This is a genomic window from Micromonospora sp. NPDC005163, assembly GCF_053599835.1.
Window position 1 is genome coordinate 57,672 of sequence record NZ_JBSFYP010000013.1, and the last position, 54,337, is coordinate 112,008.

The window sequence follows — 54,337 nt, forward strand, 5'->3', positions numbered from 1 at the left end:
AGATCAGGACATCGCACTCGCCCTCCGTGCGGGTCTTGCCGCCGATGATCTTCACGCGAACGTGAACCTCGAGGGGCGGTGCGTTGCCGAACCCTAGTACGGCGAACGTCCACTGCGGATCACTGGAGTAAATGACACCGGGTGCGCCCCGGAACACGAGATCGGTCACCTCCTTGCCGTTGCCCTCGCGGTAGCTCACCGCCGCTCCGGCGTCCAACGCCGCTGCTACCACCAGCGAGAAGACGTATGCCTCATAGACTCGGTCCGCGATTGACGCCGACGTGAACGGATGCGTTGCGGCGTCTAGGTTGGCTTCCAGTTCCCTCAACATGCCGTCTACGTGCTCGCTCATTGCTCGATCACCGCTGCGCGAAGGCGCTGAAGACTCGCGGATACTCGTCCCATCGCCTCGCCGTCGAAGTCGTCAAAGGGGGCAGTCTCATCATCCCCACCCGTGAACGTGACCGAGTTGACCGGTGGAGCCAGGCCGTTCCGGCCGTCCCGCAGCGCTTCCAACGTGTCTGCCTGCATTGCAGGCAGCTGGGTGAACACCGCCAGCATTGCGTCGATGAGCAGCAGGGTCCTGTCAGGCGCGGAGAAGGGCGTCTCCCTCAGACTTGCTGTGGTCGGTCGCTTGCCTGGGTCGATCCGCGCGGGGTAGCGGCCGTATCGATCGGTTGCCCACTCTTGGAAGTACTCGGGCCGGCCGGCAACGTGTTGCCCCTGGCGGATGAGCTCATCGACATCCGACAAGACCCAGCCGAGCCCTCGCTCAAGGCACATTTCGCGTAGCTGTTGGTCCACCTGCATGAGTTCCTCAGCGTCCACCATCACCCTCCGAGGTGCTCCGAACCTCTCGTCGTTCCGCAGGAGGGCGTTCTGGCTCGCCTCCGGACCAGCGTGCGGCTAGGGGCAAGCGCCCAACATAGAAGCTACTGGCGCCGTATTTGCTCCCGCCACGGCCACGGTAGAGCATTCGCGCACGTGCTGATGTCTGTGCGGTCGCAGTGCCATTGTCTATGCTCGTAGCCGTGACGGGGCTGATCGAGATCGCGGTGGTGCTGCTCTTCGTCGCGCGGGTGACCCGGCTGGTCGTCGCCGACGAGATCACCCGGCGACTCCGAGAGGCGGTCGTGAGGCAGCTGCCCGACGGCAGCCTCCTCGCGTACCTGCTGTTCTGCCGCTGGTGCCTGTCCGTGTGGATCGCCGTGCCGGCCGTCGGCGGCTGGTGGCACCTCTCCGACGTGCCCCGCTGGTCCGGCTACTGGTGGGTCGACGTGCCCACCGTCGCGCTGGCCCTGTCGCACGCGACCGGCCTGCTGGTGCGCGCCGAGCCCGGGGAGTAGCGCATGGCGTGGTGGGGCACGAAGCCGAACGTCGACAGCGAGGTCGGAAAGGCGACCGCCGTCGTCGCCTCGGCGGCGAAGATGCGCTACGAGTCCAGCGGCAGCCTGCGGAAGGTCACCAAGCAGGAGTGGCAGGAAGAGGCATGGCGGCACTACGAGCAGTGCGGCGAGCTGGCGTACCTGGTCGACCTCATCGCGAAGGCGATGAGCCGCGCCCGGCTGTACATCACGCAGGTCGACGACCAGGGCCGGCCGGTCGAGACACCCGATCAGGCGCCGGCCGGCGTCAACGAGACGTTCCTCGGCGGCCCCGGCCAGCAGGGCGAGCTGCTGCACGACGCCGGGATCCAGCTCGGCGTGCCCGGCGAGTGCTACCTGATCGGCGAGCCGGAGAAGGACGACGCCGGCAACGCGACCGACCGGGAGCGGTGGTTCATCGCCTCCAACGAGGAGCTGCAAGAGCGCGCCGGGAAGTACGTGCTCGACCAGGGCGACGGCCCGCGCGAGCTGGAGGCTGACGAGACGGTCATCGTCCGGATCTGGGCACCGTCGCCGCGTAGGCACGCCCTGCCGAAGTCGCAGGTGCAGGCCAACCGGCGGGTGCTGCGGCTCATCGAGCGGCTGACGCAGTACGTCCAGTCGCAGATCGACTCCCGGTTGGCCGGGGCGGGTATCTTGCTGCTGCCGAACGAGCTGTCGTTCGCCGCCGCCGAGCAGGAGGAGGACGCCGAGGACGGGGTGACGTCGTTCCTGGCGACGCTGACCGAGGCGATGACCACCGCGGTGAAGGACCGCGACTCGGTGGCCGCCCTCGTCCCGATCGTGGTGCAGGGCCCAGCCGAGCACCTGGAGAAGGCGCGGCTGCTCAGCTTCGCCACTGAGCTGTCGGCAACGGTGCCGTCGATGCTGGACGGCGCGATCCGGCGGCTGGCCCTCGGCCTGGACGCCCCGCCGGAGATGCTGCTCGGCATGACCCAGGCGAACCATTGGGGCGCCTGGATGACCGACGAGGCGACGATCAAGTACCACGTCGAGTCGAAGCTGGAGCTGTTCTGCGCGGCGCTGACCCAGCAGATGCTGTGGCCGGCGTTGGAGGGTGCGCCCGGCGTCGCCGACGCGAAGCGGTGGATCGTCTGGTACGACACGTCGGAGCTGACGCAGACCCCGGACAAGGGTGCGGACGCGAAGGACCTGTACGGCCTTGGCGAGTTGTCCGGCGACGCGCTGCGCCGGGAGACCGGCTTCGGCGACGGCGACAAGCCGACCGACGAAGAGCGGGAGCTGCGCCGGCTGCTGGAGATCATCCGCGCGGTGCCGGCGGCCGGGCCGCTGCTCGTGACGCGGCTGCTGGAGGTCGCCGGGGTTAGCGTGCCGATCGACCCGGAAGCGTTGAAGCCGGCCCCGCAGCCGGCCGAGCTACCGGCCGGCGAGGAGGAGGAACCGACGACCAACGAGCCGCCACCCGGCGACACCGAGGACCGCGGCCCGCCCGAGCAGAACGCCATCGCGGCGTCGGCCGCGGAGCCGCTGAGCGGGCCGTTCGTCGCCGCCTGCGAGGTGCTGGCGCTGCGGGCGCTGGAGATCGCCGGGAAGCGGGTCGTCGGCCGCGAGCGGTACCGGCACGCCGGCCTCAAGGCGTGGGAGTACCACACGGTGCGGCAGTCCACAACGACGTCGGTGCCCCGGCTGCTGGAGGGCGCGTTCACGGCGGTGCCGGCGATCGCCACCCGGCTCGACGTCGACCCGGAGAAGCTGACGGCCGCCCTGACGACGTACGTCGGAGGGCTGCTGGTCACCGGCGCCCGGCACGACCCGGCGGAGCTGCGGGAGCACCTGACCCGCACGGTGCGCGGAGAGCTGGTGCCCGCATGACGGCCCCGACCGCGCCCGCCCCGGACCTGGTGCAGGCACACGGGCACGCGTGCCGCTGGTCCGGACGCGGCAAGGGCTGCGAGGTCCTGCGCTGGACGATGTGCCGCAACTGCGGGTGGTGGGGCGACCTGTGGGACGGCGACCAGCCGCCCCTGACCGACGGCGCTCACGTCTGCGACCCGGCCGACGTGGCACGGCACGAGCACACCAGGAGGACCCGTGGCTGACCCGGCGAACGTGACCCTGACCCAGCTGCGCGACGCGTTCGCGCTGCTGAACATCGACCTCAACGACGACTTCGTGAAGCTGGAGCTGCGCGAGAGCGCGCTGACGATCCACCGGGTGGCGCGCACCACCTCGGGGATGCCGGCGTGCCTGCCCGACGGCGGTGTGCAGGTCACGGGCTCGACGATCAACGTGGTCGCCGTGCTGCCGCCCGCCCCGGAGGGGTGAGCGTGGCCGAGCCGGACCTGTGGCTGCCGCTACGCCTCGACCACGAGGCGCGGGTGCTCGCCGCCGAGAAGCGCGTCGAGCGGGCCGCCCGGGCGGCGCTGAGCACCTGGCTGCGCTCGGCGCGGGCGCTGACCCTGCCGGTCACCGCGGCGGCGCTCCCGCCGGACCCGTCGGCGCTCGCCGGCGCCGGGCAGGCGTGGTTCGAGGCGATGACGGTGCACCTGCTGCCCGAGGTCGACGCGACGTTCCTCGCCGGCGTGGCCGACGGGGGCGGCGACCTGGAGCCGCTGCGCGTGGCGCAGATGAAGGACGAGTACCTGGCGGCGCTGCCGAACCGGCTCTCCGGGGTGCCAGACAGCGCGTGGACGCAGGTGACCGCCGTCGTCGCGGAGCTCACCGCCGAAGGCGCGAGCATCCCGCGTATTCGCGACGCGATCGAGGCGATCCTCGGTGAGCTGTCGTGGGAGGACAGGGCGGTCACGATCGCCCGGACGGAGACGATCGGCGCGTACAACGCGGGCACGCTGACCGCCTGGCTGACCGCCGAGCAGGCGCTCGACGAGAAGCTGGACAAGGTGTGGGTGGCCACGCATGACGAGCGGACCCGCGACGACCACCGCGACGCGGACGGGCAGCGGGTCGCCCTGGACGGCGTGTTCATGGTCGGCGGGGTGCCGCTGCGCTTCCCCGGCGACCCGGCCGCGCCCGCCGGGCAGGTCGTGAGCTGCCGCTGCACGATGATCGAGGTGGAGGCCGGCGAGGCCCTGCCTGCGGTCCCTGAGCACCCCTGGCCACGACGGGATCGGGCCAGCGGGTTGGACATCACGGTGACAGCGGCGGGAGCCGCGAAGGGTGGCAAGCAGATGGCGACGTGGAAGGGGACGCTGGCGCCGCTGGGTGCCAGGTCGGGTGACCGGCGGATCTTCGCGGCGGACGGCGAGTGGTCGTTCCGCGACCTGCCGATCCCGCTGCGGTGGGCGCGGTCGGACGCCCCCGGGCACGAGGGCGCGGTGACGATCGGCCGGATCACGGCCGGCGAGGTGCAGAAGTCGAAGCTGACCGGCTCGGGTGACTTCCTGGACGCCGTGCCGGAGCTGGGGGAGGCGCTGGAGCTGCTGCGCAGCGGCGTGCTGTTCCCGTCGGTGGACCTTGACGACTTCGAGTTCGTGTACACGGACGCGAAGGGCACGCCGATTGAGGAGATGAGCGACGAGGAGTGGGAGGCGTTCATCGACTCCGGCGAGGAGCCGTACATCACGGTGACGAAGGGCCGGGTCATGGCGGTGACCCTCGTCGGCACGCAGGCGTTCATGGAGGCGAAGCTGGAGTTGGTCGACGACGAGCCCGCCGACGGCGACGACGAAGCCTCAGAAGAGGTGGAGAAAGAGGAAGAGCCGGTCACCGCGGCCGGCGCGGCGGCGAAGAAGTCGGAGGTCGCGCCGCTGTACCCGCCGAAGGTGTGGTTCGACGACCCGGGCCTGGGCGAGCTGACGCCGATCACGGTGACGGCCGACGGGAGGGTGTTCGGGCACCTGGCCGACCGGGACTGCCACCTGTCGTTCCTGACCGGCGGGCAGTGCGTGATGCCGCCGGAGGAAGGCGGCTTCGACTGGTTCCACCGGCCGGAGATCCAGACGGCCGAGGGGGAGCTGATCGCGGTCGGGCACATCACGGCGTCGACCGGGCACGCCGACCTGGCGGCCAGCGCGGCGAGCGCGGTGGCGCACTACGACGACACGGGCACGCAGGTCGCGGTGGTCCGTGCCGGCCGGGACGCCCACGGCACGTGGGTCGCCGGGTCGCTGGTGCCCGAGGCCAAGCCGGAGCAGGTGCAGCTGCTGCGTCGGTCGCCGCTGTCGGGGGACTGGCGGTGGATCGGCGGTGCGCGTCAGCTCGTCGCGGCGCTGTGCGTCAACGTCGGCGGCTTCCCCGTGGTGCGGGGCCGCTCGTCGGGCGGCCGGGCGTACGCGATGGTCGCCTCCGGCTGGACCGGCTGGAAGGCGTCGGAGTCGGCGCAGCGCCGGCAGCGCGACCCGCTGTCCCCGCAGACGCTGGACGCGGCGGTCCGCCGTGCGGTGGCCGCAGGCTTCGAGGCCGAACGGCAGCGGCTGGCCACCGCGGCGAACGTCGAGCGGATCGCGGCGTCGATTGGCCGGGACCGAACGACCCTCGTAGCGGCTCTGGCCGCCACGGTGCACGGCAAGTAGAGGGGAGGAGCCGATGGGCTGCAACTGCGGCAGCAAGCGTCGGGGCGGCACTGTGTACGTGTTGTCCTACGAGGACGGCCGCCAGGGCGGTGAGTACGGGTCGAAGACGGATGCGGAGATCGCCGACGTGCGGCGGGGCGGCGGCGGCACGATCCGCCAGGTGCAAAAGTAGGCCGGGTGCGACGCCGGTTGGCGTCGCACCCGCAGCATCTACGTCATGGGCCACCCCCCGTCGTGGGGGTGACGGTGCCTGTAACAACGTCCCCGGGACTTCCCGCAGGGTTCGCATAACCTGGTACTGGACCTTGCGGCCCAGCGGATGGATCAGCGGACCCTTCCGGCGAAAACGAACACTTGATGTGGAACGCGACGGTTTTCCAACTCACTTCGATGTATCCGCCCGCTCTCTCGACCCGCCCTACCAAATGCAGGGTCACGAGCAGGAGGATCACGAAGGTCGTTAGGGGAGCAACCGCGGCGATCCACGCTGCGGCTCCTCCCACGTGACGCTCCTACCTGATGGAATCGGGTTTCATGTGATCCCCGCCTTTCGTCTCAGGCCAATACGGCAAAATCCGCGTCTCGCCTCGCGCTTCACGCTGGGGTAGGGCTTCCTGATGAAGGGCTACCTCGATAGCGGTCGGGCCGTACATTCAGCCCGATGCATCCAATGATGCGATGCAATGTCAAGGGACGGCAAGCTTCCTGCTTGAGATACGCTGTGCGCTGAACCACCGATGCTGGCTGCGGGCCGGTCGGGACTGAGATCCCTACCGTGCTGAGGAGCCGACGGTGGAATTCGAGATCCCTGGGAGCCTGGACGGGCTCGACCTCGACGCGCTGAGCCAGCTGGAGACGCAGGCCGTGGCGGCGTTCGACACCCTGCGCGACAACCCGGCCCTGGACGCTAACGGCCTGACCCGGCTGCGTGAGCTGGCCACGTTTGTCCAGTCGGTGCGCACCCAGCAGCAGCAGATTGAGCAGGCGGCGCTGCAGGTGGCCTCCGAGTTGGACGACCTGGACGCGGCCGTGCACGGCGCCGCCGATGCCCCCGATAGCGAGGGTGACGACGCTGACAGCGACAGCGACGCTGACAGCGACAGCGACGTTGATGGCGACGATGGCGACGATCCTTCGGCGGAGGAGCACCAGGTCGCGGACGTGCCAGCACCGCAGCCGACGCCGGTCGTCGCTTCGTTGGCCCGCCGGGCGGCCCGCCGGCAGCCGAAGCCGAAGGTGACCAGCGCCGGCAAGTCGGCGGTCATCAAGGCGGCTGCGGACGTGCCGAACGTGCCGCACGGGCACGTGTTTTCCTCTGTGTCGGAGGTCGCGTCGGCGTTCGACGACAAGTTCGCCGGCTTTCCGCGCGGGGTGGGGGTCGCGACCCGCATCAAGCAGAACGTGGCGCGGGTAGAGCTGCCCGTCGACCAGGCGCTCGTTGCCGGGGGCAGGGGCCTGACCGACATGGAGCTGGTCGACCTGGCCGCCACCGAGTCGCGGCTGCCCGGAGGCAACCTCGTCGCGGCCGGCGGCTGGGGCGCCCCATCCGAAACGCTGTGGGAGCTGTGCGAGGGCCTGGAGACGAACGACGGTCTGCTGGACCTCCCGGGCATCACGATCCCGCGCGGCGGCGGTATCAAGGTCCCGTCGAACCTGGACTTCCGCGACCTGTACTCGGCGGTCGGCTTCGTGCAGACCGAGGCGGACAGCACCGCAGGCACGGACAAGCCCGCCTACAGGGTGCCGACGGTGAACTGGGCCGAGACGCGCCTCGAGGTGGACGGGGTGCAGATCGAGCAGGACATCGTGCAGAACGCGGTGTGGCCGGAGCTGACCCGGGATGTGGTGCGGCGGGCGCTGACCGCCCACGAGCACAAGATCAACGCGCGGCTGATCCAGCGCATGGCCGCTGCCCCGGGCCAGTCGACGCAGTTCGCGCTGACCCTCGGCGGCGACGTCGACGGCGACGAGACGACCACCGCGCTGCTCGGCGCGGTGTCCCTGGCGGCGACGGACTACCGGTACCGGTACCGGCTGGGCCGCCGGCAGCTCCTCGAGTGCGTCGCGCCGCTGTGGCTGATCGACTGGATTCGGGCGGACATGAGCCGCCGGGCCGGGGTGAACTACCTCGACGTGACCGACGAGCAGGTCACGGCGTGGTTCACCCGGCGGCACTTGCGGCCGCAGTTCGTCTACGACTGGCAGGACGGGTACGCCGACGTGGGCGGCAGCGGCTTCGGTGGCACGGGGGCCCCGGGCCAGTGGCCGGCGAACGTGGACCTGCTGATCTACGCGCCGGGCACGTGGGTGACGGGTTCCAAGCCGATCATCGACCTGTCGGCGGTGTACGACTCGACGAAGCTCAAGGACAACGAGTACATCGCGCTGTTCACCGAGCAGGCGACGCTTCTGGTGAAGCGGTGCTTTGTGTCGTACAAGGTGTCGGTGCCGCTGTGCCCGACCGGCGTCACCGGGTCGACCGTCGCCTTCGACTGCTCCGCGGTCTGAGCTACCCGTTCGACGGGGCCGCGCCCGCGCGGCGCGGCCCCCTCCCCGGAGGAGGTGACGGGTGACGCAGCCCCTGGTGTACGTGGAAGCCCCGGCGACGACGCCGATCCGGTACGGGCTGTTCTCGGCGGCGGCCGTGGTCGACCCGGCCGACCAGCGCGAGTTTCAGGCCGGCGTGGAGTGGGAGCCGCAGTGCGTCGACTCCCCGGCGCCGACGAACCTGGCGGCGGCCTCCGACGCGAACCGGGCGGCGATGGTCCTGCCGGACGGCGTACCGAGCGTGCAGGCCGCCGTCATCCGGCTGTACGGCGGGCTGACCGGCCGGTCGACGGCCCGGCCGGATCTGCTGGACCGTGGGCGGCGGGCGCTGGGCCTGGTCGAGCAGCAGTCGCTGGAGCACTACGTGTGGACCGGCGAGGCCGGGAACGCGACGTACCTGGCGGAGGTCGACACCGAGGTGCTGGCGGGCTCGGACGCGGCACCGGTGCCGCTGGAGACGGGCGTGGGCCTGCTGGAGGCGCACATCAGCGACCGGGCCGGCGTGCTGGGTGTGCTGTGGGCTCCCCGGTGGACGGCCGGGTGGTTCTCGGAGAAGGGCCAGTCACGGATCGAGGGTCCGCGGCTGGTGGCCCCGCTGGGCGATCCGATCGTGTTCGCGCAGACGACCGGCGTCGGCCCGGGTGGTGTGGCGCCGGCCGCTGGTGAGGCGTGGCTGTACGGGACGGGGCCAGTGATGGTGCGGCGGTCGGCGGTGTATCTGCCGAAGCTGGACGAGGCCCTGGATCGCAAGGACAACGAGGTGTTCGCGGTCGCCGAGCGGTTCTACACGGTGGGGTGGAGCTGCGCGGTGGCGGCGGTGAAGGTCAAGCTGCCGGGCGTGCCGGCGTAGGAGGAGACATGCCCCTGATCTACGCGAAGGACCGCGCGGACGCGAAGGCCCTCGCGCGGCAGCTGCTCGACGCGGCCGGCGAGGAGCGGCACGACGAGGTGCTGACCACGAGCGACGGCCCGCTGGGGCTGGCGTTCGACGTGCCGGACGACCTGGCCCAGCAGGTGCTGGGTACCGGCGACGGGCGCGTCATCGAGACGCCGAGCGAGCCGGCGGCTGACGCCCGCGCGGAGGGCACGTCGGCTGACGACGGGCGCGTCGTCGAGACCCGGAGCGAGCCGGCGGCTGACGCCGGCGTGGAGAGCACGTCGGCTGACGACGGGCGCGTCGTCGAGACCCCGAGCGAGCCGACGGCTGACGCCGGCGTGGACAGCACGTCGGCTGACGCCGGGGCCGACGTGTCCGAGGCGGACGCCAAGTCGGACGGTGGGTCCTCCCAGCCGTCGACGAAGGCGTCCCGGGCGTCGCGTACCTCGCGGAGTGGCCGGTAGACCCCACGCCTCGGACTCGCGCCGCCCTGCCTGGTTCTTCCCCGTGCCAGGTGGGGCGGCGCTTTTGTGTGACCCGCTCCACGGCCCGGGGCGTACATAGAGATTGTACGTAAGGCTGAAACTCGCATACAATGAATATGTACGCAACGCGCTACCCCTACAGGAGGGCTGAGAGATGGAGAAGCGGGTCAACGAGCTGGCCGGGCAGTTCGGCGTCGAGGCCGAGGCCGCCGACCAGTGGGGCCTGATCGCCCTGCTGGCGCGGCAGGTAGTTGAGGCCGAGCGGGAGGTCGAGCGGCACGCGCGTGAGCTGACCGGGGCGACCGAGGACGCGGTGGTCACCGCGAAAGCGGGCGACCTGCGGACGTCGGTGCGCGGCGACCTGCTGGCCGCCGTGAGCGACAAGGCGGCGGCGCTGGACTCGGCGCTGGTGAAGGTGGCCGAGCGGCGGCAGGCCCTGGCGATCGTCGCCGAGAGCGTGAAGGCGGCCCGGCCGAAGCCGGCGCCCGAGCTGGCCGAGCGCGACGTGGTGACCTGGACGTGGGACGGCCAGGAGCACCGCGGCCTGGTCGACCAGGTGAAGGGCGGCGGCGTGGTGGTGGTCGACCCGGACGACGTGCGGTGGCACCTGCCGGCCGCCGAGCTGACGAAGGTGCCGCCGGCGAAGGCGGCCGAGCACCTCGACTGCCCGGGGTTCGACAACCAGGAGGACTACTGGCACTGCTACACGCACGAGGTGTACCGCCAGTCGTTCTGAGCTGAGAGGACCGACGCCCCTCGCGCCACGCGGCGCGGGGGGCGTCGCCGTTGTGTGGCCCGCTCCACAGCCCGAGCCGTACATAAAATCTGTACGTGAGGAGTGGCGTCTGGATACAATGAGTATGTACAGCAAGCTGCCCCCCGTAGCGAGGAGTGCCCCGATGAGCCGCGAGATGAGCTACCGCGAGACGCAGTTGGTTGCCGGCCTGACCGCGCTGAACGCGCAGTTGCAGGAGCGACTGGCGAGCGGGCAGCCGCTGTTCCGCACCCCGACGCCGCAGGAGCGGCGGGCGGTCGACGAGCACAACGCGCGGGTGCTGGCCGAGCGGCAGCGGGTGGCGGACGCCAAGCAGCGGCGCGCGAACGAGCGCGAGATCGCCAAGGTGCGCAAGGCGATGTGCGGGGAGTGCTTCACCGTGCTGCCCGCGTCGGGGGTGTGCGGCAACTGCTGCTGATCGACCCGAGCGCCCCCGTAGCCGACGTGGCTGCGGGGGCGCTGCCGTTCCCGCCGGCGGGAGGCCGGCGGTTCACGTGGAGGAGAGAGATGACGACAACGACGGTGGCGCGGCGCGCGAACGCCGTGCCGGCCGACCCGCGGCAGCACGCGCGGGACATCGCCGAGGCGGTCGACTACGCGTGGCACAGCCGGTACGGCGGCTCGCGGATCGAGGTGCCGATGTCGGTGGTGGCCGCCCTGGCGCTGGTGGCCAGGGAGACGGAGGACCCCGACCGGCTTGCGGCGCTGGCCGAGACGTTCGAGCGCCTGGACTACGAGGGGTTCGGGCTGCTGATGCAGCGGCTGTGGTGCGAGTTCGCGGCGATCCGGCCCGACCTGAACCCGCGGACGATCCACCTGTGGTCGTGGATCGACGAGGACCAGGACGAGACGGTGCTGCGCGCCGTGCAGGCCGTCGGTCAGGCGGCGCTGCGCAAGGGCCTGTTCGGGCGGTGCGGGCCGGACGGCTGGGGCGACACTGACCTGCTGGGGATGCTGCTCCAGACGATGAAGAGCCACAGCGGGAAGAAGGGCATCGGCCAGTTCCTCACGCCGGAGAGCGTGACGCTGCTGCTCGGCCGGATGCTGGCCCCGACCGAGGGCACGAGGGTCCTGGAGCCGTGCGCGGGCACGGGCACGATGCTGCTCGGCGCCGCGCAGGCGATGCGGGAGAACGGGCTCGATCCGACGACGTGCGAGTGGTGGGCGAACGACCTCGACCCGCTGGCGGCGGCGCTGTGCGCGGTGAACTTCCACCTGTGGGGGCTGGGCTGGCGGGTGGTCGTCGGCTGCGGCGACGGGCTGCTGGACGAGTGGATGCACGAGGCACTGCGGACCCGGCAGGTGGCGATCGACGAGATGCAGCGGGCGTGGAAGTTGGCCCGGCAGATCGCGGCGGTGCGGCACGTCCTGGAGCTGCCGACGCCGGAGAGCGCGCTGGACGGGCACCTGCGCAAGGCGAGGCCGAAGCCGCCGCCCCCGCCTCCGGCACCGCGGCCCGCGCCGCCGGCCTCGTCGACGTTCGACGCGGAGGCGGTGTTCCGGCAGGGCCGGTTGTTCTGACCGGCCTTGTGTGACCTGTTACACAGCCCCGCACGTACATAAACTGTGTACGTGCGGGGACTGGTCGCATACAATGTATGTGTACACCTCGCCCCGTCTCACGTGGAGGAACAGATGGCGAAGAGCGCGATCCAGCAGGGCAAGCGGGTGGCAGTCGAGTGCCTGCCGAATGGGGCTTGCTACGACGCCGAGGACTGCTGCGTGCACTGCCGGGAGCACATCGCGGACCCGCACCAGCCGGACTGCGTGCACGGGGACGAGCCGGTCGACGAGTGCGACGCGCGGCCGGCCGACCCGTCCGAGGTGACCGAGCGCGGCTAGTGGCTGCGTAGGCGGGGCTGGGCGGCGCCCGGCCCCGGTGCGGAGTTCCTAGATGGGCTCTCGCTGTACGGCCGCTATTGACGATTGCGACCGGACAGCGCAAGGTATCGGTTCGACCCAAGTTCACGTGGAGGTCAACGTGGGTCTAAGAGCGCTCATCGGCACCGAGGGTGCCGGCGGGTTCTACCGGGCGAGGCACGTCCAGCACGACGCCTGCCCGACGATGATCGTGCCCGCCCTGTCCGTGCTGGTGCACGACATGCTCGGGCACAACGTCCAGGCGGCCGTCGACGAGCTGATGCGCTCCGACTGGTCGAGGCTGTACGCCCTGCCGGGCACCGGCACCGCCGGGCACCTCGTCGGCGTGCCGAGCCACAGCGGCCCGGAGCCCGAGGCCGGGCACCTCGCCTCGGCCAACGCCGGGGACCGCGAGTGGGCGTACCTGTTCGGCGGCCACCGGCTGCACGTCTACCTGGGGGTGCTCCCCGAGCGCGGCCCGAAGCAGTGGAAGCCGTGGGCGTGCTGGTCGGTGCACGAGCTGCCGAGCCTGACGGTGACGGACCTGCTGGACGTGCAGAAGCGGGGCTACGCCACCCAGTGGAGGGCGAGCGACTTCCGGGGCTACATGGAGGCGGTCCGCGACCGCAGGCGGGAGGTTGTGGGATGAAGGCGCTGGTGGGGCAGTTCGCCCCGGGGAGCCGGTGGTACCGGGCCCGGACCGTCGAGCTGGAGGGCCAGCCCAGCTGGACCCTCGCGCAGCTGCGGGTGATCTGGGCGCGCACCTTCCGGCGGGACACCGCCGAGTTCGTGGAGGCGCTGCTGCACCGGGACTGGTCGGTGCTGGCCTGCACGCCGTGGCCGGCGGCGGCCGTCGCCGAGCGGCGCCCCGATTGGGCGTACGTGTGCGGCATGGGGCGCGCGGCGCGCCCCGAGGTGTCCGGCCGGGCGCTCGTCGGGCGGATGGGCGAGGACGCGCCCGACGACGGCGACGGCTGGGCCTACCTGTGGGAGCACGGCCTGGGCGCGCTGCACGTCTACGCGGCCCGGGCCGGTCGGTGGCACCACCTGGCGACGTTGCCGGCCGATGTGTGGTCCGGGCTGACCGAGCAGCTGGTGGTCGATGTGGAGAGCCGGCTCTGCTGGCTGGAGCGAGAGGAGACGGCGGCGTGACCGCTGGGACGAGGGGACAGGGCAGCCAGCCGATCCGGACGGACGAGCTGCGCCGCCGCGATGAGGTGCTGCTGTTCGGGCAGCTGGTCGCGATCGCCGACGTGCAGTCGGTGCGGGAGTTCCCGAACTGCGTCAACCTGGTGATCCTGCCGCGCGGCGGGCAGCCGAGGGAGACGCTGGTGCCTCGCGACATGCTGCTGCTCGGGATGCGGTTGCCCCGGCTGCTGTCGCTGTCGTGCGTGGGCTGCAAGGGGGCGGTGAAGACGCCGGTCGACCTGGCGCTGGGCCCGGTGACCGAGGTGGTGTGCGGCGGCTGCCGTGGCCTGATCGTCGAGGGAACCGCGCGGCAGACGCCGCCGGCCCCGGCCGGACCGCTGGCCGGACCGTGGCTGACCCCGGCCGGGAGGGTCTGATGTCGAGCGACGTGTTCCGGGCGCTGCTGGCCGACAACGACGCCGACCGGGAGAAGTTCATCAGCCGGGACGTGCTGCGGCACGGGGTGATGCGGCAGATCGTCTGCGAGCGCAGCGGCAAGGTGCTCGACGTCCGTACCGCGGTCATGGCGACGACGGTGAAGGGCGACAGCCGCAGCGCGTACGTGCTCGACGGGCCCGCCTGGGACGAGGTGGAGCCGGCGCTGCGCGGCAAGGCCGCCGAGCTGGGCATGGAGGTTGAGGTGATCGACGGCCGGACGCTGTGACGGGGCTGCCGGGCGTTGCCCGGCCGTGACAAGATGCGGGGCCGCACCCATCGGGTGCGGCCCCGTTCACTGTGGAGGAAGCACAATGGAGCAGCCACTGACGACGTTCGAGAGCCACATAGCCGGCCGCAACGCGCAGGTCGCGATCTGGCCGGATCGGATCGAGTGGAGCAAGCCGGGCCGGACGAAGGTGGCGAACGTGCTGCTGGTGATCCTCGCCGTCTACACGATCGGGCTGACGCTCCTCGCGCCAGCGTGCCGGCCGCGCTTCAAGCAGCAGGGCCGGCAGATGCTCGCCATGCGCGCGGTGCAGTCGGTGGCCAGCCGGCGCGACGGGCTGCACACCGCCGTGGCGGTGGTGGCCGGCGCGACGACGATCGACTTCCGGGTGCCGCACGACCGGGCGGAGAACATCGAGGCGCTGATCCGCGACCTGGTGCTGGGCAACCACCCGAGCGTGCAGCGGTAGCACCGCCGACAGCCTGACGCCGAGGGCGCTGTGTCCCACCCGGGGCCAGCGCCCTCTCGGCTACGCTGGCGGGGTATTCGCCGCTGGCTGCGGGCCGGGCATGGAGCTCTCCTGTTGAGGATGTGCCGATGTCCGCGGTGTGCGATACCCCCGTGAAGGGGAAGATGCTCCGGGCCACCAAGCTCGGGGTTTGCGGTGACCCGATCCTGGGCGCCGGAGGCTGGCCAATCCACGTCACGTCGAAGGGCTTCGTCTCGGTCGAGTACGCGGCCGAGGTCGACGACGGCGAGGAGATCGACCAGAAGGACGCCAACGGCGACAGCCTGGTCTACGAGCCGGCCCGGCGCCGGATCAAGCTGTACAACGTGACGGTGACCGCCGGCCGGGTCGACCCGGAGCTGTACACGCTGTTCACCGGGATGCCCGTGGTGCTCGACGAGGACGGCAACGCAACGGGCCTGCGGATCACCAGCAAGGTGAACCTCGACTCGGCGGTGGCGCTGGAGCTGTGGTCGGGGACGGCGCTCAAGAAGTGCGCAGCCGGCGCGGTGCAGCGACCCCGGTTCGGGTACTTCCTGCTCCCGCAGATCATCGACGGGCAGATCGGCGACTTCACGATCGAGAACGGGGCGGCCAGCTTCACCCTGACCGGCAAGGCGATCGAGAACCCGGGGTGGGGGACCGGCCCGTACGACGTCTACCTGCGGTCGACGGGCGTCGAGGCGCTGGAGAGCCCGATGGGCGACTTCGACCTGCTCCACCTCGACTGGACGCAGCTGCCGCCGCCGGCGCCGACGTGCGGCGTGACCCCGCGGCCGCCGGACGGCACCGTGGCGGCCGACGCCACCGACGCGACCGACATGACGGCGGAGTACACGGCGACGTACGTGCCGGCGGGCCCGCCGCCGCAGCCGTACACCGTGGATTGGGGCGACGGAGCGCAGACGATCGGCCCTGCCGAGCTGGCGAAGGTGAGCCACGAGTACGCGGCCCCCGGGACGTACCTCATCACGGTCACCGACACGACTACGGGCGCGTCGCGCTTCAAGTCGTTCGTCGCCCCCGCGGTCTGAGGTAGCGGTGACGCAGCCGGTGCGAACCGGCCCGTGCCAGTGGCCGCTGAACACGGCGTACTGCAAGGGCTGGGACGCCATCGACGAGGCGGCCCGGGCGGCGGCCACGGACCTGGCCACGGAGATCCTGTGGGCCCTGTCCGGCCGCCGGTACGGCGTGTGCCCGACGACGGTGCGGCCGTGCCGGCGCAACGATCACGACGCCTGGCTCCGCTTGGAGCGGTGGCTGCCACTGTCGTACGGCAGCCTGGCGGTCGCCTTCTGCGGCTGCGTTGGGCACATCTGCTCGTGCAGCTCGTCGGGGTGCGAGCTGAGCCTGCCCGGCCCGGTCCACGCGGTCACGCGGGTGCTCGTCGACGGGGCGGTGGTGCCAGCGGCGGCGTACGCGGTGTACGACCGGCGGTGGCTGGTGCGGGTCGACGGGAAGTGCTGGCCGGACCGGCAGGACCTGACGGTGGCCGACGACCAGCCGGGCGCGTGGGCGGTGACGTACGAGCGGGGAGTGGAGGTGCCGGCGGGCGGGAAGATCGCCGCCGGCCACATGGCCTGCGAGCTGGCGAAGGCGATGGTCAGCGACAACACCTGCCGGCTGCCCAGGCGGGTGCAGTCGCTGGTGCGCCAGGGTGTGCAGCAGACGTTCGTCGACCCGGCGCAGCTCGCCAAGGACGGCATGACCGGGCTGCCGGAGGTCGACCAGTGGCTGCGGGTGGTGAACCCACACCGACTGCCTCGTGACTCGGTGGTGTGGTCGCCGGATCTGGACCGGGGCAGGAGGAGGACGTCATGACGGAGCCGGTGGCTCAGGTCGCCGACGACGTGGCGTGGCCGGTAGCGGTGCGGCTGCGCGAGCTCGTCGGCGACGCGCTCGCCGAAGCGCTCGGCGGGGCGCCTGCCGTGTGCGCGGTGGTGCCCGGCCGGGACGTGGCGATCGACTCGTGCTGCGACGGGCAGGCGTGGGTGCGGATCGTGCGGACGTACCCGGTGCTGGCGGGGGACTTCCCGAACGGGCGCGGGACGCCGCTCGGCGCGGGCAACGACCCGGGGGCGTTCTGGGCGGTGGAGCTAGGTGCCGGCAGCGCCCGCTGCGCGCCCAGCCCCGACGACCAAGGGAACCCGCCGACCGGGGCTGAACTCGAGCGCTCGGCGGCGGAGTTGGCCGACGACGCCGGCCGGATCCGGCGGGCGGTGCTGTGCGAGCTGCAGAAGGTCGAGTCCGTTGAGGACGTGTGGATCGGGGAGCAGTCCAGCGTCGGCCCGTCCGGCGGCTGCGTGGGCCAGGAGGTCCTGGTCGCGGTGATGACGAACGTCTGCGTGTGCGAGGAGGAAGTCTGATGCGGAAGGGCCAGAAGGTCACGGTGAAGGCGCTGGCGGCGATGCCGGGCGTCGCCGACGGCGCGGTGCTGCACAACGTCGAGTGGGGTCCGCGGCTGGCGACGCTCGTCGACGCCGGCAGGTACGAGGTCCTGGAGGGCGGCGACGCCGAGCCGGCCACCACCACGGCGGTCGCCACCGCGGAGGCGGGCGGCGACGAGCGCGGCGACGCCGGCGAGGCGACCACCACGGCGGCCGCCGACGGTGACGGCCCGAGACGGACCCGGCGGCGCTGATGGGAGTGCGGGTCAATACGCGCCTCGACCTGTTCGCGGGGGAGATGCGGCAGCTGCTCACCGGCCCGATCGGGCCGGTGCTGTCGTTCGTGCGCAGCGTGACCCGACGCGTCCGGACCCGGGCCGTGTTGAAGTGCCCGGTGGACACCGGCCGGCTCCGCTCCGCGCACCGCGAGGAGGTCGGCGTCCGGTCCGGCCAGGTGTACGGCTTCGTGGTGAACGACACGGAGTACGCGGCGATGGTCCACGGCGGGACCAAGCCGCACCAGATCCGGCCCCGGCGGCCGGGCGGGACGCTGCGGTTCGAGACGGGTGGCCAGGTCGTGTTCACGACGCTGGTGAACCACCCGGGCACGCGGGCGCAGCCATGGCTGCGCGAGGCGATGGAGGAAGTGGCGGTCTCGGCGGGGTTCCGGATCGTCCGCTCATAGGGGAGGAAGCAGATGAAGGAGTTCACGACCAGCGCGAAGGCGGCGGCGTCCGGGGACGGCAACAAGCTGCCGGACGTCAAGTTCAAGCTGGACAAGCAGAAAATGGTGTGCCGGGCGCCGAAAGACGCGCAGCTGGCGTACCTGATGGCGGCGGCATCGTCGAGCCGGACCGAGGCGGACCAGGTGGCGGCGGTGCTCGACTTCTTCGAGCAGACGCTGGACCCGCCGAGCCTGGCGGTGTTCAAGAAGCGGCTGCTGAACACGAACGACGAGTTCGACTTCAGCGACGCCATGGCGATCTTCCAGCACGTGTGCGAGGAGTGGTCGGCCCGCCCTACTGGGTCGGGCAGCGACTCCTGACCCTGGCGGTCAAACGCTGGCCCGAGTTCCACGGCTCAATGCTGCTGCGCACCGGCCGGGAGCCGCTGGACCTGCCGCTGCCGTCGCTGCTGGACGTGATCTACGCCTGGTGGGTGGAGGGCGGCACCGAGAAGGACGTGGCGAAGTTCCGGCAGGCGCTGGAGGCTCCGCCGACGGAGGCGGATCTGGAGGACCGCGAGGAGTGGTCCGACGACGAGACTGACGACTCGTTCGCCTGTGCGCTGGGCGGTATGAGGCGCGCGGGCTCTACATAGCGAGGAGGGCGACCCCAACCGGGGTCGCCCTCCTCGTGTCGGTGGATCAGCGGAAGTCGCGGTCGCGGAACATGGTGCCTGGCGGCACCGGCGCCGGCGTGGCCGGCAGCTCCTCGGCGGCCGGCGCTGCGGCGAGGAACGGCAGGAACCGCTCCATGAAGCTCTCGACGCCGGGCAGCGCGAGTACCCGGGTGATCGCGGCGGCGACGCCGACGACCTGGGCGACCGCGGGCACGGTGTCGATGCCGCCGGCGACGGCGATCGTCGGCAGCAGCGACAGGCCGGCGACCGTACCGGCGAAGATGGTTCGGGCGGTGGCCCGCCACGGGTGGCGGGTCTGCGTGGCAGTGCTCATGGGGTACCTCCGAGGGTTTGGATCTTCGCCTTGAGCTGGGCGTTTTGGATGAGGAGTTGGTCGCGTTCGGCCGCGACGTTCTTGCGGGCCTGCACTTCGGTACGCAGATGGGCGACCTCGGCCTTGGCCTGGGCCAGCTCCTCGCGGAGTCCGGCGATGGTCAGGTTCGCGGCCGCCATCTGTGTCTCGGCGAGGTGGAGTTTCGTCTCCGCGCCGGACAGCTGGGCATCCATGCGGCCCAGCAGCCGCTCCGCGATCTGGGTCTCGTAGTCGGCGAGGGTGGTGCGTTCCTTGCGCCGGCCGATGACCCAGGTCACGAGGCGGTCGATGACGATGCCCGCGACTGACCCGCCGCCGATGAAGGCGAGTACCTGCTCGGGCGTCATGACAGGGCCGCCTAGGTGACCGGGTTGCGGTAGGCGGCGTTCCAGGTGTTGACGCCGATCAGGCCGTCCTGGTCCAGGTGCTGGTCCTTCTGGAACGCCAGGGCCAACGCGCGGTACTCCGGGCCGTAGATGCCGTCGTTGCCGGCCTTGCCGAGCCAGCTGCGGCCCTTACCGACCGACCAGCCCCGGCGGGCGATCTGGCTGGCCCACTCCTTGAGCCACGCCCGGTCGGTGCGGCCCCGGAAGTAGCGCTCGTACTTGCCGGATACCGAGTAGTCCGGACCGGTGGCCGGCCCGAAGTACCAGCCGCTCGGCAAGGGGAACGCGATGGGCGTGCCCGGCGCCGGCTTCGTGCCGGCCGGCGGCTTCGGCTGCGTCGCGGGGGGCTGCCCGACGACCGGCAGGCCGGCCTTGAGCCAGGCGTAGATCTCGTCGCCGGGGCATTCGGTGGACCCGCGGTCGCGGTGGCCGAGGAGGGTGAGCCGCTTGCCCTTGCGGTCGTTGGCCTCGTCGTAGAGCCACTTGAAGGCGCGGCGGGCGGCGTCGGAGACGTCCTGGCGGCCGGCCTGGTCCTTGCCGATGATGCAGACGCCGATGGACTCGGTGTTGTGGCCGGCGCAGTGCGCGCCGAGGACGGTCCATCCGCGGCCCTCGAAGAGGTCGCCGGTGACGGAGTTGATGAGGAAGTTGTAGCCGATGTCGCTCCAGTCCCGGACCCGCATGTGGTAGTCCTGGATCTGGCGTGGGGTCTGGGTGGCGCTGGCGGCCGAGTAGTGGCCCATGAAGACGGTCCGCTTGGACCAGGGCACGGTGGAGCGGGACTCGGGCGGGCGGGCGCCCCATTCGGCGCGGCTGATGATGTCCACGGGTGGTCCTCCGGCAGCAGTGATCGGCTGTCGGGGGACGCCTCTACGGTATCGGTCCGGCGTGGATGGCGCGGGACCGGTTGGTTGCGGCCCGGGTGAGCGGGCCCGCCGCGACTGCACCGTGAGCTGCGCAGCGGGCCCGCTCTTTCCGCGCGACCGAGAACACGGGGGGGAACTCGGTAGCGCGGGCTGTGGCCCGCCGGCCGTCGCTTCGCGGGAAGCGGCGACCGGCGGGGTCTAGGTGCGCCAGACGTAGCTGATGTCGGCGGCGGTCGGACCGATGGTGGCCTTGACCAGCAGCATCTCCAGCACGGACTGGCGGTAGGGGACGGCGATGTCGCTGATGGTGGCTCGCCGCTCGGCGGCGGTCCAGACGATCGACTCGATGGCGTCAGCGTCGAGGACCTCGCGGCGGCAGGCCATGCCGCATTTGTAGGTGCGCTGGTTGATGGTGCCGCCGCCGGCACGGGGACCGGAGAGGAAGGCGCAGACCATCCGCAGGTCGCAGTTCCCGCACCACAGCAGCAGCCGCAGCAGGTACGGGTCGGTCGTCGCGGTCATCTTGGTCCGCAGCGACGGCGGCGGGTTCACCATGGGTTGCACGCCGGGGGGCGGCGGGCTCCACCTCCCGCCTGCCCCCCGGCCAGGACCGGCCGGGCCACGTCGGGCACTGACGCCATGCCCGTCGGGTATGCCGGCTCCTGCGCCGCCCCGGCACCCCCTGCGGGGACGGCGGACGGAACGGGCCGCTCGTGCCACGGCTGGGGCGCGGCGTCGGCGGCCGTGACCGAGGTGGGGCTGATGCCCGCAGCCTCGATGACGACGGAGGCGTTGTAGCGGGACCGGCAGCCGACCTGCCCGCAGGAGCAGGTGCCCATCGGGCCGGGCTGGTGCCGCAGGTAGACCTCGACGCAGTGCCGGTACATGACGCTGCGGGAGAGGTTCGGGATGACGTTGGGCAGGCGGATTGTCATGGCCGCCCCCCGTGGCCACGCCACGCCTGCGCACGGGTGAACAGCCCACCGATGAGGGTGGGGCCGTTCCAGTTCGGCGGCGCGGACGGTCCCGGAGGGCCCGGGGATGCCGGTTCCGCCGGGCCCTCCGGCACCGTCCGCGCCCACTGGGTGGCGGTGCACGGCCACGAGTTGGTGCACCAGGTGCAGCGCTGAGTCCGGTGCAGGCGGGGCCGCCATCCCAGGCGCAGGTTGAGGGATCGGCGGCCGGGTCGGTGGACGGCCAGCACGAAGCCGGCGAACGTCAGGCGGTGCTCCGCGTCGGCGAAGACGATGTACCCCTCGTGGGGGACAAGCTCGCCGGGCGGCGGCGGCGGAACGTCGTCGTCTGCCAGCGGGGTGGTGCGGGGTGCTGCATGTAGACCGTGTCCTGCCTGGACCATGAGATGCCCCCAGGGGTGCTGTTCTCCGAGTTGGTCTTGCGTGGCACTGTGCTGAATTAGCACCGTGCCGGCTAGCACGGTGCCAGCATGGCACGGAGCTGGTCTATGTCACAAGGGGAACGCGGGAACTGACTCGGTGTGTCTGCCGTGGACGCGACGAGGGGCCGGCACCGTGCGGTGCCGGCCCCTCGGTGGGGTGCTGGTGGTGGTCAGGCCAGGTCGAACGCGCCGTTCTTCGCGCCAGCGATGAACGCGGCCCAGCCTGCGCCGTTGAAGGTCAGTGCGGGCCCGGACCGGTCCTTGCTGTCGCGGACTCGCATCACGCTGCCGTCAACGGCGTCGGACACCTCGACGCAGTTCTGGCCGCCGTCGGACCGGGTGGACTTCCGCCAGCGGCGGAACTCGGGATCGCTCATGGGGGACTCCCTGGGTCAGGCTTCGGCAGCCAACGCGCCGGCTGCCTTCTGGATGAGGTCCGCGCTCTCCTCGGTGGACAGCGCGGCGTCACGCAGCTGGTCGAACAGCTGCGCGTACCGCTGCGCCTCCCGGGCGTCGGTGACCAGCAGGTCGGCCGTCACGGTGTCGACGGCGACCAGCGTCAGGTCCTCGGCGTCCGGGTAGGCGTACAGGGAGAACGGCGAGCGTGGCACGTATCCGCGGCCGAGCCGGGCGTCAACCGGCAGGACGCGGACGCTGATGTTCTCCCTGGTCGTGGCCAGGTCGAGCAGGTGAAGCAACTGCTCCCGCATGACCCCGGGCGGCACAGGCTGCCGCTCGATGGCCTGCGGTTCCAGCACGACGTCGTAGTCCGACCCGTCCGGGCCGGAAATCTGCTGCTGCCGCCGGAGCCGACCGGCGACGGTGCCGTTGAGGTCGAAGTCGGCTCCGTCGTCGAGCGCCACCTGGCCTCGGTGGCGTGCGTACGCCTCGGTCTGGAGCAGGCCGGGCAGCAGCGAGTTCTGGTACTCGCGGATGGTGCGGGCGCCGCTCTCGATGTCGGCGGTCTTGGCCTGGCGCTCACCCATGCCGGCGAACTCCGGTCCGGTCCACCAGCCCTTGGCGAGGCCGTCGCGAGCGACCCGCTGGAGTCCCCGGTACCGCTCGTCGTCCTCGGCCAGGAGTACGTCGAGCAGCTTGAGGATGGTGTCGAGCGGACGGCGCTCGCCGTTCTCGACCTTGGACACGGCGGTCCGGTCGAGCCCGGCCCGGCGGCCGAGCTCCACGCCGGTGAGGCCCGCCTGGTCCCGCAGTTCGCGGATGGCGTTGCCGAGCCGTAGACGGCGGGCGAGGGGGCTGATCACGTGGTCCTGCACCTCCGGGCGTTGGCACGGTGCCAGGTTGGCACCCGCCTGTCGTGAGGGTACGCGCGCCGGGCGATAGGCGGTACGCGCGCGGGCTTCCGGCCGCCGCTGCGTCGTGGCTACGCTGTCGGGAAGACCCGGCGCGGGACGGGTCGGGCTCTGGATGAGCGCACGGCAAAGGGCTCCGATTCGTCACCGGAGCCCTTTGTCACGCCTGCCTCCGCTTGCAGCGAGGCTATACGGCCGCAGTGCATCATTGCGGCCCTATCAACTGGCCTACGCTGTGACCGTGGGCCTGGGGCGTGCGTATATCGAGATCGTCGGCGACGTCAGCAAGTTCGCGCCCGATCTGCGCAGAGGGCTGACGAAGGCCCTCAAGATCGGCGCGGTCGGTGTGGTCGCCGCCTCCGCGACCAGCCAGCTTCTCGGGCTGGCCAGCGCGCTGGCCTCGGTCGGCGGGGCGGCGTTCGCCGTGCCCGCCGCAGTCGGCGTCGGCGCGGCTGCCATCGGCGCGCTGCGCGTGGCCACCGCCGGACTCGGCGACGCGTTCAAGCAGGCGGCGACCGGTGACGCTGCCGCCTTCCAGCAGGCGATCGAGGGGCTGTCCCCTCAGGCGCAGAGGTTGGCGCAGGAATTCCGGGCGGTGAGGCCAGCCCTCGACGGAATCCGCGACGCGGCGCAGGACGCGTTCGCGGGCCCAATCGTCGGCCAGATTGGACAGACGGCCTCCGTGCTGGCCGGGCCACTGCGGTCCGGACTGGCCGGGATCGCCGCCGAGTACGGCAGCGCGGCGCGGCGGGCGCTGGAGTTCGCCCGCGAGTCCGCGTCGGTGTCGCTGCTACGCCAGGTCCTCGACACGGCGAAGCTGTCGGTCGGCGGTCTGACGGCCTCCCTGGGGCCGCTCCTGACTGGCATCCGGGACATCGCCGCGGTGGCCCTGCCCACCATCGGGGAGCTATCGCTCAGCGCTGGGGGAGCGGCCGGCCAGTTCGGCGAGTGGCTGTCGGCGATGGCGCAGAGCGGCACCGCCGTCGCGGCGATCCAGACCGCGCTGGGAGTGCTGTCGCAGCTGGGCGACCTCGCGTCGAACGTCGGCAGCATCCTCAGCTCCGTCTTCGAGGCGGCCAGCGCGTCGGCCGGCGGCGGGCTGCTCGGCAGCCTGGTGGCCGTCACCGGCACGCTGCGGGAGTTCTTCGCGTCGGCCGAGGGCGGTGCCGCGCTGACGGGCATCTTCCAGGCCCTGGGCGCTCTCGCGTCCGGCCTGTCACCGGTGATCCTGGGCCTGGTCAGCGCCATCGGCAGCACGCTGGTGCCGGCGCTCATGCCGATCGCGCAGGCCCTGATCCCGGCGTTGCAGGCCCTGGTCCCGGCGCTGGTGCCGATCGGCCAGGTCATCGCGTCGATCGCGCTGGCAATCGCCCCGGTCCTGCCGGTCATCGGCCAGCTGATCTCCATGCTGATCGGGCCCCTGGCGCAGGCCCTGGCCGCCCTCGGCCCGCTGCTCGGCCCGATCGTGTCGGCGCTCGGCCCGGTGCTCCTCCAGATCGGGCAGACCCTCACCGCGGTCCTCGCCCCGATCGCCGGGCTGCTCGCCGAGCTGTTCACGCAGCTCGGGCCGCCGCTCGGCCAGATCGTCGCCGCCCTCGGCACCGCCCTCGCCCCGGTCCTCGGCGCGCTGGGCCCGCTGATCGTCCAGGTCGTGCAGGCCCTGATGCCGCTGATCCCGACGATCGTGTCGCTGCTGCCGCCGCTGGTCGAGATCGTCGTCGCGCTGAACCCGCTGATCGAACTGGTCGCGCAGCTCGCCACCGTGGCGGTTGCCCTGGTCGCGCCGCTCATCAAGGTCGCGGCGCTGCTGCTCCAGTTCCTCGCGGCGCAGGCCGTCGCCCCGCTGGTGTCGGCCATCGCCAGCGCGCTGACGTGGCTGCTGTCCCCGCTGACCGGGGTCGCCGACTGGCTCGGCCGGGTCGCCGCCTGGCTGAACGCGATCGACTGGGCCGGCGTCGGTGCCGCCATCGGCGGGGCGTTCACCACGGCGTGGACCGCGGTGGTCGGGTTCTTCCAGTCGATCGGCACGTGGTTCGCCGAGCTGCCCGGCAAGATCGGCGCGTTCCTGGCCAGCCTCCCGCAGATGCTGTGGAACCTGTTCACCGCGGCGGCGACGATGGCGCTGCAAGCCCTCGGCATCGGCATCGGCCTGATCCTCTACTCGGTCACCGTCCTACCAGGACAGATCATCGGTTTCCTGGCCAAACTGCCGTCGATGCTGGGCAATCTCTTCACCGCGGCGTGGAACCTCGGCAGGCAACTGTTCCTGGCCGGCGTCAACGCCGTGGTGTCGTTCGCGGTCGCGCTGCCCGGCCGGGTGATCTCCGGGCTGGCCAGCCTGGCGTCGCGGCTGAGTTCGACGTTCACCAGCGCGGTGAACGCCGGGAAGTCGGCGGCCATCAACGGCTTCAACTCGATCGTGTCGTACATCGCCGGCATCCCGGGCCGGATCACCGGGTACGCCGGGAGGTTCCTGTCGGCCGGGTCGGGGCTGATCAAGAAGCTCGTCGACGGGCTGCGGAAGGTGCCGTCGCTCGGCAAGATCGCCGACGCGATCTCGGGCACGATCAAGCGGCAGCTGAACAACGTCATCTCGGCGATCAACTCGGGCATCAGCAGGGTGGACTCGATGCTGCCCGGCTCGCTGCCCCGGATCCCGATGCTCGCCAACGGCGCGATCCTGCGGCGGCCGACGCTGTTCGTCGGCGGTGAGGCTGGCGACGAGGTGGTGGTGCCGCTGACGCGGCCCCGGCGTGCCCGGGAACTGGCCGAGCAGTCCGGGCTGATGCGGTTGCTCGGCGCGGACGGCGGTGGCGGCGCGGCGGTGATGTTCGGGCGCGACGCGATCCGGGTGACCTTCGAGGGTGTCGTGCCGACCCGGCAGGAGGCCCTGACCACGGGCCGGGCGGTCGGCCAGGGCGTGCTGGAGACGTTGGCCCGGCGAGACGTGGCCACGACCGTGAGGACGATCTGATGGGCGAGTACAACCCGGACCGGCCGTACGTGGTGGGGATGCAGTGGGCGCCGCTGGTCAAGTCCCCGCTGCACCTCGACACCGCCAGCGAGGTCGGGTACGTGTTCCGGGCGAGCACCGACTACGACCTGGACGCCGGGCTGCGGCGGGTGCGGCTGCTGACGACCGCGCCGCCGCCCGGACGCGCGCTGCGCAAGGCGCTGGCGGTCAACCTGTACCGGGCGGACACGGTGACCGGTACGGGGCCGCTGCGGAAGCTGGTGATCCCGGTCGCGTCGGGTGAGCTGGTGACCGGGGCGGCCCTGGCTGGTGGCGCGTCGCAGCCGTCCGACGCCGTGCACAACCCGTCCGATCCGCGCTACGTCACCCTGACGGGCCCGAACGCGGCCGCCCGGTTCTGGTTCGGCACCACCGCGCTGCCCGTGCAGGCCGCTCTGCTGTGGCGGCGGATCGTCGACGTGTCGGTGCTCTACGTGATGTCGGGACCGTTCGCCGACCTGGCGCCGGCGGTGACCCTGGGGTTGGAGCGCCCATCGGCGGGCGTGAACTGGATCATGGACGACACGCTGACCGGGCCTGCGGACCACAGTGGGGTGACTGCGGTGCGCCGGTCGCGCCTCGGCGAACTGAACCCATGGTGGAGCACCACGGCGACGCCGCTGACGACCAGGGATCGGATGCCGTACTCGTATGCGGGGAACAGGGCGCCGACGTCAGGACTGACGGCCTGGGCGGCGTCGGGCGGCACGAACATCAACCTGCGGCTCCAGGTCAGCGGCTCCGCGCCGGCTGGCACCCAGCTCCAGGTGCACTACCTGGCGCTGGAGGTCACCTACGGGGAGGAGAACCGGGTCGGCGGCGGCGGGCTCGACATCGGCGACGGGGCCTCCCTGATCGGCGGCTCGTACTTCGAGATCCCGATGGTTGCGATGTACAACTACGGGTACGACGTGTCGCTCAACGCCGGCTACCAGTACGCGGTGACCGTCGGCCAGGCGCACGTGGGACAGCTTTCGGTGGCGTCGCCCGTGCCGGTCCCGATCGACCGGCTCGGGACGGTCGACCCACTGCCCGGCCTGCACGGTGTGCTGCTGCGCAAGACGCTCCGCGAAGGGGCGGTGCCGACGGTGGAGACGGTCAACGAGCTGCCGGCGATCGTCATGTTCTCTGGGGCCTCCGCACCCGGCATCGCTGACGGCAGTTCCCACGCCTACCTGAAACAGGCCGTCGCCACCCTCTACAGCCGGTACGGGTGGGGCGCGACTGTGCAGCGGATCCCGAACGACACCGCCGGCACGTTCGTGTGGGCGCGGTTCTACGCGAGGCACCTGCCCGGGACGAAGGACCCGCTGGAGGTGGCCCACGTCGACCCGGCCGACGCGTGGAACCGGCTTGGGCCGAAGGCGTCGATCACCGTGGACGAGTTCGACGCGCTGCCCGAGGTAGCCGACGGCTGGAAGGAGGTCACGCTGCGGCTGGACCCGCCGCTGGTGGCCACCGGCAGCGGCGAACAGATGTGGTGGTCGCTGCACAGCTACGCCGACGACGAGACGCCGTGGCAGGTCCTCGGCGGCGACGCGGAGCCGAGCAGCGAGCTGGTCACGCCGGCGAGCCAGACGGGGTACGGCGGGTCGTCCGCGTACGCAACGATCGACGCCACCAACGACAGCTCGGCTGACCTGACGCTGATGCTGCTGCAAGAGATGGACGCGGTGACCGGGCTGGCCGTGCAGCCGGCGGTGCAGCCCCTCGCGGTCGTCGACGAGCATTGCGCCCGGCCGGTCGGCGGCGTCCCGACCGGCATCCACTACCACCGGCTGACCTGGGAGGCCATCAACAGCGAGGTGGTGGTCGGCTGGGGCGCCTACGAGGTGCAGCGCCAGGACGACACGATGGACCCCGACGAGTGGGAGACGATCGCGCGACTCGCCGCGCCGAACGTCACCGCGGTGGACGACTACGAGGCCCGGGTGGGTGTCGAGTCGCGGTACCGGGCCCGGATGGTGCACCGCATTGGCGTGCCCGGACCGTGGTCGGCGCCGGTCGCGGCGACGATTCCCGCGCCGGGGGTGACTGGCACCCGCGTCGACGTCGGTGTGCTGATCCTGACGAGCAACCACAACCCGGCCGGGAACCTGGCCTACGTGATGAACCCGGACCGGTCCGGCAGCGAGGACTTCACGTTCCCGGAGGCGGGGCAGGTCGAGCTGCAGGCGATGTTCGACAGGGACTACCGGACGGCGTTCCGGCCGTTGGAGCGCGGCGGGGTGGAGTTCACGCGAACGCTGCTGGTGAACGCGGCCGCCGTGTCGGCGGCAGCGCTGGACAAGGGGTTCCGGGAGCTGCGGGACCTGGCGTGGGACTCGCTGCCGTACGTGTGCGTGCGGGACGAGCTGGACAACCGGTGGCTGGCGACGCTGCTGGTGCCGTCCGGGTCGGTGCGGCGCAACCGCAGGCGCGGGCAGATGCAGCTCGCGCAGGTGACGGTGGTGGAGGTGGCGGACACGCCGACGCCGGTCGACGGCGGCCCGCCGCCGTGCGAGGGCCTGCGGGTCGAGGGAAGCACCGCGTCGGTGACGGCGCAGGCGGACGATTCGGCCGGGATCGACTGGAGCCCGGTGGTGGTCGAGGACCAGTTTGCGCGGGAGGTGCCGGTCGGGTTCGGGTCCACCGACACACCTGGCAATCCCTGGCTGTTGTCGCAGGGGCCGGAGGATGGCCTGTCGGTGACTGGCGGCGTCGGGGTCTTCGAGCTGACCAAGCCGCTGAACGCAAACCCGCACTTCGAGACGAACGTGGCCAACTGGACGGCGCTCGACGGCACGTTCACCTGGTCGAACGCCCAGGTCTACCAAGGGTTCGGGTCGGGCCGGCTGGTGCCGAACGGCGTCGCCTCGCCGCAGGTCCGCTCCGAGCTGGTGCCGATCGCCGAGGGCAGGGAATACCAGGGGTCGACGTGGGTGAGGTGCGCTGCAACTCGGCCCATCGACATCGCGATCCACTGGCTCGACGCCGCCCAGGTGCAGCTGTCTCAGACCGCGGTCGGGACCCCGGTGACGGCCAACACGTGGACCCGGCTACAGGTGAGCGGCGCCGCGCCGGCCGGCGCGAAGTACGCGTTCTTCCGGATCACCAACCCGGGCAACCCGCCCGTGGCCGCGTGGCTCGATGTCGACGAGGCGGTATTCGGGCCGGTGGCGGCAGGCAGGCGCGTCCTCACCGGGCCACCTCTCCGGGACGTCGACGTGCTGGCGCGGGTGCGGCTCAACGCGTTCCCGTTCACGCAGCCGATCAGCGTGTACCTGCCCGTCCGGTACGACGCCGAGGACAACCGTTACGAGGCCCGACTGGCGTTCATGCCGGACGGCACGGTCAACGTCGCCATACAGAAGCTGGCCCAGGGGGAGTTCGGCTTCGTCGCCCCGCTGACCCCGGCAGAGGACTGGCAGAGGGACCCGGTGCCGTTCGTGGCCGGGGATTGGTACTGGGTACGGATGCAGTGCCGCGGCCAGGTGGTGAGTGCTGCGGCGTGGAAGGACGAGCCTGGAAGCTACTGGCCGGGCTGGACGGTGCAGGGAGTCGACGCCTCGGTCACCGGCGCGGGCAGTGTCGGGCTGGGCACGGCTGTCGGGGTCGGGAACACGAACACCAACGCGCAGGTCGAGGTCGACAGCTTTCAGGTGCGGGAGCCGATGGCGAACGTCGACATTCGGGTGCTGCTGCGGACCTCCGGCGAGGTGTGGAACGTGTGGGTGGAGCACCTGTCGCAAACCAACCCGGAGTCGATCTCGTCCGGGTGGGACGTCGACTGGTCGGACGCGGAGACGTGCTTCGAGGTGTTCGGCAAGGACGTGTTCTACACCTGCGTGCCCAGCGACCAGTTCGGGGTGGTGCGCAACCAGCGGCGCTGGCTGCGGGCCGTCTACGAGCAGGACAACGGCGGCGGCCTCGCGCGGGTGACCCTGTACTCGTCGCTGGACGGGGTGACGTGGGGACAGGGGTTCAGCCTGCTGGACTATCCGGAGCCGCTGGACCTCGACAGCGGCTTCTTCGCGGTCAACGTGTCCGGGGACGTCGCGGTGTCGCGGGTGGAGATCCGCAACGGCGTCGACGGGCCGATCATCGTCGAGCCCGACTTCGAGGCGCAGCCGAAGGGCACGAAGGTGTTCGTTGACGCGCACGGCGCTTCGTGGGAGGTGGGGGGCGTTGGCATCTGTGGGGCGGCCTGACGTGCTCGACCTGCCTGCCCACGTCGGGCAGCGGGCGGTGTCGTTCCGGTTTGACCTGATCGATGGGCGGACCGGGATACGGCGGGGCGAGCTGACGCCGCTGCGGGACACCTCACCGAGCCTGGCCCACGACGTGACGGGGACGATCGTGCGGAAGGTGTCGGGGCTGACCCTCGGCGTGGTCGACGCGGCGCGTTTGGAGCCGCTGACCGACCGGGTGGCGATCTCGATGGTTGTCGGCGACCGGACGCAGAAGGCGTACCCGCTGGGCCGGTACATGGTCGGTGACGCGACCGAGCTGGTGACGAGCGCTGGGGCGACGGCGCCGCTGACTCTGTTCGACGAGATGTTCATCGTGGACCAGGAGCTGGAGACCGGCTTCGAGGCCCGCGGGCAGCTGGTCGACCAGGCGGTGCTTCGGCTGCTGGAGGGGCTGCCGATCGGCGAGCTGCTGATGGACTCCACCGAGCAGTCGTCGGTGAGCGCCTGGTCGCCGGGTACGTCCCGGGCGATGGCGCTGCGGGACCTGTCCCGGCAGGGCGGGTACTTCCTGCCGTGGTTCGGCCACAGCGGTCGGCTGCGGCTGCGGCGGGCGGTGGAGCCCTCCGAGCAGCCGGCGGCGATCGACCTGGACGCGACCCGGCGGGTGATCCGCGGGTCGGTGTCGGTGGTGTCGGGTCTGCTGACCGCGCCGAACCGGTTCGTGGTCGTGTCGAACGATCCGGGCTCGGACGAGAAGCCGGTCGTCGGCGTCTACGACGTGCCGGCGTCGGCGCCGCATTCGATCGCACAACGCGGGTTCGTGGTGCCGCAGACCGTTGAGGTGCAGGTGCGGTCGCAGGCGCAGGCGACGGTGTACGCGCGGACGCTGGGCATCCAGCAGGCGGTCTACGAGTCGGTGGAGCTGTCGACGCCGCCGGACCCGCGGCACGACGGCTACGACGTGGTGCGGTGGAACGGGCGGCTGTGGCTGGAGACGGGGTGGTCGATGCCGCTGGCCCCGGGTGGGGAGATGCGGCACACCCTGCGGAGGGCGTACCCGGAGACGGACGGGGGTGACCTGTGATGGACCGGGGGTATGTGCCGGTGAGGGCGATCGCCGAGGCGGTTCTCGAGCGGATGACCCGGCTGGGCCTGATGTGGCGGCTGCGGCCGGGCCGGGTGGCCAGTGTCGGAGCCGACGGGACGGTCCGGGTGCTGCACGACGGCGATACCGAGGCGATCCGGGTGGTGTCGATGGTGGGGCCGGTCGCGGTGGGCGCGCGAGTCTTCGTGCTGAAGTCACCGCCGGCGGGCAACCACATCGTCGGCTGGGCGTCCCGCCCGACGATGGCGCCGATCTGGGCGCGCAAGTCGGCGGAGCCGACGAACAACACGACGGGCTTCGTCGCCGATCCGCAGCTGGTGCTGCCGATCCCGGCCGCCGGCCGGTACATGCTGACTGGGGCGCTGTGGTACCAGAGTTCGACGGTGGCGGACTTCAAGGCCCGGTTCGTGTTCAGCTCGGGGTCGGGGTCGATGCGGTGGGCTGCGGACGGGCCCACCCTGGCGGACACGACGAAGCCGCACATGGGGATCGCCTTCGACAGCGGGCAGCTGACGTTTGGCGCGACGGGGTTCTTCGACAGGGCGTGGGTGCAGGGGATCGTCGCCGCGAACGGCCCGGCGACATTGACGATGCAGTGGGCGCAGAACACGGCCGACGCGGCTGGGCAGACGTTCGTGCTCCTCGATTCCTGGCTACGGCTGGATGCCATGCGGTGAGGTAGCCCGAGCGTGAGTGGAAACAGTGCAGCCCCGGACCGCGAAATCCGGGGCTGCGCTGCGTTCACGTGGAGACATCAGCATAGCGGCCTGGCCCGACAGCGGGCAAAGCGCCAGCCCGACCGTACATACATTATTGACGTGAGGCACCCTCGTGTCATACAATGTATCTGTACGACTCGCGCTCTCTATCAGGAGGAACGATGGGCAAGGCATTGCTCGTGGCCTGGGGTCACGAGTTCGTGGACGAGGTGCTGGACGGCCTCGGCCCGAACGCCGAAGTGGAGGTCGTCGTCGGCAAGCCGACAGTCGACCAGTGGAGGAACGCGCCGCTCGTCGTGATCGACGGCCGGTGCCAGACGCTGGCCAGCGGGATGCCGGCGCACCTGCGGATGGTGGTCGTCGCCCCGGCGAAGCTCGACGGCGACCGGCTCGCCGTCCTCTACCGCGGCTGGCAGGACGACTACCCGGAGGTGCCGGTGTATCACCTGCCGACCGGCTTCGAGGCCGTTCGCCAGCTGGTCGTGGAGGCGGCCGCCGGCACGCAGCGGCCGGAGGTGCGGATCGGTGTGATCGGCGGGCACGGCGGCGCCGGCGCGACGACCGTCGCCGTCGCGCTGGCGATGGCGTCCGCGCACGACGGGCGGCGGACGATCCTGGTCGACGCCAACGCGCCCGGCGGGGTGGACGACCGCCTGGGTACGCCGATGCGGGAGCTGCGGGTGGTCAACTCGCTCGCCCCGGCGCACGTCCTGGACCGGCACGCGGGCGACGTGAAGGTGGTCGACCTGAGCCGGTCGCTCGACGAGGACCAGATCGCGGCGGCCGGGCTGTGCGACCTGGTGCTGCTGGTGGCCAACGTGCAGCGGAACGCGCTGGTGACCCGCCAGGTGGCGGCGCGGCTGGCCATCAAGGGCGCGCGGTTCGCGGTCGTGCCGACGTGGGCGCACGACAAGGCGGCGCAGGCGCTGGCCGAGGAGTTCAGGGTGCAGTTCCTCGACGAGGTGCCTCTGGACCCGCCGTCGGTGTTCTCGGACGGGCGGGTGCACCTGATCGACTCCTGCCACCTGTTCGAGATGGCGCGGACGCTGCTGGCCCGCGCCCCGTACTTCGCCGCCCGGGTGGCGGCCTGACCGTCCCCGGCGAGTGCCGTACATTGACCCTGTATGGCACCCGGCCGTGGGAGGAGAGGAACGATGAAGGTGAGCCAGACGAGACTCAAGGCGGTGGCCCGCGAGGTGGGCGCGAGCCTGACTCGGCCCGGGCCGCTGGACCTGCCGCCCGTGGTGGGGCTCAAGGAGATCGTCCGCATGTTCGACGTGAAGGACAACACGCCGTACCAGTGGCGGTCGAAGGGCGTCCTGCCGAAGGAGGACGGCGAGGTCAGCAACAACCCGGTGTGGAAGGTCGCCACGATCTACGCGTTCGCCGAGGACACGAACCGGACGATCGTGTGGGACCCGTGGAACGTCCTCGTCGAGGACGAAGAGGCGGCCTAGGTATGAGCATGTCGGTACCCATTGCGACCGTACACATCGGGTGTAGGGTGCCGGAAAACGCGTCGACCCCGCCAGGCGGTCATCTGGCGGGGCCGAGGTTGCTCTACCCGGAACGGAAAACGGGTCGCACGCGCATCGTACGCCAGTTCGGGCGACGGTGCGCTGGCGGCGCTTCACAGAGAGGCCGCCTGCATGGTGGACCGGTGGACGGTCGAGCGTGCGGTCAGGAGTCAGCTCTGCACTTTGGAGCCTCCTGGCCGGCAGCTCGTCCTGACGCTGCTCACGTGGTCCGACGCGGCCACGGCGAAGATTCCCGAGCAGTACACGCCGAGCCTGACGGACCTGGAGCACGCGACCGGCATGGCCCGGTCGACGGTGGCGAAATGGCTCAACAAGGTCGAGGAGGAGAAGTGGGTGAAGCGCGTCCGGCCGTCGGTGGCGGACGCGCGTCGCAAGAAGGCGAAGACGGTCTATCAGATGGGAGTCCCCGCGGACCTGTTGCGGGAGCTGACCGAGAGGGGCCTAGTTGGTCCGCGTGCCGGACCAGCGAAGTCCGAATCGCCCGGGTCTGCTGGTCCGCCAGACGGACCAGGGAAGGCGGGATCTGGTTCGGGACGCGGACTATCGCTAGTCCGCTCAACGGACCGAGTTGGTCCGCCAGACGGACGCAAGACATACAGGGAACAAGAAACGGTTGGTGGTGGCGCTCCGAACGTGGAGGACCACGCGTACATCGAGGGGCCGAACGGGCGGTGCTCCATCCCCGGATGCACCAAGTCGGCTCCGCTGCACAGCCGTCGCCTGACGGTTGTGTCCAAACGGGACAGGAGAGTGATCGGGGAATGAGAGTGACGCTCCTGCCGGTCGACGTCGCGCAGTGCGTTACCTGCGGCGGCCTGCTCGTCGAGGCTGGAGACGACTGGCTGCACGAGGAGAACACGGGCTGCACCGCGCTGGGCACGCCGGTGGTCTGCCGGCGCCCTGACTGCGCCATGCCTGCCGCCGTCGGCTGCGAGGCCTGCGCGGTCTGCATCGCCGCCTTTTCGTCGGCTGAGGGTGTGGGATCACGGTCGACTACCGCGACCGTATAGAGTCTATGTAGGTTCGTTCACGTGGAAAGGGACGAAGGAATGAGTTCACGGTTCATGCCGGCTAGCCGAAAGAAGGCGAAGGCCCGGATCGCGCTCGCCGGGCCGAGTGGGGCGGGCAAGACGCTGACCGGCCTCAAGCTGCTGTACACGCTCACTGGCTCGATGACGGTCTCTGACGGCCTGGAGCGGATCGCGTTCGTCGACACCGAGCGGGACTCGGCCGACAAGTACGCGGTCAACCCGGAGCTGCCCGGCGTCGGCGACATGACGCCCGAGGAGGCCGGCGGCTACGGCTTCGCCAAGTTCTCGCCAGTCCGGTACGACCCCCGGCAGCTCGTCGAGCTGATCGACGAGGCGGCGGTGGCGGGCTTCACGGGCTTCATGCTCGACTCGGCCTCGCACTACTGGTTCGGGCCGGGCGGCATCTTGGAGCTGGTCGACCTGTTCGCCCGCAACCACGGCGGCCGGTCGATGGACGGGTGGAAGGACGTGCGCCCGATTGAGCGGGCATACATCGAGGCCCTGATGAGCTTCCCCGGGCACGTCGTGGTGTGCCTGCGATCGAAGCAGAAGTACGAGATCACCGAGGGCGCGGACGGCCGGAAGCAGGTATCCAAGCTGGGGATGCAGCCCGACCAGCGTGACGGGCTGGAGTACGAGTTCGACCTGGTGGGCGACCTCGACCAGGGGCACTACCTGCGGGTGACGAAGAGCCGGTGCGACGCGCTGGCCGACCAGGTGATCCACAAGCCGGGCGCGGAGCTGGGCCACCAGCTGCTCGACTGGCTGGATAACGGCGAGCCGCCAAAGGACCTCGACTGGCCGAAGGCCCTGGCGGCGTGCTCGTCGCGGGAGGACCTGGCGGTGCTGTGGCAGCGGGCGCAGCGGCTCGGCAAGACGCAGAAGCTGCGGGACGCCTTCAACCAGCGGGGCGCGGAAATCACGGCCGCCCGGCGGGCGACGGAGACGCCGGGCACCCAGCTCGACACCGCGCTGGCCGAGGCGGCCGGCGCGCCGGCCGCCAACGGCCGGGAGCCCGAGCCGGCGGGAGCGGCCCGGTGAGCGAGATCCGGCAGGAGGCCATGCGGGCGGCGGTGCTCAAGGCCCTCATGGACGAGGTGAAGAAGGTCTACGACGCGGCCCGCGCCGAGGCCGACGGCCGCCTGATCGAGCTGAACGGCGCGCTGGGCGTCAAGACGATCGAGGTGCGGCTGCCGGGCTACGACCAGCCGGTGGCGCAGGTGACGCTCTCCGAGCCGAAGACGGGCTACGTGGTCGACGAGGCCGGGTTCCTCGCCTGGTGCAAGCAGGAGCACCCGTCCGAGGTGGCGGTGACGACCCCGGCGCCGGTGGAGTCGGTGCGGCCGGCGTGGCGGAAGGCGCTGCTCGGCCGGATGAACGTCGAGCAGGACGGCACGGTGGTCGACGGCGAGACGGGCCGCGTCCTCGACTTCGTGGAGGTGGCGGAGCCCCCGCCGCCGTCGACGACGCTGACCTTCAAGAAGGGCGGCCGGGAGGAGGTGGCGCGGGCCTACCGGGACGGTCGGCTGGCGCTGCCCGAGCTGCTGGCGCTGCCGGCGGGTCCGCAGGAGTAGGGCGGTGCGGGGCCGGGCGAGGGGTGACCTACGTCCGGCCCCGCTCCACATCGGAGGCAGGGGGTGAACGGTGGCGATCGACGCGAGGCTGGTGCATGACGGCCTGGTCGACGTGGAGGCGTTCGCCGCCGCCGCCGAAGCCGGTGCCGTGGGCGTGTGCGACGGCTGCGCCGGGCTGCTGGACGGGTCGGCGCAGGAGGGCGGCGGCCTGCTGTGGCTGACGACCAGGTGCCGGGCGTGCGGGGCGGAGCGGAGCGCGCCGGGCGGCCGGGCGTTGCCGCGTCCGACGAGCCAGCGGCCGGCCCCGCCGGCGTGGGTGCTGGAAGCGGCGGCCGAGCTGGAGGCCCGGCGGCTGGGGGAGCGGCCCGACCGGTCACAGCCCGCCTAAGCCGGGCCGCGCCTCCTCCTCACTCCACTACCCGACCCGGGCCGTTCGGCGGCCTCCGTGGACGGGGGACCGCTGGCCCGTGTGACCTGTTACACGGCTCGTGGCCTACATAAAACCTGTACGTCAGGACTGGTGGCTGCCTACAATGTCTATGTACACACTGCCCCCACCATGCGAGGAGTGAGCGAGATGCTGAGCCACGAGGAGATCCTGGTGCGCGCCCTGCAAGCCGCCATCGAGGAGATCGACCTGGAGAACGTCGCCGAGGAGGCCGGAGCGGAGCCGCTGGCCGACGAGGACGGCGCGCCGACCGAGGTGGTCGAGGTGCTGACGCTGGCCGACGCCGGCTTCATGACGACCGACAGCGGCGTCTCGGTCCGGCTGAGCGACGGCCGCCAGTTCACGATCGAGATCAAGCGGTACCGCTGACGTAGCCGGCGGGCGCGCCTCGAGCGCGCCCGCCGTTCCCGTTCCCCGACCTGCCCTGAGCTGAGGAGCCGACGATGAGCGACCTGACCTGCACCCTGCGCGTGACCGTCCCGACCTTCAACGCCGAGTTCGTGCCCGAGGAGGACGCCGGACCGTGCACCGAGCGGGCGGTGGCCCGTCTGGTGATCGAGCACGACGGCGAGAAGTGCGGGGACGAGGGGCGTTGCCTGTTCGACCCGGAGGAGGGCCTGGAGCTGGCCCCGTGGACGCAGACGGAGCTGCTGTGCGTGGTCCACCTGGCCGAGCACCACCACGCGATCGGCGAGCTGGTCGGCGAGACGTTGACCGAGCTGTAGCAAGCGAGCAAGGGCCGCCCGGGGACCCCGGGCGGCCTCGACCCATTGGAGGGGACCGTGAAGAGGTACGAGGTGCCGGCGCTGCCGGCACGACCGGCACCGGCGGCACTGCCGCCCGACGGCGGCGTTGCCGCCCCGGCTGCCGGGTAGGCGGGCAGTGGTTCACGTGGAGAAGGTGCCGCTGCCGGAGCGCCCCAGCAAGGGCGCGTGGGTGGTTGGTTGGTCGGCATTCGCTGCCGGCATCGGTGCGTCCCTCGCGGCGAACATCGCCCACGCCGGCGCCGGGGCCGGGGCGAGGTTCGTCGCCGGTTGGGCGCCGCTGGCGCTGCTGCTGTGCTCCGAGGTGATGATGCGGGTGCCGGCACCGCGGCACCCGCTGTTGAAGGGCGTGCAGGTGTTCGGCACTCTGGTCGTTGCCGGCGTCGCCGCCCTGGCCAGCTACCGGCATATGCGAGGGCTGGCGCTGGAGTACGGCGAGGACAACCTGACGGCGAGCACCCTGCCGCTGTCCGTCGACGGCCTGGTGCTGGTGTCGTCGATCGCGCTCGCGCGCCTAGCCCAGATGCGGCGGGAGGCGATCGCCGCCGACCGAGTTGCCGCCCTGGCCGCTGCCGTGGTGCCGGTGCCGCCGGCCGCGCCGGTGCCGCCCGAGCCGCTGCCCGACCCGGTGCCGCTGCCCGTGCCGGTGCCGCCGGTCGTCGCCGAGCCGATGCCGGTGCCGGACCCGATGCCGGTGCCGGAGCCGGACCCGGTGCCGGAGCCGCCGGCCGCCGAGCCGGACCCGGTGCCGCTGCCGGACCTGGTGCCGCTGCCGGAACCGGTGCCGCTGGTGGTGGTGCCGCCGAGTGTGCCGCTGCCGCACCTCGACACGGTGGTGCCGGCCCGACCGTGGCCGCAGCAGGAGCCGCTGCCGTTGCCGCCGCCCGCCCCGGCACCCGTGCCGCCGACGGACGAAGCGACGGAGGAGCTATGGGCTGCCGCCCGCAAGGCGTGGCGGGACTCGGTGGCCACAGGCGAGCCGTTGACGGGCCAGGCCCTCGGCCAGCGGTTCGGGCGGAGCGAGAGGTGGGGCCGGAACCGCATCAAGGAAGCGCGGGCGGAGCTCCAGACCGAGGAAGCTGCCGGCGGCGACGTCGCCGGCGAAACCGACCAGCAGGACACCCGGGTGCCAGCCGGCGCCGGGGTCGCGTGAAGGAGGAGAGACAGATGGTGGTGTCGATGGCGATGATCCAGGCCGCGAGGGCGGCCGAGTTCCCCGAGCACCCGTACGCCTGGGTGATTACCCGGGACCGGGACCACGAGCTGCACGGCACGTCGGAGTCGGAGGTCGGGACCAGCGGACCGCGACAGGCGACGGCGGCGATGCTGGAGCAGGCCCGGACGGAAGGCCGCCGCTGGCGGATGCTCGACGCGGGCGACATCGACGCGGGCGCGGTCGCGGACGGGAAGGACGTCGACCCGGACGAGCGGGGCGTGGTCTACGAGGGGCGGATCTGGACGCAGGGAGAGCCGGGCGGCATCGAGGACTTCGGGCCGTTGCACGACTTCGGCGAGCCGAACTACGGGTGCAACGACATCCAGTACCGCGAGGGCGACCGGTGGGTGTCGCTGTAGTGGCGAACTGTCGGGCCGCAATGATTGAATGTGACCGGCCTGGCGACGCGTCGCCGGGCCGGACGCAGAACCGGTCAGGAAAGCCGTCGGGGGACAGCATGGCCTGACCGGTACTGCACTAGACAAAAGCAAGCAAAGAGCCCGGGGCCCTGCGCAAGGGGTCCCGGGCTCTTTGTATGCCGATCAGAGTCTGTCGGGGTGGGACGGTACAGTGTCGCCGACGCGACAGTGACGCGTCGGTAACTCATACGTACCTGTAGGTAGCACGGTGCGGTGAGGCACTGCTAGCTTATAGGCCAGCCTGAATCAGGCTGGCCTACTGAGTGGTGCTGCCAACGGTCGACGTGGGGGTCGGGCCGGAGGACGTGCCGGCTGGCGCCCGCGAAGCGCCGGCCGGGAGGCGAAAGTAGCGACGGAGGCTGCGGGGGTCAAGACGTGCGGTGCTACGGGTACGACGAGACAGGACGTGAGGTCATCGAGGCAGAGGCCACGGTGATCCGAGAGGTCGTCAAACGGGTCCTGTCGGGGGAGAGCATGCGCTCCACCGTCGCCGACCTCAGAACGCGGGAGATCACGACGTCGGCCGCGCGGCCCTGGACCCAGCAGTCGCTGTCGCGGCTGCTGCGGAACCCGCGGCTGGCCGGCTTGAAGACTTACCTCGGCGACGTCGTGGGCAAGGGCAACTGGCCGCCGATCATCGACGAGGACACCCACCGGAAGCTGCTGGAGCTGCTGGACGCGCCAGAGCGCAAGCAGCCGTTCGCCACGAACGTGCGGAAGTACCTGCTGTCGGGCGGGTTCCTGGTGTGTGGGTACCCGCTGCCGGATGAGAGCGGGGCGGGCACGCACATCGACGGGAAGCCGCTCTACACGCAGCCGAGCAACAGCGGCAAGCGCGGCTACGTCTGCCGCTCGGGTAGCCCGAGCTACGGATGCGGCCGCATCCGGATCGCGGCGGAAAGCCTGGAGGAGGAGGTCGCCGCCAGGGCGCTGGCTCGGCTGGCCTCGCCCAAGGTGCGCGCCCGGTTGGAGCGGGCCGTCGGGTCGGCGATCAACGGCGAGGAGACGATGACGGAGGTCCTCGGGGCCATTGAGGACCGGTTGGAGGAGGCGGGCCAGGCGTACGCGAAGCGGGAGATCAGCCTCGTGACGCTCAAGGCGATCGAGATCGAGGCGCACCGCGAGCAGAAGCAGGTGCGTGAGCGGCTGGCCCAGGCTGCACGGTTGCAGTCCCTGCCGGCGACAACGCCGGAGGCCCTGGCCGAGTGGTGGGTGGACGCTCCGCTGGAGAGGCGCCGGGAGTTGCTGGCGCTGGTCCTGGACCGCATCATCGTGAAGCCGGCGACCCGCGCCGGTGTGGTGCACCTCGACGTCGACAGGCTTGAGTTCGTCTGGAAGTGATCGTTACCAGAGTCTTGCCACCCGCGGAACCAGGCGGGTGGCAAGATTTTTTGGGTTGGGCTTACATGGTGAAAGATCCTTGAGGGCCCGAATTGGGGACCTGTTGCTCAGTGTTGCCTCGGGTTTACGATCACGACACACTCTTTCTTAGGAGCGCCTTAAGCCCCCACCGGCCTATGAGGTCACAGTGGTATGGCTGGCGCATCGAGACGGATCACGGGGGAGCCTCACTTGCCACGCAAGCGCATGATCGAGATCCATCAGCTGGCGCAGCGGATCGAGGCCGAGCTGGAGTCGGGGCGCGCGGACGACGCCGACCTCAGCGACGAGCAGGTCGACCGGGTTGCCGGTCTGCTGCGGCCGGCGCCGGCGATCGACCAGGGGCAAGTGGCGAGGACAGCGATTCGGGCACTGCGAAGGACTGTTCGTGGTGCGACCGCTGGCGCGATGATGCCGGCGTTCATGCAGGCGGCCGGGGCTGCCGGGATGGCCAGCTGACGGGCGGGCGAGGGCCGACCTCCCGCCGGGGGCGTACATAAAACATTGACGGCAAGATCGTCTTTTGACTACAATGAATGTGTACGAAATGCGTACAGCGTTCACTGTGGAGGAAGACGATGGCAGCGGTTGTGACGGCCAAGAAGCCGGTCATGCGGATGATCCCGGTCGCCAAAATCGAGGCGGACCCGGACCAGCCCCGCAAGCAGTTCACCGAGGACGAGCTGGCCGAGCTGGCAGCGTCGATGAAGAAGCTCGGCCAGCTCCAGCCGGTCGCCGTGCGCAAGACGGCGAAGGCGGGCCAGTACCGCCTGGTCGTCGGCGAGCGGCGCTGGCGGGCCGCCCAGCAGGGCGGCATCGAGGACCTGGCCGCGATGGTCTGGGAAATGGACGACGAGGCGGCGTTCATCGCGCAGGTCGCCGAGAACGTCAACCGGCAGGACATGACGCCGATGGAGGAGGCCGCGGCCTACGCGCGCCTCGCCAACGCCGGCTGGGAGACCGGCGCGATCGGCGAGCTGTTCGGCAAGAGCGTGCCGTACGTCGGGTGGCGGATCGACCTGCTCGGGCTCATCGACGACGCGAAGCAGCTCGTGGCCAAGGGGCAGCTGCAGGTGGGCGTCGCCTGGTACGTGTGCCGGCTGTCCGCCGACCAGCAGCGGCGGTTCCTGGTCAAGTGGGCGCGCGGCGAGTTCTCGTCGGCGCGGGACGCGGAGGCGTTCGCCAAGGCGTGCAAGGCGTCCGAGGACCAGGGCGGGTTCTTCCAGCTCGACGAGGCCGAGCACAGCGAGGAAGAGCAGGAGAAGGTCGTCGAGAAGAGGAAGAAGGTCGTCAGCAAGATCGACCGCCTGGCGGCGGCCGGCGAGATCCTGGCCGAGCTGGCGCAGCTGGACGAGGTGGAGCTGGCGAAGCTGCTCGCCGGCGCCGACGGCGGCGTGGCGGCGTACCGGCAGCGCGTCGACCACCTGCGGACGGCGGCGGGGAAGGTGTCGGCGAAGCTGCGCAAGGCGCAGGCGATCGCGGCGTCGGTGACCGTGGAGCTGGACCCGGCGGCCGTGGTGGCGATCCCGGCCGAGGCCGTCGACCTGACGCCGCTGCCGCCGGTGGCGCCGCTGCCGGCCGACGACGACCTGCCGAACGTCGACCCGAACTGCACGTGGGAGGGCCACGCGGACGCGGTGCAGGAGCAGGGCTGGTGCTCGGTGTGCCAGCACTGAGGTAGCCGGCTGACGGACGCCCCGCGCGAGGATGCGCGGGGCGTCCGTCTGTCTCCGGGCGATCCCTGTCCCGGCGCAATGGGAGTGCGTATGCTCCGGGCGTGGACGCCTGTTCGCGTGGAGCGCGCTGATGCCGGTCCTCGGGCCGATCGACCTGCCACCCTGCGGGGTGTGCCGGCGAGCCCGCGTCCGCGTACGGCGCGGCGACCGCGACCCGGTGGTGGTGTGCCTGGCGTGCGACGGCGGGCCGCTTGTCGAGAAGGCCCGCGCCCAGCTCGACGACGACCAGCGCCGGGCGCTGAACCTGTGAGCGCGCCTCTCTGCGCCCGCCGGCTGTACGGTCACAATTTGACTGTTAGTCCGGATTAAGATACAATGTTTATGTACAACAAGCGGCTGTTGGAGGCGATCTGTGCGCGCGGCGTGGTCACGGTCCTGTGGGCCTGGCCGCTGCCGTACGGGCCGGTCGGCCTTCAGCGGGCGATGCGAGGAGCGCAGGCCGAGCTCTACCGGCAGGCGCGGATGTTGAACGCGGTCCCGCTCGGGCCGGCGACCTTCCGGGTCGCCCTCGACGCGGTGTTCGACGACCACGCCGGTCCGGCGCTCGTCGCAGAAGTCAGGGCAGCTCAGCTGCCAGAGGAACCGAACGGAGAGGGGGCCACTGTGCCCGCAGACTGTACGGCCGCAATGCTGGATTGCGGCGACCGACCCGGCCGAGGTGACGCCGCATGACCTGGAACGAGCAGGTCGAAGCTGAGGCCGGCCGAGTCAAGACGGCCCTGCCCGGCTACCTCGCGGTCCGCCAGATGGCGGCCGCCGCGCTGGCCGCAGCGTCCGAAGACCTCGGCCTGGAGCTGCGCGAGCGCGACCGGCGCGACCTGGCCGAGGCCGTGGTCGACGCGATCCACAAGGCAGCCGAGCTGCAAGGCATCAAGTTCGCGTGCGACGTCGCCGACATGGAGGTGGCCGCCAACGATCGGTGGCTGCTCGCGCCGGCGAGGGAGAAGGCCAAGACCGACCCCGAGTCCCGCAAGGTCCTCGCCTACCTGGAGCAGCACGCCGAGGGCGCGCAGAAGATCCGCAACGAGCTGGTCGAGCGACTGGCGCGCGTCGGGCGACAGTGGCTGGCCGAACAGCCGGCGGCGGTCGTGCCGCTGTCGGCGCCGGCCGACGCCCGGACCGAGGCGAGGGCGGCAGCGTGACCGCGCCCGCCGTCCAGGTGCCGCAGCTCAACGCCGAGCAGGTCGCCCACGTTCGGGCGGCGATGGAGGCGCTGCGACGGCAGTTCGAGGCCGTCGGCAAGGTGCTGCGCGAGGTGTTCCGCCAGATCGGCGCAGCGATCCGCCGGGCGCTCCCGATGCTGGTCCGCCTGGCGGACTACCGGCGGAAGCGGCTGCGGGAGATGCACGTCGAGTACCGGCGGCGGCTGCGGCACCGGCGGCGGCGGGCCCGGTGACCGACGCGGAGCCGAAGACGGCGCGGGACCTGGCCCTGGCCAGGGCCCGCGCCACCCGGCGTGAGACGGGAGCCGAGCTGCCGCCGCGCCGGGGCCGCTCCACGGTCGCCCGGCCGGCGTCGAACAACGCGCCGGTCGACGACGCCGTGGCGACCCTGGCCACCCGCTACCTGGTCGACGGCTACGAGCCGGACGACGTGGCGCAGCGGCTCGGGATCGACCGCGGATGGTGCCGGGCGATCGCCGCCCGGCTGCGAGGGAGGAGGTAGCCGATGCCTGACCAGGTGGCGGCCAGCCCGGACGAGGAGCTGGTGGAGTGCGAGGACTGCGGGCGACCGCTGCGCACCCCGCGGGCACGCGCCGAGCGGCTCGGTCCGAAGTGCCGGCAGAAGCGACTGGCGATGGGAGCGGCGGCATGACGGTGTTCGCGTTCGGCGGCGGCGTCCACGTGGCGATGGTGGAGGCGAAGGCGGTCCTGCCGCTGCCGCCGCTGCCCGACGCCGAGCTGGTCGACGTCGCCGAGGGCGACCGGATCCAGGAGCTGGAGCTGCTGAGGATCTGGGGCCCGCCGGCCGTCGTCGCTGCCGCCCTGGACGCGCTGGGCGCCCACCTGGAGGAGCTGATCCCGGAGATCGGAGCTCTCTACACGCACGACGCAGCACCCCAAGATGGAGGATGAGTTGCAGCTGTTCACGAGCCGCTACCAGCGGTTCCGGCCCGAGCAGGGCGCGCCGGTCCGTACGACCGTCGGCAAGCCCCGGTTCCCGTTGCCGTACGAGCTGGCCGGGTTCGCGCGGTTCCTCGCGCCGACCTACGGGATGCTCAAGATGGCCGAGGGCCCGTACCGGCACCTCTACCTAGAGCGGCTGGAAGGCATCGGCGTCGACCTGATCGCCGAGCAGTTCGCGGAGATCGCGGACTACGCAGGCCACGACCGTCTCGTCCTGCTCTGCTTCTGCGACCTATCGGTGCCGCCGCCAGACAACTGGTGCCACCGACGCATGTTCGCGGCCTGGTGGGAAGAGCAGACCGGCCACGAAGTGCCCGAGATGGCCGAGCGGCGCGAACCGCCGGCCCCCACCCTGTTCGACTGACCGAAGGAGTTCACGTGGAAATGACTCTTGACCGACCGCCCGCCGAGACGGGCGCGCCCCTCGACCTCGACCCGACCCTGCAACCCGGTGAGTCCGGGTACTTCGCGGGGGAGTGGCTGGAGTACCCGTACGACGGCGGCCGCCGCTTCGAGTCCGCGTACGCCGGCACGGTGGTCCGGCGCTGGAACGGCTGGGCGGTGTGGTCCTGCACCCGCGACGTCGCCGCCGCGGTGGTGACCGACCAGAAGGCGGCCCGCCGGCACTGGCGGGCGGTGTACGAGGCCCAGGGCATGACCGAGCCGAGGCTGAGCCGCACGCTCGACGCCGACGTGCCGGAGATGCGGTGGGACGGCGACGTGATCCTGGTCGACCGCCGGGCCCTGGACGAGCCGGAGCTGCGGATCGAGCCGGACGAGCACGGCCGGTACGTTGTGATGGGCGGTCACTGGATGTGGGAGGAAGTCCCGGTCGACGCCGCCGACACCGTGCACGGGACGGTCACGGTCTGACCGTAGCCGTATAGCTGGGGGCCGGTGCGATGCGCCGGCCCCCTTCGCTTGGGCAAGATCAACGGTGATCCCGGCGGGATAACCGGCGGGAACAGAGAGCTACAAGCGGCCACAACGGAGCACGACTAGACACGACCTGAGCAGGGCTCATAGGATCGGCGCAGGTCAACGGCACGGCGCTTGGGGGTTCAAGTCCCCCCTCGGACACAATTTAGTACATGATCCACTTGGGTTTGCCTGAGCGGATACCGTGCGGGCGGTTGGCCGATAGGTCAGGTTCAGCCCCAATTCGCGGTAGATCAGGGCCTTGTCGGCGGGGTCGGCGTCGCGGAGGACGGCCGTGATGTTTCCCAGGGTTTCCACGATGCGGCGGATCTCGTCGGGGCTCATTGTCTGGCGTCCGTTGAGGCGGCGCAGCTTGGCCTCGGCAGTGACCTGTTCTGCTTGGACGTCGGCGATCCATCGGCTGACGACGGCGGGGTCGGCGCCGCTGTCGAGGGCGGCGCGGTAGCGGTCCAGCCGGGTGGTGCAGGTGGCGAGGGTTTCCCGTGCCGCCTTGATCGCCTGTTGGTCGGCGTCGTCGTGTTGCGCTTCGGCCATGGCGTGGACGGTTGCGGTGAGTTGGCTGGGTGAGAAGGCTCGGGCGAGCCATGGGTCGAGTTGTTCGAGGATGTGGTCCTCGCGGACGTAGACGCTGCGGGGGTGGGCGATGCGGTTGGCGTCGGCGTACTCGGCGGCGTAGGTGCAGCGGTAGTTGTTGCGGTCGTTGTTGAAGCTGCCGATCATGCGCCGGTGGCAGATGCCGCAGTGCAGGAGGCCGGACAGCACGTAGTTGCGTTTGCTGGCCCGGGGCTTCGTGACTCCATCGGGACGCCGTCCTGCACTGGCGATCAGCGTCTGGGTATTGGTGTACGTCTCGTCGTCCACGAGTGGTTCGTGTGCCAGGGCGCCGGAGTAGATCCACTCGTTGGCGGGGTTCCAGCGCAGCTTGGTTCGTGTCCGAGGGCAACGTCGTCGACGTCGATCAGGATTTCGGCCTTGCGTTGTTTGTTCCACACCTGGCGGCCGGTGTACCGGGGGTTGGTCAGGATGACGCGGATGGCGCTCTTGCTCCATGCCGTGGTGGTGCGGTGTGGGTTGCGTCGCCGGTCGTAGGCCGAGGGGGAGAGGATGCTGTCGCGGGTGAGTCCTTCGGCGATGGCGAAGATGCCCTGTCCGGCGAGGTACTCGGTGTAGATGCGTCGTACGACGGGTGCGGTGAGCGGGTCAGCTTCCAGGTGGTGCAGCCGTCGACCGTCGGCGGCCTTGCCCGGATTGGGGTGGGGGCCGGCGTCAACGAGTCGGTAGCCGTAGGGTGGCCGTCCACCGAGGAATCGTCCCTCGGTTGCGGCCTGGGCGGCCATGGCACTGCGGACTCGCACCTTGATGCGGTTGCGCTCGCCTTTGCTCATGCCTCCGTAGAGGGCCATGTCGAGGTCGTGAGCGTCGCTGCCCGGGTCGACAGCCCCACCGACCTCAGGCACCCACAGTTCGACACCGTAGTGCTCGAACAGGGGGAAGGTGAGCCCGAACTGATTGCCGTAGAAGGCGCGCTGGGGTTCACCGATCACGACGGCAGCGAAGCCTCGGTGCGGGTCGCGGAGCGCGGCGAGCAGGCGGGTCGCCTCGCCGCGACGTCTCCACGGCAGGGATCGGGACAGCCCGATGTCGAAGAACTCTTCGACCACCTGTCCGCCTACCGGCTCGATCAGGGCTCGCGATCGAGATAGCTGCCAGGCCCGGGATGCTTCCGGGTCCTGCTGGTCCTCGGTCGACACTCGCCCGTAGAAGGCGAATCGCAGAGGTTGAGCAGCGAAGGCCCCTTGATCCGACCCGTGCCGGTTGAATCCTCGGTCAGTGTTCATTCTTCCTCACTTTCGGCGCGCGGTAGCTGTCCGTGGGCGGCGAGAAGTATCCGTAGAAGCCGGCGAGCGGCGGTCAAATTGAGGCCGGGCGGATCTAATGGAACGATCACCGTGGGTGATGTACGTTGGTGGTCCTGTGTCGACTGATCGACGACACAATTATATGCATTGTCATTGGAATTGGGAAAATCTGGCAATGGTTGTGCCATAGACGCTCCGTGAAGCAGAGGCATCCGAGTATTGGATGCCGAGCGGAATCTTCATCGGTGCCTCCTTTCTGGAGCTGACGACCTTGGTCGGTTGGCAGCAGACGCGGCGAGTGATGTGTAGTACCGCGAAGCGCTGGACCTGCTGTGGCGCGTGAGTCCGACCGCCTCGCTTCGGTGCAAGCGGCAACTCTTCCGGGCGAACGAGGGCGGCCTGAGGTGTCCTGGGATTTGCCCTCTACGCGGCCGTGCCTGCTTCGGGGCCGCTTTCTCCCTGCTCAGCCCCACGAGGGAAAAGGCGCATGTATCGGAGTGGCGCGCCGTTTCCTTTCGAAGCGCATGCAATAAGCAGCAGCACTTCGCTCTATTGTCGAGCGCGGAGTCCTCCACGCGGCACCGGAACAGTTCGCTGACCCTGGCGCGTACCTTCGCGGCTCTGAAGCAACGAGCTAGAAGGGGGATCCGAGCCGGAACGGTTGTACGAGGCTGCGCAAGCGGTAAGAACGCTTTCGTCGGTCTTCAGTCGCTTGGGCGGTCGGTGAGGCGGCGCAGCGTTGTTCCTGGCTGGGGGAAGGCGAGCCGCAGGGTGTGTGTTCGCGCTCCCTACGGCTCACCCGTTGGCCGCCCGAGAGGTGATTCCCTTCCCGGACCTGTGGGACGAACCTTTCGTCGCGGCCCCCGCTGAGACCGGGCGGTGGCGGGACGTCTGGCTGGCGGCTGACGAACGCGATGGCCACCGAGTCCGCATCGGCGCCGTCGCCGTGCAGCCCGACGACTGTCTCAGTGCGATCGCCAACGGCTACGGCATCGCTTTGGCCCCGAATCCGCCGCCCGCTTCTACGCCCGCCCTGGCATCGTCTACCGGCCCGTCAGCGGCGTCAGCCCTAGCCAGATCGGCGTGGCCTGGGCAGCCGGCGACCACGCCAATCCCGTCATCCAAGACTTCGTCCGCTGCTGCTTGAGCAGTCGACCACCGCTGCCGTGCCGGGCTCCGTATCCGCCCAGTCCAGAGGAGTGCGAGGCCCGACGTCGATGAGGAGCAGAACCCTTGTATCGCTCCGGTCATCAGACTGTGGTCGTTGAATTCTCGCCCACCTGATGCATTTCCCGAGGGTTGCCGTAGCGGACGGCTGTCCCCGGTTGTTCGTGTACCGCGACCTACCGGTGGAGCCGTCCGGTCACACGAACCGGAAAAGTGCAGGTCAACAGCGAGATCACGTCATGGAGTGGACCGAATGTGCCAGAACCCGAACCGCCTCCCAGCAGCTCAGGGGCCAGTTGTGGCGGTTGCGCCGGTACGTCGGCGGACACCGTGACGTGGGCCGCCCGACATGATCACGTCGTAGCGCGCTACGCATTCATGCCTTACTAGGACTGACCAGTCCTGTTTGGTAAGCGATGACAACCAGTTGTGCGCGGTCGCGCGCACCCAGTTTCGCCATCGCGTGGCTGACATGGGTGCGCGCGGTGGCTGGGCTGAGAAACAACTCGATGCCGATCTCGTTGTTGCTCATGCCCAATCCCACCAGGGCTAGCACTTCACGCTCGCGCTGGGTTAGCACCGCGAGCCGGTCCTCCGCGGCCTGGGTGGCTGTTCGTTGCGCGGTGAACTGGCTGATGAGGCGTCGGGTGATCCGCGGCGCGAGCAGCGCGTCTCCGGCGGCGACCACCCGGATGGCATGCAGGAGCTCGGCCGGTCCGGCGTCTTTGAGCAGGAAGCCGCTGGCGCCGGCTTGCAGTGCCTCGAAGACGTACTCGTCGGTGTCGTAGGTGGTCAGGATGAGGACTCGGACCTGCTCCAACCCGTGCGTCTCGGCGATCTGGGTGGTGGCTCGAATCCCGTCCAGCTTTGGCATGCGGATGTCCATGAGGACGACGTCGGGGCGGGTGGCGCGGGCCCGCTCGACGGCTTCGGCGCCGTTAGTGGCTTCTCCCACCACCGTGATGTCGTCTTCGAGTTCGAGTAGGACCTTGAACCCGGATCGCACGAGACCCTCATCGTCGGCGAGCAGCACCTTGATCGGAGCGTTGGTTAACGGTGACGCGGCCGCTGCGTTCACAGGCGCGACCCGGTCGGCGCGAGGGGCAGCCGGGCCGTGACTTCGAACCCTCCGCCCGGAGTCGGCTTGGCGTCGAGTTCTCCGCCCAGCAGTTGACAGCGCTCGCGCATTCCGAGGATCCCGTGGCCGGGCGTGGCCGAACTGCCGGTGCTGGTCGGATACTGGGCCGGTAGGTGCGGGTAGGCGGGGTCATCACCTGTGGCGGCACGGCGGCCCTCATCGGTCACGCGGATCTCCAAGACGTCGACCCCCGGGTTCAGCGCCACCGTCACCCGAGTCGGGCCGACGTGGCGGATCACGTTGGTGATCGATTCCTGCAGGATTCGGTAGGCAGCACTCCCCACCGCGCTCGGCAACGGCGTCGCGGGCGAGGTCTCTTCGAGGTTGATGTCGAGTCCGGCATCGCGTGCCTTGGCGGTGAGTTCCTCGATCTGCCCAAGCCCGGGGTACGGCACGCGCCCGTTGTTGTCGTCACGGAGTACCCCGAGGATGGCGCGCATCTCCCGCAGCGCCCGAGAACTGGTCTGCTCGATGACTTGCAGCGCCTCGCGTGCCACTTCCGGCCTCTTGTCGAGCACGTGCGCGCTGACACCGGATTGGACGTTGATGATCGCGATGGCGTGCGCAACCGTGTCGTGGACCTCGCGCGCGATCCGGAGCCGTTCGGCGTCGACCCGCGCCCGCGCCTCCTCCTCGCGAGTCCGTTCAGCCAGCTCGGCACGCTCCTGAGCTTCGGCTGCGATGACCCGTCGAGACCGAACGGACTCGCCGAGCGCCGCGCTCATCACCGACGCACCGATCCGGAAGAACACCCAGCCGATGGCGGCGCGTGGCTCGATGTCGGCCGCGGCGACCAGCCATCCGACGGCGAGCACCGTGGTACCGAAGCCAGCCAACACCAGCGACCGGCGCCCGTCGCCGTACGCGGTGAGGGTGTACAGGGCGACGAAGAGCCCGAGCCAGCCGGGCCCGTCCGGGAAGTCGAGGCTGAAATACACCAAGCTGACGAGTGCGGTGGTGACAAACACCGGAACCGGCCACCGGCGGCGGACGGCCACGACCAGGCCACTCAACGCCAGCAGCGCGTATCCGAGGTTGCCGAGGTCGGCGAGCGGACGCGATGCCCCGTCGACGGCAACGCGGGCGACCGTGCCCTGCACCTGCATCACGGTGACGAAGAGCGCGAGCGCCACGTCCTGCGCCACCACCCGCAGGGAGAACGACACGGCACGCTGTTCCATGCAGCGATCCTACGGTTCTCGTCCACAGGCGAATCTGGGCCCAGACGCGCGACCTGCTACGCCGGCGGGCGTAGTGAGATACGAGGTCGTCTACGGCCAATTGCGTAGACGCTGCCACCCGCTGTCCGAGGCCACGGCAGCCTCCCCGGCGCGATGATCGCCGCCATGAGCGATCACCCCCACCCACTTCGAGGAGCGCACCATGCGTAGATTCTTCGCCGGCCTGGCGGCCCTACAGATGTTGGCCGTCGTCACGCAGTTCTTCCTGGCCGCCAGCGGTGCGTTCGACACGGCACCCAACGATGAGTCCTTCCAACCGCACCGCGCGCTGGGCGGCGGAATTGTCCTGCTCGCGGTCCTGGTGGCCATCGTCGCCGCGACAGCCCGGATGCCCGGGCGGCTCATCGGGATGAGCGGCCTGGTCGCGGGGCTCGCGGTTGTCGAGTTCGTGATCAAGGGGATCGCCACAGCGCTCAACGGCACCGGCGGCAGCTCGACCGCCGGCGGGCTCGTCTTCGGTCTGCACGCGGTCAACGGTCTCGCCATCCTGGCGATGGCCGGGATGATCGTCCGCCAGGCCAGGCAGCTGTCCGGGCCGGCCGCACCCACGCGACAGGCGCCATGAGCACGAGGCTGTTGATCGTCCTGGACCACGTCGTCGCGCTGCTGGGCGTCGCGGCGTGGTTCGCGACCGGCGTCATGCTGGCGCTCCGGCGAACCCGGCTGGCGCTCGCCGTTCTCGTCGCGGCGGTGCTCGTGACGCTGGCCCGGGTGGTCAGCGTGGCGATACTGGCCGGCCGGGGCTGGTGGTTCGTACAGGAGAAGGTGCTACTGGGGCTGCCGATGCTGGGGGTCGCCGGGGCCGTCGCCGTGCTGCTCGTAGGCCCACAACTGCTCGCGGCGAGACGGGGGCGAGGCGACGGAGCGTCGGTAGACGGCGTGGTTTCGGTGTTCACTGCGGCTTACGCGGCACTGGCCGGTCTTGTGGTGACCTTCCTGGTCGGGTACCCGCTCACCGTGAGCACGGCCTTGATCACGATCTCACTCGTGTGCGCCGGCGCGTTGCTGACCGCGCGGGTGATCGCGCCGCCCACCGGGAACGCCGCTGGTGCGGGCGTCGCTCAGGCACCGGAGGGTCGACGCGCGATCTCGCGCCGCCGGTTCCTCGGCTGGACCGGTGGCGCGGTCGTGGTGACCGCGGCCGGTGCCGGCACTGGGCTGTCGTTCCTCCCCGCCGAATCGGTGAGCAGGGGAGGCGGCCCGGGACGCTCGTCCCGAGCGGCCGTGTCGGTGGCCGACCTACGGGGCTCCGGCTCACCGGCACCGGGTGGCACCGTGCGGCGGCACGTGCTCACCGCGAAGAAGGCCACCGTACGGCTCCCGTCCGGACGAGAGATCGACGCGTGGACCTACAACGGCGAGGTCCCGGGTCCGGCGATCACCGCGACCCAGGGTGACCTGATCGAAGTGCGGCTGCGCAACGCCGACATCGAGGGCGGCGTGACCCTGCACTGGCACGGCTACGACGTACCGTGCGGCGAGGACGGCGCGCCGGGTGTGACCCAGATGGCCGCGGGACCCGGTGAGGACTTCGTCTACCGGTTCCGCGCCGACCAGGTGGGCACCTACTGGTACCACACCCATTACGCGTCCCACGTCGGCGTACACAAGGGGCTGTACGGAACCCTCGTCGTGAAACCGCGCGACGGACGGCGAGCCGACGAGCACTCTGCGGCGGAGCAGGTGGACCTGACCCTGCCCGTGCACACCTTCGACGGCACCGTCGTGATCGCAGGCAGAGACGGCCAGACCGAACACCCCGCACCACCCGGTACACCCGTGCGGCTGCGATTGATCAACACCGACTCGGATCCGCACCGGATCGTCCTCGCCGGAACCCCGTTCCGGATCACGGCCGTCGACGGCCGAGACCTCAACCAGCCGGGGGAGGTCAGCGGCGTCGGACTGCACCTGCCCGCAGGCGGGCGATACGACCTGGTGTTCCTCATGCCGGACACGTCCGTGGCACTCGTTGTCGACGACGATCGTGACGGCGGACTGCGCATGCGGCCGCATGGCGATGCCCCCGGTGAAGCGCGCGTCGAGGACACGTCCGACTTGCCGGAGCTGGACCTGCTGCGGTACGGAGCTCCGACCGCCGTGCCCTTCGACACCCGCAATGCCGACCGGCACTTCACCATGGTCCTCGACCGCGGAGTGGCCATGGTCGACGGCCGACCGGCGTACGCGCAGACCGTCAATGGCCGAGGCCACCCCTCCGTCCCCGATCAGCTCGTCGCCAAAGGCGACATCGTCCGGTTCACCGTCGTCAACCGAAGCCTGGAAACGCACCCCTGGCACCTGCACGGCCATCCCGTGCTGATCCTGTCCAGGAACGGAACGCCGTCGACGGGCAGTCCGCTGTGGGTGGACACCTTCGACGTCCGGCCAGGCGAGAAATGGGAGGTCTCGTTCCGCGCTACGAATCCCGGAATCTGGATGAACCATTGCCACAACCTGCCCCACGCGCATCAGGGCATGATGCTGCGACTGCACTACGACGGCGTCACGACGCCATTTGGCGGCCCGCACGGCGGAATCTCGGGCCATGGCCACTGATCCAGCCCGCGCCGCTCCTCAGCCCGGTGGGTGCGCGGACGATCTCAAGTCGAATCTCCTTGTCCTGGTCCACCGGCACACCCGGACAATCATCGACGCCGAACTGCATCGGCTGGCCCGTCGAGCCCCATCCCTCTCCCCTGCCGACTTGGACGTCATCAACACGGTGCTGGAAGAGCTCGCCGAGTCGGTGACTCTCGCCCCGCTGCGAAACGCACCACGGGAAACAGCGGTTCTGCTAACACGCATTTTCGGCGCCGGAATGAACACCGATCGAGTGCAACACTCAACGACTTGAGGAGAGATTGATGACAACCGAGACTTCCCGTACGGATGGGGCTCTGGCGGGACTAGCCCGGTTCTGTTACCGGCGCCGTCGCCTGGTCCTCCTGACCTGGATCGTCGGCGTCATCGCCGTGGCGATCGTCGGCTTCGGCTTCGGCGCCGCCTCCGACAACGACTTCTCCGGTGGAGACTCCGATTCCGCCAGGGCGCAGGTTCTGATCGAGAAGCACTTCCCCGAGCAGCAAGGGGACACGCTGACTCTTGCGATCAAGGCAGAGAAGGGGATCGACGACCCCGCCGCCCGGCAGAAGATCGAGAAGGTCATCGCCGATCTGGACGCCTCACCCATTACAGGACCGGTGACCTCGCCGTATCAGGACGAGGATCTGGTGACGAAGGATCGTCGTATCGCCCGTACGACCATCCCGCTGACCGACAAGGAGGTGAAGAAGACCGCCGTTGAGCCCCTGGTGACCACGGTCAAGGAAGCCTCCGGTGACGGCGTGACGCTGGGGCTGGGCGGGGACCAGGCAGCGAAGGCCGAGACACCTCCGCAGGGTCCGGCCGAGAGCGTGGGCGTCCTGGCGGCAGCGGTGATCTTGTTCATCGCCTTCGGGTCACTGGTGGCGATGGGCCTGCCGATCGTGACCGCACTGCTGGCGATCATCGCCGGCATCGCCCTGATGAAGCTGGTGGGGCACGTGGTCCCCTCGCCGGATTTCACTGTGATCCTCGCCGCGATGATCGGGCTCGGTGTCGGCATCGACTACGCACTGTTCATCCTGACCCGGTACAAGGACAGCCTGCAGGACGGCGATGAGCCCGAGAGCGCCACTGTCAAGGCCATCACCACCGCAGGACGCGCGGTGCTGTTCGCCGGCACGACCGTTGTGATCGCGTTGCTGGGCCTGATCGTCATGGGACAGAGGCTGATGACCGGAGTGGCCGTCGCCACGTCGGTGATCGTGCTGGTGACGATGATCGCCGCAGTGACCCTGCTGCCGGCGTTCCTGGGCTTCACCGGCCACAAGATCAACTCGCTGCGCCTGCCCCGTCGCACGTCCCGC

68 protein-coding genes (2 of these 68 only partly in view) are annotated in these 54,337 nt (G+C 70.7%); 54 read left to right on the forward strand and 14 right to left on the reverse strand.

Features of this window, described 5'->3' with window-relative positions; genetic code table 11:
• Window positions 1-352: the 5' portion of a hypothetical protein gene (locus ACWD6N_RS11925; RefSeq protein ID WP_450004709.1), read on the reverse strand. 341 nt of this gene lie to the left of the window's left edge; only the first 352 of its 693 coding nucleotides appear in the window; its start codon is at window positions 350-352; its stop codon lies beyond the left edge, outside the window.
• Entirely contained in the window at window positions 349-828 is a 480-nt protein-coding gene (locus ACWD6N_RS11930; RefSeq protein WP_450004710.1) for a hypothetical protein, read from the reverse strand. Before ACWD6N_RS11930 ends, ACWD6N_RS11925 begins: the two co-directional genes overlap by 4 nt.
• Window positions 829-1,031: 203 nt before the next feature.
• Here ACWD6N_RS11930 and ACWD6N_RS11935 point away from each other — a divergent pair, with 203 nt between their 5' ends.
• The 24 genes from ACWD6N_RS11935 (at window position 1,032) to ACWD6N_RS12050 (ending at window position 18,489) form a co-directional block, all read left to right on the forward strand.
• Window positions 1,032-1,346, forward strand: a complete 315-nt coding sequence (locus ACWD6N_RS11935) for a hypothetical protein (RefSeq protein WP_450004711.1) — start codon at window positions 1,032-1,034, stop codon at window positions 1,344-1,346.
• A gap of 3 nt (window positions 1,347-1,349) precedes the next feature.
• Window positions 1,350-3,218, forward strand: a complete 1,869-nt coding sequence (locus tag ACWD6N_RS11940) for a hypothetical protein (RefSeq protein ID WP_450004712.1) — start codon at window positions 1,350-1,352, stop codon at window positions 3,216-3,218.
• On the forward strand, window positions 3,215-3,445 hold the full coding sequence (locus ACWD6N_RS11945; RefSeq protein ID WP_450004713.1) for a hypothetical protein: 231 nt from the start codon (window positions 3,215-3,217) through the stop codon (window positions 3,443-3,445). The genes ACWD6N_RS11940 and ACWD6N_RS11945 overlap by 4 nt, the downstream gene beginning before the upstream one ends.
• Entirely contained in the window at window positions 3,438-3,671 is a 234-nt protein-coding gene (locus tag ACWD6N_RS11950) for a hypothetical protein (RefSeq protein WP_450004714.1), read from the forward strand. Before ACWD6N_RS11945 ends, ACWD6N_RS11950 begins: the two co-directional genes overlap by 8 nt.
• A 2-nt stretch (window positions 3,672-3,673) precedes the next feature.
• A complete protein-coding gene (locus tag ACWD6N_RS11955) occupies window positions 3,674-5,878 on the forward strand; it encodes a phage minor head protein (protein WP_450004715.1) in 2,205 nt (734 codons plus the stop codon).
• Between the two features lie 792 nt (window positions 5,879-6,670).
• Window positions 6,671-8,386 carry a major capsid protein gene (locus ACWD6N_RS11960; RefSeq protein ID WP_354966303.1) on the forward strand — a complete coding sequence of 572 codons (1,716 nt, stop codon included), beginning with the start codon at window positions 6,671-6,673 and terminating at the stop codon, window positions 8,384-8,386.
• 61 nt (window positions 8,387-8,447) lie between these two features.
• On the forward strand, window positions 8,448-9,275 hold the full coding sequence (locus tag ACWD6N_RS11965; protein ID WP_354966302.1) for a hypothetical protein: 828 nt from the start codon (window positions 8,448-8,450) through the stop codon (window positions 9,273-9,275).
• A gap of 8 nt (window positions 9,276-9,283) precedes the next feature.
• Window positions 9,284-9,766 carry a hypothetical protein gene (locus ACWD6N_RS11970; protein ID WP_450004716.1) on the forward strand — a complete coding sequence of 161 codons (483 nt, stop codon included), beginning with the start codon at window positions 9,284-9,286 and terminating at the stop codon, window positions 9,764-9,766.
• A 175-nt stretch (window positions 9,767-9,941) separates the two neighbouring features.
• Window positions 9,942-10,523: a hypothetical protein gene (locus ACWD6N_RS11975; protein WP_450004717.1), complete on the forward strand. Its 582-nt coding sequence runs from the start codon at window positions 9,942-9,944 to the stop codon at window positions 10,521-10,523.
• Window positions 10,524-10,686: 163 nt separating this feature from the next.
• Window positions 10,687-10,980 carry a hypothetical protein gene (locus tag ACWD6N_RS11980; RefSeq protein WP_354966299.1) on the forward strand — a complete coding sequence of 98 codons (294 nt, stop codon included), beginning with the start codon at window positions 10,687-10,689 and terminating at the stop codon, window positions 10,978-10,980.
• Between the two features lie 89 nt (window positions 10,981-11,069).
• On the forward strand, window positions 11,070-12,083 hold the full coding sequence (locus tag ACWD6N_RS11985) for an N-6 DNA methylase (protein ID WP_354966298.1): 1,014 nt from the start codon (window positions 11,070-11,072) through the stop codon (window positions 12,081-12,083).
• 114 nt (window positions 12,084-12,197) lie between these two features.
• Window positions 12,198-12,404: a hypothetical protein gene (locus ACWD6N_RS11990; protein ID WP_354966297.1), complete on the forward strand. Its 207-nt coding sequence runs from the start codon at window positions 12,198-12,200 to the stop codon at window positions 12,402-12,404.
• 139 nt (window positions 12,405-12,543) lie between these two features.
• Entirely contained in the window at window positions 12,544-13,071 is a 528-nt protein-coding gene (locus ACWD6N_RS11995) for a hypothetical protein (RefSeq protein WP_354966296.1), read from the forward strand.
• A complete protein-coding gene (locus tag ACWD6N_RS12000; protein ID WP_354966295.1) occupies window positions 13,068-13,574 on the forward strand; it encodes a hypothetical protein in 507 nt (168 codons plus the stop codon). The genes ACWD6N_RS11995 and ACWD6N_RS12000 overlap by 4 nt, the downstream gene beginning before the upstream one ends.
• Window positions 13,571-13,987 (forward strand): hypothetical protein, encoded by a 417-nt coding sequence (locus ACWD6N_RS12005; protein WP_354966294.1) that lies wholly within the window; start codon window positions 13,571-13,573, stop codon window positions 13,985-13,987. The genes ACWD6N_RS12000 and ACWD6N_RS12005 overlap by 4 nt, the downstream gene beginning before the upstream one ends.
• Window positions 13,987-14,274 (forward strand): hypothetical protein, encoded by a 288-nt coding sequence (locus ACWD6N_RS12010; RefSeq protein ID WP_354966293.1) that lies wholly within the window; start codon window positions 13,987-13,989, stop codon window positions 14,272-14,274. Before ACWD6N_RS12005 ends, ACWD6N_RS12010 begins: the two co-directional genes overlap by 1 nt.
• Before the next feature lie 85 nt (window positions 14,275-14,359).
• Window positions 14,360-14,743 (forward strand): hypothetical protein, encoded by a 384-nt coding sequence (locus ACWD6N_RS12015; RefSeq protein ID WP_354966292.1) that lies wholly within the window; start codon window positions 14,360-14,362, stop codon window positions 14,741-14,743.
• A gap of 152 nt (window positions 14,744-14,895) precedes the next feature.
• Window positions 14,896-15,816: a hypothetical protein gene (locus tag ACWD6N_RS12020; RefSeq protein WP_450004718.1), complete on the forward strand. Its 921-nt coding sequence runs from the start codon at window positions 14,896-14,898 to the stop codon at window positions 15,814-15,816.
• Between the two features lie 7 nt (window positions 15,817-15,823).
• Complete coding sequence (locus ACWD6N_RS12025; protein ID WP_450004719.1) at window positions 15,824-16,603, forward strand: hypothetical protein; 780 nt, start codon at window positions 15,824-15,826, stop codon at window positions 16,601-16,603.
• A complete protein-coding gene (locus tag ACWD6N_RS12030; protein ID WP_354966289.1) occupies window positions 16,600-17,148 on the forward strand; it encodes a hypothetical protein in 549 nt (182 codons plus the stop codon). The genes ACWD6N_RS12025 and ACWD6N_RS12030 overlap by 4 nt, the downstream gene beginning before the upstream one ends.
• Entirely contained in the window at window positions 17,148-17,423 is a 276-nt protein-coding gene (locus ACWD6N_RS12035) for a hypothetical protein (RefSeq protein WP_354966288.1), read from the forward strand. Before ACWD6N_RS12030 ends, ACWD6N_RS12035 begins: the two co-directional genes overlap by 1 nt.
• Before the next feature lie 5 nt (window positions 17,424-17,428).
• Window positions 17,429-17,854, forward strand: a complete 426-nt coding sequence (locus ACWD6N_RS12040) for a hypothetical protein (RefSeq protein ID WP_354966287.1) — start codon at window positions 17,429-17,431, stop codon at window positions 17,852-17,854.
• A 12-nt stretch (window positions 17,855-17,866) separates the two neighbouring features.
• The gene (locus ACWD6N_RS12045) at window positions 17,867-18,214 is read left to right on the forward strand and encodes a hypothetical protein (protein WP_354966286.1); all 348 of its coding nucleotides are present in this window, start codon (window positions 17,867-17,869) and stop codon (window positions 18,212-18,214) included.
• Entirely contained in the window at window positions 18,175-18,489 is a 315-nt protein-coding gene (locus ACWD6N_RS12050) for a hypothetical protein (protein ID WP_450004720.1), read from the forward strand. Before ACWD6N_RS12045 ends, ACWD6N_RS12050 begins: the two co-directional genes overlap by 40 nt.
• Before the next feature lie 46 nt (window positions 18,490-18,535).
• Here ACWD6N_RS12050 and ACWD6N_RS12055 read toward each other — a convergent pair whose 3' ends face one another.
• The 8 genes from ACWD6N_RS12055 to ACWD6N_RS12090 all read right to left on the reverse strand — a co-directional run bounded on the left by ACWD6N_RS12055 (window position 18,536) and on the right by ACWD6N_RS12090 (window position 22,793).
• On the reverse strand, window positions 18,536-18,844 hold the full coding sequence (locus tag ACWD6N_RS12055; protein WP_354966285.1) for a hypothetical protein: 309 nt from the start codon (window positions 18,842-18,844) through the stop codon (window positions 18,536-18,538).
• Entirely contained in the window at window positions 18,841-19,230 is a 390-nt protein-coding gene (locus ACWD6N_RS12060) for a hypothetical protein (RefSeq protein WP_450004721.1), read from the reverse strand. The genes ACWD6N_RS12055 and ACWD6N_RS12060 overlap by 4 nt, the downstream gene beginning before the upstream one ends.
• An 11-nt stretch (window positions 19,231-19,241) precedes the next feature.
• On the reverse strand, window positions 19,242-20,096 hold the full coding sequence (locus ACWD6N_RS12065; protein ID WP_450004722.1) for a peptidoglycan recognition protein family protein: 855 nt from the start codon (window positions 20,094-20,096) through the stop codon (window positions 19,242-19,244).
• 237 nt (window positions 20,097-20,333) lie between these two features.
• Window positions 20,334-20,690, reverse strand: coding sequence for a hypothetical protein (locus ACWD6N_RS12070; RefSeq protein ID WP_450004723.1), 357 nt, complete (start codon window positions 20,688-20,690; stop codon window positions 20,334-20,336).
• The gene (locus tag ACWD6N_RS12075; RefSeq protein ID WP_450004724.1) at window positions 20,684-21,070 is read right to left on the reverse strand and encodes a hypothetical protein; all 387 of its coding nucleotides are present in this window, start codon (window positions 21,068-21,070) and stop codon (window positions 20,684-20,686) included. Before ACWD6N_RS12075 ends, ACWD6N_RS12070 begins: the two co-directional genes overlap by 7 nt.
• Complete coding sequence (locus ACWD6N_RS12080; RefSeq protein ID WP_450004725.1) at window positions 21,067-21,492, reverse strand: hypothetical protein; 426 nt, start codon at window positions 21,490-21,492, stop codon at window positions 21,067-21,069. The genes ACWD6N_RS12075 and ACWD6N_RS12080 overlap by 4 nt, the downstream gene beginning before the upstream one ends.
• A gap of 209 nt (window positions 21,493-21,701) precedes the next feature.
• Entirely contained in the window at window positions 21,702-21,908 is a 207-nt protein-coding gene (locus ACWD6N_RS12085; RefSeq protein WP_450004726.1) for a DUF397 domain-containing protein, read from the reverse strand.
• A 15-nt stretch (window positions 21,909-21,923) separates the two neighbouring features.
• Entirely contained in the window at window positions 21,924-22,793 is an 870-nt protein-coding gene (locus ACWD6N_RS12090; RefSeq protein ID WP_450004727.1) for a helix-turn-helix domain-containing protein, read from the reverse strand.
• A 289-nt stretch (window positions 22,794-23,082) separates the two neighbouring features.
• Between ACWD6N_RS12090 and ACWD6N_RS12095 the strand changes: the two genes are divergently transcribed.
• The 26 genes from ACWD6N_RS12095 (at window position 23,083) to ACWD6N_RS12220 (ending at window position 44,955) form a co-directional block, all read left to right on the forward strand.
• Entirely contained in the window at window positions 23,083-25,815 is a 2,733-nt protein-coding gene (locus ACWD6N_RS12095; RefSeq protein WP_450004728.1) for a phage tail protein, read from the forward strand.
• Complete coding sequence (locus ACWD6N_RS12100; protein WP_450004729.1) at window positions 25,815-30,044, forward strand: hypothetical protein; 4,230 nt, start codon at window positions 25,815-25,817, stop codon at window positions 30,042-30,044. Before ACWD6N_RS12095 ends, ACWD6N_RS12100 begins: the two co-directional genes overlap by 1 nt.
• A 1-nt stretch (window position 30,045) precedes the next feature.
• Complete coding sequence (locus ACWD6N_RS12105) at window positions 30,046-31,110, forward strand: hypothetical protein (protein WP_450004730.1); 1,065 nt, start codon at window positions 30,046-30,048, stop codon at window positions 31,108-31,110.
• Window positions 31,110-31,808 carry a hypothetical protein gene (locus ACWD6N_RS12110; RefSeq protein ID WP_450004731.1) on the forward strand — a complete coding sequence of 233 codons (699 nt, stop codon included), beginning with the start codon at window positions 31,110-31,112 and terminating at the stop codon, window positions 31,806-31,808. The genes ACWD6N_RS12105 and ACWD6N_RS12110 overlap by 1 nt, the downstream gene beginning before the upstream one ends.
• Window positions 31,809-32,011: 203 nt before the next feature.
• Window positions 32,012-32,941, forward strand: coding sequence for a hypothetical protein (locus ACWD6N_RS12115; protein WP_450004732.1), 930 nt, complete (start codon window positions 32,012-32,014; stop codon window positions 32,939-32,941).
• A gap of 63 nt (window positions 32,942-33,004) precedes the next feature.
• A complete protein-coding gene (locus ACWD6N_RS12120) occupies window positions 33,005-33,307 on the forward strand; it encodes a hypothetical protein (protein WP_354966273.1) in 303 nt (100 codons plus the stop codon).
• An 848-nt stretch (window positions 33,308-34,155) separates the two neighbouring features.
• Entirely contained in the window at window positions 34,156-34,398 is a 243-nt protein-coding gene (locus ACWD6N_RS12125; RefSeq protein WP_450004733.1) for a hypothetical protein, read from the forward strand.
• Between the two features lie 39 nt (window positions 34,399-34,437).
• Window positions 34,438-35,460 (forward strand): AAA family ATPase, encoded by a 1,023-nt coding sequence (locus ACWD6N_RS12130; protein WP_450004734.1) that lies wholly within the window; start codon window positions 34,438-34,440, stop codon window positions 35,458-35,460.
• The gene (locus ACWD6N_RS12135; protein ID WP_450004735.1) at window positions 35,457-35,993 is read left to right on the forward strand and encodes a hypothetical protein; all 537 of its coding nucleotides are present in this window, start codon (window positions 35,457-35,459) and stop codon (window positions 35,991-35,993) included. The genes ACWD6N_RS12130 and ACWD6N_RS12135 overlap by 4 nt, the downstream gene beginning before the upstream one ends.
• 70 nt (window positions 35,994-36,063) lie before the next feature.
• Window positions 36,064-36,381: a hypothetical protein gene (locus tag ACWD6N_RS12140; RefSeq protein ID WP_354966269.1), complete on the forward strand. Its 318-nt coding sequence runs from the start codon at window positions 36,064-36,066 to the stop codon at window positions 36,379-36,381.
• A 180-nt stretch (window positions 36,382-36,561) separates the two neighbouring features.
• Window positions 36,562-36,810 carry a hypothetical protein gene (locus ACWD6N_RS12145; protein ID WP_450004736.1) on the forward strand — a complete coding sequence of 83 codons (249 nt, stop codon included), beginning with the start codon at window positions 36,562-36,564 and terminating at the stop codon, window positions 36,808-36,810.
• A gap of 74 nt (window positions 36,811-36,884) precedes the next feature.
• Window positions 36,885-37,166: a hypothetical protein gene (locus tag ACWD6N_RS12150; protein WP_450004737.1), complete on the forward strand. Its 282-nt coding sequence runs from the start codon at window positions 36,885-36,887 to the stop codon at window positions 37,164-37,166.
• A 157-nt stretch (window positions 37,167-37,323) separates the two neighbouring features.
• On the forward strand, window positions 37,324-38,358 hold the full coding sequence (locus ACWD6N_RS12155; RefSeq protein WP_450004738.1) for a DUF2637 domain-containing protein: 1,035 nt from the start codon (window positions 37,324-37,326) through the stop codon (window positions 38,356-38,358).
• A gap of 14 nt (window positions 38,359-38,372) precedes the next feature.
• A complete protein-coding gene (locus ACWD6N_RS12160; RefSeq protein WP_450004739.1) occupies window positions 38,373-38,780 on the forward strand; it encodes a hypothetical protein in 408 nt (135 codons plus the stop codon).
• Window positions 38,781-39,215: 435 nt separating this feature from the next.
• On the forward strand, window positions 39,216-40,181 hold the full coding sequence (locus ACWD6N_RS12165; protein ID WP_450004740.1) for a recombinase family protein: 966 nt from the start codon (window positions 39,216-39,218) through the stop codon (window positions 40,179-40,181).
• A 231-nt stretch (window positions 40,182-40,412) separates the two neighbouring features.
• Window positions 40,413-40,679, forward strand: coding sequence for a hypothetical protein (locus tag ACWD6N_RS12170; RefSeq protein ID WP_450004741.1), 267 nt, complete (start codon window positions 40,413-40,415; stop codon window positions 40,677-40,679).
• 119 nt (window positions 40,680-40,798) lie between these two features.
• Complete coding sequence (locus ACWD6N_RS12175; protein ID WP_450004742.1) at window positions 40,799-41,896, forward strand: ParB/RepB/Spo0J family partition protein; 1,098 nt, start codon at window positions 40,799-40,801, stop codon at window positions 41,894-41,896.
• Between the two features lie 130 nt (window positions 41,897-42,026).
• The gene (locus ACWD6N_RS12180) at window positions 42,027-42,206 is read left to right on the forward strand and encodes a hypothetical protein (protein ID WP_354966262.1); all 180 of its coding nucleotides are present in this window, start codon (window positions 42,027-42,029) and stop codon (window positions 42,204-42,206) included.
• Window positions 42,207-42,277: 71 nt separating this feature from the next.
• Entirely contained in the window at window positions 42,278-42,628 is a 351-nt protein-coding gene (locus ACWD6N_RS12185) for a hypothetical protein (RefSeq protein ID WP_450004743.1), read from the forward strand.
• Window positions 42,625-43,098 carry a hypothetical protein gene (locus ACWD6N_RS12190; RefSeq protein WP_354966261.1) on the forward strand — a complete coding sequence of 158 codons (474 nt, stop codon included), beginning with the start codon at window positions 42,625-42,627 and terminating at the stop codon, window positions 43,096-43,098. Before ACWD6N_RS12185 ends, ACWD6N_RS12190 begins: the two co-directional genes overlap by 4 nt.
• Window positions 43,095-43,352: a hypothetical protein gene (locus ACWD6N_RS12195; RefSeq protein WP_354966260.1), complete on the forward strand. Its 258-nt coding sequence runs from the start codon at window positions 43,095-43,097 to the stop codon at window positions 43,350-43,352. Before ACWD6N_RS12190 ends, ACWD6N_RS12195 begins: the two co-directional genes overlap by 4 nt.
• Window positions 43,349-43,621, forward strand: coding sequence for a hypothetical protein (locus ACWD6N_RS12200; protein ID WP_450004744.1), 273 nt, complete (start codon window positions 43,349-43,351; stop codon window positions 43,619-43,621). Before ACWD6N_RS12195 ends, ACWD6N_RS12200 begins: the two co-directional genes overlap by 4 nt.
• Window positions 43,622-43,624: 3 nt before the next feature.
• Window positions 43,625-43,771, forward strand: a complete 147-nt coding sequence (locus tag ACWD6N_RS12205) for a DUF6011 domain-containing protein (protein WP_354966258.1) — start codon at window positions 43,625-43,627, stop codon at window positions 43,769-43,771.
• Window positions 43,768-44,031 carry a hypothetical protein gene (locus tag ACWD6N_RS12210; RefSeq protein WP_450004745.1) on the forward strand — a complete coding sequence of 88 codons (264 nt, stop codon included), beginning with the start codon at window positions 43,768-43,770 and terminating at the stop codon, window positions 44,029-44,031. Before ACWD6N_RS12205 ends, ACWD6N_RS12210 begins: the two co-directional genes overlap by 4 nt.
• Entirely contained in the window at window positions 44,021-44,446 is a 426-nt protein-coding gene (locus ACWD6N_RS12215; protein WP_354966256.1) for a hypothetical protein, read from the forward strand. Before ACWD6N_RS12210 ends, ACWD6N_RS12215 begins: the two co-directional genes overlap by 11 nt.
• Window positions 44,447-44,460: 14 nt before the next feature.
• Window positions 44,461-44,955 (forward strand): hypothetical protein, encoded by a 495-nt coding sequence (locus ACWD6N_RS12220; RefSeq protein WP_354966255.1) that lies wholly within the window; start codon window positions 44,461-44,463, stop codon window positions 44,953-44,955.
• Window positions 44,956-45,120: 165 nt separating this feature from the next.
• Here the strand turns inward: ACWD6N_RS12220 and ACWD6N_RS12225 are convergent, their stop codons facing one another.
• The gene (locus tag ACWD6N_RS12225) at window positions 45,121-45,882 is read right to left on the reverse strand and encodes a zinc ribbon domain-containing protein (protein WP_450004746.1); all 762 of its coding nucleotides are present in this window, start codon (window positions 45,880-45,882) and stop codon (window positions 45,121-45,123) included.
• Window positions 45,846-46,859 (reverse strand): recombinase family protein, encoded by a 1,014-nt coding sequence (locus ACWD6N_RS12230; RefSeq protein WP_450004747.1) that lies wholly within the window; start codon window positions 46,857-46,859, stop codon window positions 45,846-45,848. The genes ACWD6N_RS12225 and ACWD6N_RS12230 overlap by 37 nt, the downstream gene beginning before the upstream one ends.
• An 838-nt stretch (window positions 46,860-47,697) precedes the next feature.
• On the opposite strand from ACWD6N_RS12230, the gene ACWD6N_RS12235 reads away from it, so the two are divergent.
• Window positions 47,698-48,027, forward strand: coding sequence for a type 2 periplasmic-binding domain-containing protein (locus ACWD6N_RS12235; protein ID WP_387329863.1), 330 nt, complete (start codon window positions 47,698-47,700; stop codon window positions 48,025-48,027).
• Between the two features lie 396 nt (window positions 48,028-48,423).
• On the opposite strand, the gene ACWD6N_RS12240 is transcribed toward ACWD6N_RS12235, so the two are convergent.
• A complete protein-coding gene (locus ACWD6N_RS12240) occupies window positions 48,424-49,125 on the reverse strand; it encodes a response regulator transcription factor (RefSeq protein WP_387329795.1) in 702 nt (233 codons plus the stop codon).
• On the reverse strand, window positions 49,122-50,366 hold the full coding sequence (locus tag ACWD6N_RS12245) for a sensor histidine kinase (protein WP_387329797.1): 1,245 nt from the start codon (window positions 50,364-50,366) through the stop codon (window positions 49,122-49,124). The genes ACWD6N_RS12240 and ACWD6N_RS12245 overlap by 4 nt, the downstream gene beginning before the upstream one ends.
• A 202-nt stretch (window positions 50,367-50,568) precedes the next feature.
• Here ACWD6N_RS12245 and ACWD6N_RS12250 point away from each other — a divergent pair, with 202 nt between their 5' ends.
• The 3 genes from ACWD6N_RS12250 to ACWD6N_RS12260 form a co-directional block, all read left to right on the forward strand.
• Window positions 50,569-50,991, forward strand: a complete 423-nt coding sequence (locus tag ACWD6N_RS12250; protein WP_387329800.1) for a DUF6220 domain-containing protein — start codon at window positions 50,569-50,571, stop codon at window positions 50,989-50,991.
• A complete protein-coding gene (locus tag ACWD6N_RS12255; protein ID WP_387329803.1) occupies window positions 50,988-52,985 on the forward strand; it encodes a multicopper oxidase family protein in 1,998 nt (665 codons plus the stop codon). Before ACWD6N_RS12250 ends, ACWD6N_RS12255 begins: the two co-directional genes overlap by 4 nt.
• A 308-nt stretch (window positions 52,986-53,293) precedes the next feature.
• Window positions 53,294-54,337: the start of an MMPL family transporter gene (locus tag ACWD6N_RS12260; protein WP_387329806.1), read on the forward strand. It continues 1,380 nt past the right edge of the window; only the first 1,044 of its 2,424 coding nucleotides appear in the window; its start codon is at window positions 53,294-53,296; its stop codon lies off the right edge, out of view.

Bases quoted from the DNA above. Each gene is read 5' to 3' on its own strand.
- ACWD6N_RS12150 (WP_450004737.1), top strand. From the start codon at position 36,885: ATGAGCGACCTGACCTGCACCCTGCGCGTGACCGTCCCGACCTTCAAC.
- ACWD6N_RS12045 (WP_354966286.1), top strand. From the start codon at position 17,867: ATGAAGGAGTTCACGACCAGCGCGAAGGCGGCGGCGTCCGGGGACGGC.
- ACWD6N_RS12085 (WP_450004726.1), bottom strand. From the start codon at position 21,908: ATGAGCGATCCCGAGTTCCGCCGCTGGCGGAAGTCCACCCGGTCCGAC.
- ACWD6N_RS12180 (WP_354966262.1), top strand. From the start codon at position 42,027: ATGCCGGTCCTCGGGCCGATCGACCTGCCACCCTGCGGGGTGTGCCGG.
- ACWD6N_RS12000 (WP_354966295.1), top strand. From the start codon at position 13,068: ATGAAGGCGCTGGTGGGGCAGTTCGCCCCGGGGAGCCGGTGGTACCGG.
- ACWD6N_RS11990 (WP_354966297.1), top strand. From the start codon at position 12,198: ATGGCGAAGAGCGCGATCCAGCAGGGCAAGCGGGTGGCAGTCGAGTGC.
- ACWD6N_RS11980 (WP_354966299.1), top strand. From the start codon at position 10,687: ATGAGCCGCGAGATGAGCTACCGCGAGACGCAGTTGGTTGCCGGCCTG.
- ACWD6N_RS12185 (WP_450004743.1), top strand. From the start codon at position 42,278: ATGTACAACAAGCGGCTGTTGGAGGCGATCTGTGCGCGCGGCGTGGTC.
- ACWD6N_RS12160 (WP_450004739.1), top strand. From the start codon at position 38,373: ATGGTGGTGTCGATGGCGATGATCCAGGCCGCGAGGGCGGCCGAGTTC.
- ACWD6N_RS11985 (WP_354966298.1), top strand. From the start codon at position 11,070: ATGACGACAACGACGGTGGCGCGGCGCGCGAACGCCGTGCCGGCCGAC.
- ACWD6N_RS12060 (WP_450004721.1), bottom strand. From the start codon at position 19,230: ATGACGCCCGAGCAGGTACTCGCCTTCATCGGCGGCGGGTCAGTCGCG.
- ACWD6N_RS12215 (WP_354966256.1), top strand. From the start codon at position 44,021: ATGGAGGATGAGTTGCAGCTGTTCACGAGCCGCTACCAGCGGTTCCGG.
- ACWD6N_RS12130 (WP_450004734.1), top strand. From the start codon at position 34,438: ATGAGTTCACGGTTCATGCCGGCTAGCCGAAAGAAGGCGAAGGCCCGG.
- ACWD6N_RS12245 (WP_387329797.1), bottom strand. From the start codon at position 50,366: ATGGAACAGCGTGCCGTGTCGTTCTCCCTGCGGGTGGTGGCGCAGGAC.
- ACWD6N_RS12230 (WP_450004747.1), bottom strand. From the start codon at position 46,859: ATGAACACTGACCGAGGATTCAACCGGCACGGGTCGGATCAAGGGGCC.
- ACWD6N_RS12030 (WP_354966289.1), top strand. From the start codon at position 16,600: ATGACGGAGCCGGTGGCTCAGGTCGCCGACGACGTGGCGTGGCCGGTA.
- ACWD6N_RS12080 (WP_450004725.1), bottom strand. From the start codon at position 21,492: ATGGTCCAGGCAGGACACGGTCTACATGCAGCACCCCGCACCACCCCG.
- ACWD6N_RS11975 (WP_450004717.1), top strand. From the start codon at position 9,942: ATGGAGAAGCGGGTCAACGAGCTGGCCGGGCAGTTCGGCGTCGAGGCC.
- ACWD6N_RS12110 (WP_450004731.1), top strand. From the start codon at position 31,110: ATGGACCGGGGGTATGTGCCGGTGAGGGCGATCGCCGAGGCGGTTCTC.
- ACWD6N_RS12075 (WP_450004724.1), bottom strand. From the start codon at position 21,070: ATGACAATCCGCCTGCCCAACGTCATCCCGAACCTCTCCCGCAGCGTC.
- ACWD6N_RS12210 (WP_450004745.1), top strand. From the start codon at position 43,768: ATGACGGTGTTCGCGTTCGGCGGCGGCGTCCACGTGGCGATGGTGGAG.
- ACWD6N_RS12175 (WP_450004742.1), top strand. From the start codon at position 40,799: ATGGCAGCGGTTGTGACGGCCAAGAAGCCGGTCATGCGGATGATCCCG.
- ACWD6N_RS12120 (WP_354966273.1), top strand. From the start codon at position 33,005: ATGAAGGTGAGCCAGACGAGACTCAAGGCGGTGGCCCGCGAGGTGGGC.
- ACWD6N_RS12035 (WP_354966288.1), top strand. From the start codon at position 17,148: ATGCGGAAGGGCCAGAAGGTCACGGTGAAGGCGCTGGCGGCGATGCCG.
- ACWD6N_RS12250 (WP_387329800.1), top strand. From the start codon at position 50,569: ATGCGTAGATTCTTCGCCGGCCTGGCGGCCCTACAGATGTTGGCCGTC.
- ACWD6N_RS11940 (WP_450004712.1), top strand. From the start codon at position 1,350: ATGGCGTGGTGGGGCACGAAGCCGAACGTCGACAGCGAGGTCGGAAAG.
- ACWD6N_RS12100 (WP_450004729.1), top strand. From the start codon at position 25,815: ATGGGCGAGTACAACCCGGACCGGCCGTACGTGGTGGGGATGCAGTGG.
- ACWD6N_RS12255 (WP_387329803.1), top strand. From the start codon at position 50,988: ATGAGCACGAGGCTGTTGATCGTCCTGGACCACGTCGTCGCGCTGCTG.
- ACWD6N_RS12070 (WP_450004723.1), bottom strand. From the start codon at position 20,690: ATGGTGAACCCGCCGCCGTCGCTGCGGACCAAGATGACCGCGACGACC.
- ACWD6N_RS11970 (WP_450004716.1), top strand. From the start codon at position 9,284: ATGCCCCTGATCTACGCGAAGGACCGCGCGGACGCGAAGGCCCTCGCG.
- ACWD6N_RS12055 (WP_354966285.1), bottom strand. From the start codon at position 18,844: ATGAGCACTGCCACGCAGACCCGCCACCCGTGGCGGGCCACCGCCCGA.
- ACWD6N_RS12115 (WP_450004732.1), top strand. From the start codon at position 32,012: ATGGGCAAGGCATTGCTCGTGGCCTGGGGTCACGAGTTCGTGGACGAG.
- ACWD6N_RS12015 (WP_354966292.1), top strand. From the start codon at position 14,360: ATGGAGCAGCCACTGACGACGTTCGAGAGCCACATAGCCGGCCGCAAC.
- ACWD6N_RS12190 (WP_354966261.1), top strand. From the start codon at position 42,625: ATGACCTGGAACGAGCAGGTCGAAGCTGAGGCCGGCCGAGTCAAGACG.
- ACWD6N_RS11945 (WP_450004713.1), top strand. From the start codon at position 3,215: ATGACGGCCCCGACCGCGCCCGCCCCGGACCTGGTGCAGGCACACGGG.
- ACWD6N_RS12010 (WP_354966293.1), top strand. From the start codon at position 13,987: ATGTCGAGCGACGTGTTCCGGGCGCTGCTGGCCGACAACGACGCCGAC.
- ACWD6N_RS12205 (WP_354966258.1), top strand. From the start codon at position 43,625: ATGCCTGACCAGGTGGCGGCCAGCCCGGACGAGGAGCTGGTGGAGTGC.